Source organism: Micrococcus sp. EWR3.9.1, assembly GCF_052615555.1.
In genome coordinates this window covers 170,255-227,730 of the sequence record NZ_JBQXFD010000002.1, presented here as the reverse complement: position 1 = coordinate 227,730, position 57,476 = coordinate 170,255, and the positions used below count along the sequence as shown (strand labels likewise).

48 protein-coding genes (1 of these 48 cut by a window edge) are annotated in these 57,476 nt (G+C 74.5%); 39 read left to right on the top strand and 9 right to left on the bottom strand.

Going from position 1 to position 57,476, the window contains the following annotated elements:
- Nucleotides 1–24 precede the first annotated feature (24 nt).
- From ACUJ8O_RS02610 to ACUJ8O_RS02595, 4 genes are all read left to right on the top strand, one after another.
- Complete coding sequence (locus ACUJ8O_RS02610) at nt 25–456, top strand: preprotein translocase subunit YajC (RefSeq protein WP_036317946.1); 432 nt, start codon at nt 25–27, stop codon at nt 454–456.
- A 70-nt stretch (nt 457–526) separates the two neighbouring features.
- A complete protein-coding gene (secD, locus tag ACUJ8O_RS02605) occupies nt 527–2,353 on the top strand; it encodes a protein translocase subunit SecD (protein WP_036340294.1) in 1,827 nt (608 codons plus the stop codon).
- Complete coding sequence (gene secF, locus ACUJ8O_RS02600) at nt 2,350–3,390, top strand: protein translocase subunit SecF (protein ID WP_036317952.1); 1,041 nt, start codon at nt 2,350–2,352, stop codon at nt 3,388–3,390. The genes secD and secF overlap by 4 nt, the downstream gene beginning before the upstream one ends.
- Nucleotides 3,391–3,526: 136 nt before the next feature.
- Complete coding sequence (locus ACUJ8O_RS02595; protein ID WP_036340297.1) at nt 3,527–5,806, top strand: RelA/SpoT family protein; 2,280 nt, start codon at nt 3,527–3,529, stop codon at nt 5,804–5,806.
- A gap of 11 nt (nt 5,807–5,817) precedes the next feature.
- Here the strand turns inward: ACUJ8O_RS02595 and ACUJ8O_RS02590 are convergent, their stop codons facing one another.
- Nucleotides 5,818–6,435 carry a hypothetical protein gene (locus tag ACUJ8O_RS02590; protein ID WP_012750900.1) on the bottom strand — a complete coding sequence of 206 codons (618 nt, stop codon included), beginning with the start codon at nt 6,433–6,435 and terminating at the stop codon, nt 5,818–5,820.
- A gap of 85 nt (nt 6,436–6,520) precedes the next feature.
- Nucleotides 6,521–8,059, bottom strand: coding sequence for a DUF349 domain-containing protein (locus tag ACUJ8O_RS02585; RefSeq protein ID WP_445373118.1), 1,539 nt, complete (start codon nt 8,057–8,059; stop codon nt 6,521–6,523).
- Between the two features lie 174 nt (nt 8,060–8,233).
- On the opposite strand from ACUJ8O_RS02585, the gene hisS reads away from it, so the two are divergent.
- On the top strand, nt 8,234–9,610 hold the full coding sequence (gene hisS / locus ACUJ8O_RS02580) for a histidine--tRNA ligase (RefSeq protein WP_036313678.1): 1,377 nt from the start codon (nt 8,234–8,236) through the stop codon (nt 9,608–9,610).
- A gap of 60 nt (nt 9,611–9,670) precedes the next feature.
- Here the strand turns inward: hisS and ACUJ8O_RS02575 are convergent, their stop codons facing one another.
- A complete protein-coding gene (locus ACUJ8O_RS02575; protein ID WP_371506540.1) occupies nt 9,671–10,972 on the bottom strand; it encodes an APC family permease in 1,302 nt (433 codons plus the stop codon).
- Nucleotides 10,973–11,117: 145 nt separating this feature from the next.
- On the opposite strand from ACUJ8O_RS02575, the gene aspS reads away from it, so the two are divergent.
- Nucleotides 11,118–12,932, top strand: a complete 1,815-nt coding sequence (aspS, locus tag ACUJ8O_RS02570; RefSeq protein WP_078025478.1) for an aspartate--tRNA ligase — start codon at nt 11,118–11,120, stop codon at nt 12,930–12,932.
- A 23-nt stretch (nt 12,933–12,955) separates the two neighbouring features.
- On the opposite strand, the gene dtd is transcribed toward aspS, so the two are convergent.
- From dtd to ACUJ8O_RS02555, 3 genes are all read right to left on the bottom strand, one after another.
- The gene (gene dtd / locus ACUJ8O_RS02565) at nt 12,956–13,408 is read right to left on the bottom strand and encodes a D-aminoacyl-tRNA deacylase (RefSeq protein WP_044659818.1); all 453 of its coding nucleotides are present in this window, start codon (nt 13,406–13,408) and stop codon (nt 12,956–12,958) included.
- Between the two features lie 44 nt (nt 13,409–13,452).
- Nucleotides 13,453–15,192, bottom strand: coding sequence for a choice-of-anchor I family protein (locus ACUJ8O_RS02560; protein ID WP_044659817.1), 1,740 nt, complete (start codon nt 15,190–15,192; stop codon nt 13,453–13,455).
- Between the two features lie 139 nt (nt 15,193–15,331).
- Entirely contained in the window at nt 15,332–15,922 is a 591-nt protein-coding gene (locus ACUJ8O_RS02555) for a DUF1697 domain-containing protein (RefSeq protein WP_044659816.1), read from the bottom strand.
- A 52-nt stretch (nt 15,923–15,974) separates the two neighbouring features.
- Between ACUJ8O_RS02555 and ACUJ8O_RS02550 the strand changes: the two genes are divergently transcribed.
- The 26 genes from ACUJ8O_RS02550 to ACUJ8O_RS02425 all read left to right on the top strand — a co-directional run bounded on the left by ACUJ8O_RS02550 (nt 15,975) and on the right by ACUJ8O_RS02425 (nt 44,881).
- Entirely contained in the window at nt 15,975–17,372 is a 1,398-nt protein-coding gene (locus ACUJ8O_RS02550; RefSeq protein ID WP_044659815.1) for a replication-associated recombination protein A, read from the top strand.
- A 171-nt stretch (nt 17,373–17,543) separates the two neighbouring features.
- Nucleotides 17,544–18,107, top strand: coding sequence for a general stress protein (locus tag ACUJ8O_RS02545; protein WP_020621560.1), 564 nt, complete (start codon nt 17,544–17,546; stop codon nt 18,105–18,107).
- Nucleotides 18,108–18,391: 284 nt separating this feature from the next.
- Nucleotides 18,392–19,018 carry a 30S ribosomal protein S4 gene (gene rpsD, locus ACUJ8O_RS02540; protein WP_036313685.1) on the top strand — a complete coding sequence of 209 codons (627 nt, stop codon included), beginning with the start codon at nt 18,392–18,394 and terminating at the stop codon, nt 19,016–19,018.
- A gap of 171 nt (nt 19,019–19,189) precedes the next feature.
- Entirely contained in the window at nt 19,190–19,579 is a 390-nt protein-coding gene (locus tag ACUJ8O_RS02535) for a hypothetical protein (RefSeq protein WP_020621562.1), read from the top strand.
- Nucleotides 19,576–22,287 carry an alanine--tRNA ligase gene (gene alaS / locus ACUJ8O_RS02530; RefSeq protein WP_445373117.1) on the top strand — a complete coding sequence of 904 codons (2,712 nt, stop codon included), beginning with the start codon at nt 19,576–19,578 and terminating at the stop codon, nt 22,285–22,287. Before ACUJ8O_RS02535 ends, alaS begins: the two co-directional genes overlap by 4 nt.
- Nucleotides 22,247–22,816 (top strand): Holliday junction resolvase RuvX, encoded by a 570-nt coding sequence (gene ruvX / locus ACUJ8O_RS02525; protein WP_041103686.1) that lies wholly within the window; start codon nt 22,247–22,249, stop codon nt 22,814–22,816. The genes alaS and ruvX overlap by 41 nt, the downstream gene beginning before the upstream one ends.
- Nucleotides 22,813–24,081, top strand: coding sequence for an endolytic transglycosylase MltG (mltG, locus tag ACUJ8O_RS02520; RefSeq protein WP_063188937.1), 1,269 nt, complete (start codon nt 22,813–22,815; stop codon nt 24,079–24,081). Before ruvX ends, mltG begins: the two co-directional genes overlap by 4 nt.
- Nucleotides 24,081–25,004: a shikimate dehydrogenase family protein gene (locus ACUJ8O_RS02515; RefSeq protein ID WP_063188948.1), complete on the top strand. Its 924-nt coding sequence runs from the start codon at nt 24,081–24,083 to the stop codon at nt 25,002–25,004. The genes mltG and ACUJ8O_RS02515 overlap by 1 nt, the downstream gene beginning before the upstream one ends.
- A gap of 79 nt (nt 25,005–25,083) precedes the next feature.
- Complete coding sequence (gene aroC / locus ACUJ8O_RS02510; protein ID WP_445373120.1) at nt 25,084–26,319, top strand: chorismate synthase; 1,236 nt, start codon at nt 25,084–25,086, stop codon at nt 26,317–26,319.
- An 89-nt stretch (nt 26,320–26,408) separates the two neighbouring features.
- Nucleotides 26,409–27,020, top strand: a complete 612-nt coding sequence (locus ACUJ8O_RS02505) for a shikimate kinase (protein ID WP_240967061.1) — start codon at nt 26,409–26,411, stop codon at nt 27,018–27,020.
- Nucleotides 27,017–28,186 carry a 3-dehydroquinate synthase gene (gene aroB, locus ACUJ8O_RS02500; protein WP_445373116.1) on the top strand — a complete coding sequence of 390 codons (1,170 nt, stop codon included), beginning with the start codon at nt 27,017–27,019 and terminating at the stop codon, nt 28,184–28,186. The genes ACUJ8O_RS02505 and aroB overlap by 4 nt, the downstream gene beginning before the upstream one ends.
- Nucleotides 28,187–28,304: 118 nt before the next feature.
- Nucleotides 28,305–28,868, top strand: coding sequence for an elongation factor P (gene efp, locus ACUJ8O_RS02495; protein ID WP_002857030.1), 564 nt, complete (start codon nt 28,305–28,307; stop codon nt 28,866–28,868).
- Nucleotides 28,861–29,313: a transcription antitermination factor NusB gene (gene nusB / locus ACUJ8O_RS02490; protein WP_095353350.1), complete on the top strand. Its 453-nt coding sequence runs from the start codon at nt 28,861–28,863 to the stop codon at nt 29,311–29,313. The genes efp and nusB overlap by 8 nt, the downstream gene beginning before the upstream one ends.
- Before the next feature lie 169 nt (nt 29,314–29,482).
- A complete protein-coding gene (gene pyrR, locus ACUJ8O_RS02485) occupies nt 29,483–30,091 on the top strand; it encodes a bifunctional pyr operon transcriptional regulator/uracil phosphoribosyltransferase PyrR (RefSeq protein WP_036313707.1) in 609 nt (202 codons plus the stop codon).
- Between the two features lie 3 nt (nt 30,092–30,094).
- A complete protein-coding gene (locus ACUJ8O_RS02480; RefSeq protein WP_036313715.1) occupies nt 30,095–31,078 on the top strand; it encodes an aspartate carbamoyltransferase catalytic subunit in 984 nt (327 codons plus the stop codon).
- A complete protein-coding gene (locus ACUJ8O_RS02475) occupies nt 31,075–32,454 on the top strand; it encodes a dihydroorotase (protein ID WP_036313718.1) in 1,380 nt (459 codons plus the stop codon). The genes ACUJ8O_RS02480 and ACUJ8O_RS02475 overlap by 4 nt, the downstream gene beginning before the upstream one ends.
- On the top strand, nt 32,451–33,077 hold the full coding sequence (locus ACUJ8O_RS02470; RefSeq protein WP_145950604.1) for a PH-like domain-containing protein: 627 nt from the start codon (nt 32,451–32,453) through the stop codon (nt 33,075–33,077). Before ACUJ8O_RS02475 ends, ACUJ8O_RS02470 begins: the two co-directional genes overlap by 4 nt.
- Nucleotides 33,074–34,258: a glutamine-hydrolyzing carbamoyl-phosphate synthase small subunit gene (gene carA / locus ACUJ8O_RS02465; protein ID WP_230282611.1), complete on the top strand. Its 1,185-nt coding sequence runs from the start codon at nt 33,074–33,076 to the stop codon at nt 34,256–34,258. The genes ACUJ8O_RS02470 and carA overlap by 4 nt, the downstream gene beginning before the upstream one ends.
- A gap of 3 nt (nt 34,259–34,261) precedes the next feature.
- A complete protein-coding gene (carB, locus tag ACUJ8O_RS02460) occupies nt 34,262–37,567 on the top strand; it encodes a carbamoyl-phosphate synthase large subunit (protein WP_445373115.1) in 3,306 nt (1,101 codons plus the stop codon).
- Nucleotides 37,564–38,451 (top strand): orotidine-5'-phosphate decarboxylase, encoded by an 888-nt coding sequence (gene pyrF / locus ACUJ8O_RS02455; protein WP_166437563.1) that lies wholly within the window; start codon nt 37,564–37,566, stop codon nt 38,449–38,451. The genes carB and pyrF overlap by 4 nt, the downstream gene beginning before the upstream one ends.
- A 138-nt stretch (nt 38,452–38,589) precedes the next feature.
- The gene (gene mihF, locus ACUJ8O_RS02450) at nt 38,590–38,904 is read left to right on the top strand and encodes an integration host factor, actinobacterial type (protein WP_166437564.1); all 315 of its coding nucleotides are present in this window, start codon (nt 38,590–38,592) and stop codon (nt 38,902–38,904) included.
- Between the two features lie 71 nt (nt 38,905–38,975).
- A complete protein-coding gene (gene gmk, locus ACUJ8O_RS02445; protein WP_010078602.1) occupies nt 38,976–39,626 on the top strand; it encodes a guanylate kinase in 651 nt (216 codons plus the stop codon).
- 66 nt (nt 39,627–39,692) lie between these two features.
- A complete protein-coding gene (gene rpoZ / locus ACUJ8O_RS02440; protein ID WP_010078603.1) occupies nt 39,693–40,133 on the top strand; it encodes a DNA-directed RNA polymerase subunit omega in 441 nt (146 codons plus the stop codon).
- Nucleotides 40,134–40,140: 7 nt separating this feature from the next.
- A complete protein-coding gene (gene coaBC / locus ACUJ8O_RS02435; RefSeq protein WP_445373114.1) occupies nt 40,141–41,427 on the top strand; it encodes a bifunctional phosphopantothenoylcysteine decarboxylase/phosphopantothenate--cysteine ligase CoaBC in 1,287 nt (428 codons plus the stop codon).
- Nucleotides 41,428–41,442: 15 nt separating this feature from the next.
- On the top strand, nt 41,443–42,705 hold the full coding sequence (gene metK, locus ACUJ8O_RS02430) for a methionine adenosyltransferase (protein ID WP_036313737.1): 1,263 nt from the start codon (nt 41,443–41,445) through the stop codon (nt 42,703–42,705).
- 13 nt (nt 42,706–42,718) lie between these two features.
- Entirely contained in the window at nt 42,719–44,881 is a 2,163-nt protein-coding gene (locus tag ACUJ8O_RS02425; protein ID WP_309225964.1) for a primosomal protein N' family DNA-binding protein, read from the top strand.
- An 8-nt stretch (nt 44,882–44,889) separates the two neighbouring features.
- On the opposite strand, the gene ACUJ8O_RS02420 is transcribed toward ACUJ8O_RS02425, so the two are convergent.
- Nucleotides 44,890–45,945, bottom strand: coding sequence for an alpha/beta fold hydrolase (locus ACUJ8O_RS02420; RefSeq protein WP_445373113.1), 1,056 nt, complete (start codon nt 45,943–45,945; stop codon nt 44,890–44,892).
- A 272-nt stretch (nt 45,946–46,217) separates the two neighbouring features.
- On the opposite strand from ACUJ8O_RS02420, the gene ACUJ8O_RS02415 reads away from it, so the two are divergent.
- The 6 genes from ACUJ8O_RS02415 (at nt 46,218) to holA (ending at nt 55,837) form a co-directional block, all read left to right on the top strand.
- Nucleotides 46,218–47,543 (top strand): YkvI family membrane protein, encoded by a 1,326-nt coding sequence (locus ACUJ8O_RS02415; RefSeq protein WP_036336588.1) that lies wholly within the window; start codon nt 46,218–46,220, stop codon nt 47,541–47,543.
- Nucleotides 47,544–47,700: 157 nt separating this feature from the next.
- The gene (gene leuS / locus ACUJ8O_RS02410) at nt 47,701–50,208 is read left to right on the top strand and encodes a leucine--tRNA ligase (RefSeq protein WP_036336586.1); all 2,508 of its coding nucleotides are present in this window, start codon (nt 47,701–47,703) and stop codon (nt 50,206–50,208) included.
- 46 nt (nt 50,209–50,254) lie between these two features.
- Nucleotides 50,255–51,229 carry a DegV family protein gene (locus tag ACUJ8O_RS02405; protein WP_036336584.1) on the top strand — a complete coding sequence of 325 codons (975 nt, stop codon included), beginning with the start codon at nt 50,255–50,257 and terminating at the stop codon, nt 51,227–51,229.
- Between the two features lie 129 nt (nt 51,230–51,358).
- Nucleotides 51,359–52,210 carry a ComEA family DNA-binding protein gene (locus ACUJ8O_RS02400; protein WP_036336582.1) on the top strand — a complete coding sequence of 284 codons (852 nt, stop codon included), beginning with the start codon at nt 51,359–51,361 and terminating at the stop codon, nt 52,208–52,210.
- A gap of 29 nt (nt 52,211–52,239) precedes the next feature.
- On the top strand, nt 52,240–54,807 hold the full coding sequence (locus tag ACUJ8O_RS02395) for a ComEC/Rec2 family competence protein (RefSeq protein ID WP_036336627.1): 2,568 nt from the start codon (nt 52,240–52,242) through the stop codon (nt 54,805–54,807).
- Between the two features lie 10 nt (nt 54,808–54,817).
- On the top strand, nt 54,818–55,837 hold the full coding sequence (gene holA, locus ACUJ8O_RS02390) for a DNA polymerase III subunit delta (RefSeq protein ID WP_036336580.1): 1,020 nt from the start codon (nt 54,818–54,820) through the stop codon (nt 55,835–55,837).
- A 102-nt stretch (nt 55,838–55,939) separates the two neighbouring features.
- Here holA and rpsT read toward each other — a convergent pair whose 3' ends face one another.
- Entirely contained in the window at nt 55,940–56,206 is a 267-nt protein-coding gene (gene rpsT / locus ACUJ8O_RS02385) for a 30S ribosomal protein S20 (RefSeq protein WP_036336578.1), read from the bottom strand.
- A gap of 195 nt (nt 56,207–56,401) precedes the next feature.
- On the bottom strand, nt 56,402–56,803 hold the full coding sequence (locus ACUJ8O_RS02380; RefSeq protein ID WP_435891104.1) for a type II toxin-antitoxin system PemK/MazF family toxin: 402 nt from the start codon (nt 56,801–56,803) through the stop codon (nt 56,402–56,404).
- Nucleotides 56,804–57,175: 372 nt separating this feature from the next.
- Between ACUJ8O_RS02380 and lepA the strand changes: the two genes are divergently transcribed.
- Nucleotides 57,176–57,476, top strand: partial view of a translation elongation factor 4 gene (gene lepA, locus ACUJ8O_RS02375; RefSeq protein WP_036317188.1) — the 5' end (the start) only. The gene runs 1,559 nt beyond the window's last position; the window shows 301 of its 1,860 coding nt (coding positions 1–301); its start codon is at nt 57,176–57,178; the stop codon falls past the right edge of the window.

Here is a 57,476-nt window from a genome sequence, read left to right as displayed (position 1 = left end):
CACCCCGAGCATCAGGAGTCCCCCATGCCCGTCGCCACCGCCGCGACCCTGCCCGTGATCGCCCAGCAGGCCCAGGGGGGTGGCGGCAGCCTGCTCATGCTCATCGCCTTCGCCCTGCTCGCGGTGATGCTCTTCCTCTCCTTCCGCAAGGGCAAGAAGATGCAGCAGCAGCAGGCGCAGATGCGCAGCACCCTCGCCCCAGGCGTCGAGGTCATGACGGGCGCCGGCATCTTCGGCACCGTCGTGGCCGTGGACACCGAGGGCCAGCGGGTGACGCTGGAGACCGCCCCGGGCACCCGCATGGACGTGCACCTGCAGGGCGTCACCACCGTCGTGGAGCCGGAGACGGCCGCCGCGCCCACCACGGACCCGTCGCGTCTGGATGACGCCCCCGGCACCGAGTACCGCGCCGACGACGCCGACGACCCGCGTCCGCGCCGCGACGACCTGGCCTGAGGCCCACCCACCCCTGCACACGCGGCCCCGCCTGGCGGGGCCGCTCGAATGTGACGGAAGCACCTGAGCAATGGCGAAGAGAACACCCACCGGCTCCGCCGGGCGCACCCTGGCCTGGCTGGCCGCCCTCCTCGTGGTCCTGGCCGCGATCCTCGGCGGGGGCGTGGCCTCCGGCGCGGCCTCCTGGGCTCCCAAGCTCGCCCTCGACCTCGAGGGCGGCACGCAGATGGTGCTGGCCCCCCAGACCTCGACGGGCGAGTCCGTCACCCCCGAGCAGCTGGACCAGGCCGTGGAGATCATCCGCCAGCGTGTGGACGGCTCCGGCGTGGCCGAGGCGGAGGTCGCCACGCAGGGCTCCCAGAACGTGGTCGTCTCCCTGCCCGGGGTCCCGGACGAGGAGACCCGCCGCCTGATCCAGGCGTCCGCGGACATGCAGTTCCGCCCCGTGCTGCAGTCCGGCCCGGGGGAGGCCACCCCCGAGGACCAGCGCCTGCCAGAAGACCAGCTGCCGAAGCCCGACGGGGAGCCGGCGGACGCCTACGACCCGAACTGGGTCACCCCGGCCCTGCTGGCCGAGTTCCAGGCCACGGACTGCACCGCCCCGCGGGACCCGGCCGCGCCCCCGCCGCCGTCCGACCGGGCGATCGTCGCCTGCCAGCCCTCCGAGGAGCTCGCCGACGGCGCCGTCACGCCGGCCCAGAAGTACATCCTGGGCCCCGTGGTCATCCCGGGCACCCAGATCAAGGGCGCGTCCAACGGCATGGCCCAGGCCCAGGGCGGCGTCTCCACCAACCAGTGGGTCGTCAACATCGAGTTCGACGAGGAGGGCACCAAGGCCTTCACGGAGGTCACCCAGAAGCTCACCCCGTACCCCGAGGGCGACCCGCGCAAGCAGTTCGCGATCCTGCTGGACGGGGACGTGATCTCCGCGCCGCAGTCCAACGTGGTCATCACCAACGGCAGCGCGCAGATCAGCGGCCCCACCCTGAACGAGCAGACGACGGCGCAGTTGGCCGAGCAGCTCAACTACGGCTCCCTGCCGATCTCCTTCTCGATCGAGTCCGAGCAGCAGATCTCCGCCACGCTCGGCCGGGACCAGCTCTTCTGGGGCCTGATCGCCGGCCTGATCGGCCTCGGCCTCGTGGCCGTGTACCAGTTCTTCCAGTATCGGGCCCTGGGCCTGCTGACCTTCGCCTCGATCATCGTGGCGGGCGTGCTGACGTGGCTGACCATCGCGATCCTGGGCTGGACGGACAACTACCGCCTGTCCCTCGCGGGCATCGCCGGGCTCATCGTGGCGATCGGTCTGACGGCGGACTCGTTCATCGTCTACTTCGAACGCATCAAGGACGAGCTGCGCGCGGGCCACACCGTGCCCGTCGCCGTGCACGAGGGCTGGAAGCGCGCCCGGCGGACGATCACCGCGTCCAAGGCCGTGAACCTGCTGGCCGCCGTCGTGCTGTACTTCGTGGCCGTCGGCAACGTGCGCGGCTTCGCGTTCACCCTCGGCCTCACCGCGATCGCCGACCTGATCGTGGTGTTCATGTTCACCCACCCGCTCATGGTGCTGTTGGCCCAGACCCGCTTCGTGGGCGAGGGACACCCGATGTCCGGACTGGACCCGTCGCTGTTGGGCGGGCCGTCCCTGTACCAGGGCGCCGGGCGCTTCCGCGAGCCCGCCCACGCCCCCCGCACCGGGCTCCCGGCGGAGGCCTCCGACGAGCCGGCCGACGCCGACGACGCGGCGGCCGCCGACGCCCCGCGCCCGCTCGCCGCGACGGGCGCCCCCCGCGCGGGCTCGTCCGCCCGGGGCGGCCGCCGCTCGCGCACCGCGCCGCCCATGACGATCGCCGAGCGACGCCGCGCCGAGCGACGCCGCCAGGAGGAGGACCAGTGAACCGCTTCGCCGACTGGGGCAACGCCCTCTACTCGGGCCGCATCTCCTACCCGTTCATCCAGCGCTGGCGGCGGTGGTTCGCCCTCGCCGCCCTGCTGCTCGTCCTCGCCGGCGGCCTGACCGCCCTCCGCGGTGGCTTCAACCTCGGCATCGAGTTCCGGGGCGGCTCCGAATTCACCGTCTCGCAGACGGCCTCCACCGACGTGGCCGCGGGCGAGCGCGCCGTGACCGACGTGCTGGCCGACGGCCACGCCACCGTCACGAACGTCGCCCCGGGCACCGTGCGCGTCCAGACCGAGCAGCTCGACGACGCCCAGACCCGAGCCGTGGCCGCGAACCTGCAGGAGGCCTACGGCGTCGGCCAGGACCAGGTGACCTCGACCTTCGTGGGGCCGACCTGGGGCGCCGCGGTGTCGCAGCAGGCCCTGATCGGCCTGGTGATCTTCGTGGTGCTCGTGACCCTGTTCATGGCCGTGTACTTCCGCACCTGGAAGATGTCCCTGGCCGCCGTGCTCGGCATGCTCTACGTGGTCGCGCTGACCGCCGGCATCTACGGCGCCACCGGCTTCGAGATCACGCCGTCGGCCATCATCGGCTTCCTCACGATCCTGTCGTACGCGCTCTACGACACCGTGGTGGTCTTCGACAAGATCCGCGAGAACACGATCGGGGCCGAGGAGGACCCGGAGCGCTCCTTCGTCGAGAACGTGAACCTCGCGGTGAACCAGACGCTCGTCCGGTCCATCACGACCTCCGTCGTCGGCATCCTGCCGGTCGGCTCGATCCTGTTCATCGGCGCGGGGCTGCTCGGTGCCGGCACGCTGCGGGACATCGCGCTCGCGCTGTTCGTGGGCATCATCGTGGGCACCCTGTCCACCCTGTTCCTCCAGGCGCCGCTGTACGCCCTGCTGCGCCGCAACGACCCGGACGTGCGCGACCACGACGCCCGGGCCGCGGCCCGCGCCGCCCGGGAGCGTGCCTCAGAGGCGGTCACCGATCCCGACGTCGCCCCCTGGGACGACGGCGCGCGACTCTGACGGAGCCGCTGCGGCTCCGGTGCACCTGCCACCGGGCCCGGCGGTCTTTCTGGGGCGGGGCGGGACGGGCGCGGGTAGACTCGCCGATCATCCCGGCCGGAGCGGTCGGGGCCGCACGAGTCAGGAGGCGTGGCCCATGAGCGAGCAGGACCCCACTCCCGTCCCGGTCCGGCCCCGCGGCCGGATCGCACGCCTGACCGGCCGGCACGCCACCGAGTACTCGCCCCTGCTCGAGCCGCTGATGCGCACGGTGCGGCAGCGAGCCACCAAGACCGAGCTGGCCGACATCGTCCGCGCCTTCGAGGTCGCCCGCGCGGCACACGAGGGGCAGATGCGGCGCTCCGGGGACCCGTACATCACCCACCCCGTCGCGGTCGCCACGATCCTCGCCGAGATCGGCGTGACCGGCCCGACCCTCCTGGCGGCCCTGCTGCACGACACCGTCGAGGACACGGACTACTCCCTGGAGCGCCTGCGCGCCGACTTCGGCTCCGACGTCGCCCTCCTCGTGGACGGCGTGACCAAGCTGGACAAGGTGACCTACGGCGCCGCGGCGCAGGCCGAGACCGTGCGCAAGATGGTCATCGCGATGGCCCAGGACGTGAACGTCCTGCTCATCAAGCTCGCCGACCGGCTGCACAACGCGCGGACGTGGCGGTACGTCTCCCCGGAGTCCAGCGCGCGCAAGGCCCAGGAGACCCTGGACATCTACGCCCCGCTGGCCCACCGGCTCGGCATGAACACCGTCAAGTGGGAGCTCGAGGACCTCTCCTTCGCCGCCCTCAAGCCCAAGATGTACGCGGAGATCGTGCGCCTCGTGGGGGAGCGGAACCCGGAGCGGGAGAAGCACATCGCGGCGCTGCGCACCGTGATCGAGGATCATCTGCGCGAGCACCGGATCCGGGCGACCGTCACCGGACGGCCGAAGCACTACTACTCGATCTACCAGAAGATGGTGACGCGCGGGAAGGACTTCGACGACATCCACGACCTGACGGGCATCCGGGTGCTCGTGGACTCCGTGCGTGACTGCTACGCCGTGCTCGGCGCGATCCACGCCCGCTGGAACCCGGTCCCGGGTCGGTTCAAGGACTACATCGCGGTCCCGAAGCTGAACATGTACCGCTCCCTGCACACCACGGTGATGGTGCCGGGCGGCAAGCCGGTGGAGATCCAGATCCGCACGCAGGAGATGCACCGCCAGGCCGAGTACGGCGTCGCCGCGCACTGGCGGTACAAGGCCCAGGCCGCCGGCCAGGCGCCGGTGCAGGCCACGCCGGCCTGGCTGCGCTCGGTGATGGACTGGCAGGCGGACACCCGGGACCCGGACGAGTTCCTCGCCTCGCTGCGCACCCAGATCGGGGCGGACGAGGTGTACGTCTTCACGCCGAAGGGGGAGATCCGCACCCTGCCCGCCGGCTCCACGCCCGTGGACTTCGCCTACGCCATCCACACCGACGTCGGCCACCGCACCATCGGTGCCCGGGTCAACGGCAAGCTCGTCCCGCTGTCCACGCCGCTGAGCCACGGCGACACCGTGGAGGTCTTCACCTCGCGCGCCGAGGACGCGGGCCCGAGCCGGGACTGGCTGGGCTTCGTGGTCTCGCCACGGGCCCGGTCCAAGATCCGTCACCACTTCGCCACGCAGCGCCGCGGCGAGCAGGCCGACCGGGGACGCGAGTCGCTGACCCGTCAGCTGCGCAAGGCCGGCATGACCGTGCAGCACGTGCTCGGCGGCGAGGAGCTGGTGCAGCTGGCCACGGATCTCGGCTACGCGGACCTCGACGGGCTGTTCGTGGCCCTCGGCGACGGTCACGTGTCCGCGCAGTCCGTGCAGGAACGCGTCGCGGAGCGCCTCGCTCCGCCGACGCCGACGCAGGCCGAGCCGGAGGGCGAACTGACCGTCGGCGAGGTGGACCTGCAGGAGCTGGTCCCGGCTCAGGCGCGGCGCGCCCCCGCGCGGGCCACCAACGACGCCGGCGTGCTCGTGGACGGCGACGGCGGTGTCATGGCCAAGCTGGCCCGGTGCTGCAACCCGGTGCCGCCGGATGCCATCGACGGGTTCGTCACCCGCGGCTCCGGGGTCTCCGTGCACCGGGTCGACTGTCCGAACCTGGCGACCCTGCTCGCGCAGGAGCCGGAGCGCCACACCCCGGTCAGCTGGGCGCCGTCGAGGGACACCGTCTACCTGGTCGAGATCCAGATCGAGGCGCTGGACCGCAAGTCGCTGCTCTCCGACGTCACACGGGTCCTCTCCGAGAACCACGTGAACATCCTCTCGGCCTCCGTGAACACCACCCGCGACCGCGTGGCGATGAGCCGGTTCGTCTTCGAGATGGGCGACCCCCGGTTCCTCGGCCACGTGATCGACGCGGTGCGCCGCATCGACGGCGTGTTCGACGTGCACCGCACCTGAGCCTCCCGGCCTCAGTCGGGGACGTCCAGCGCCGTCAGCAGCGCGCCCAGCCGGCGCCGGGCCGCCACGACGCCGGCGCGGCGGGTCCGGCGGGCCAGCCGCTCCCGCAGCCCGGCGGCGCCGTGGGCGCCGATCACGGCAGCCGCGCGCCGCGCCGCATCCGGGTCGGCGCTGAGCAGCAGGTCTTCGACCGTCCGGGCGGGCGTGGTGACCCGCACGGGGCCGAAGCGGAGCACGTCCTGTTCGGCGGGGGCGACGCCCGTGGCATCGGCTGCGACGTCCGACTGCGTGAGCGTCCAGGGCAGCTGGCCCCCGCCGGCGGGGCGCCGGTGGAAGTGCGGCACGGCCGCGTGCAGCCGCCCGGGCGCCGCGCCGCCGGCCAGGATCCAGGCCGCCGACGGGCCGATCGCGGTCCAGCCGGCGGCCAGGAGCGGGCCGCCGAGGGTCCACAGGGCAGCGGCCCGGACCGCGGGATCGTCCGCCGCGTCCGGCCGCGCCCACACTCCGGGCAGCAGCGGTCGCACGGCGCCCCGCGCGCCGAGCGCCTGCAGCTCCGGCTCCGTGAAGGGGTCGCCCGCCAGCATGAGCGCCCCGGCCGGGGCGGTCTCCTCGATCGTCACGGTCGTCATGCCCGGAGCCTGCCAGAGACAAGGACGCCCCCGCGGCCGCCTGTGGACAGACGGGCCGCGGGGGCGTGCTCGAGACGGGTGGGGCTCAGCGGAGCTCGGAGGCCGAGGCCTCGAGGGCCTGCTTCCACTTCAGGCGCGCGTCGAGCGCCTCCTGAGCCTTCTTGACGGCGCGCTGGTCGCCCTGGGCCTGGGCCCGGGCGAGATCCGCCTCGAGCCCGGCGATGGTCTCCTCGAGCTGCGTGAGGGCGGAGTTCGTGCGGGCCTTGGTCTCCGGATCGGTGCGGCGCCAGTGCTCGTTCTCCGCCTGCTTGAGGGCGTCCTCGAGCCTGCGGAAGCCCTCCTCCATGCGACGGACGTCCCCGCGGGGCACGCGGCCGGCATCCTCCCACCGCCCGCGCAGCTCGTTGAGCGCGCGCCGCCCGGCCTTGACGTCCGTGAAGGGGAGCAGCTTCTGGCCGTCGGCGAGGATCTGCTCCTTCACCTTCAGGTTGGCCCCGTACTCGCGGTCGATCTCCTGGTTCGCGGCCTTGCGGGCGGCGAAGAAGACGTCCTGGGCGGCGCGGAAGCGGGCCCAGAGGGCGTCGTCCTCCTTGCGGGAGGCCCGGGGGGCGCGCTTCCACTCGTCCATCAGGTCGCGGTACTTGCCGGCGGTCACGCCCCAGTCGGTGGACGTGGACAGCTCCTCGGCGCGGGCGATGAGGCGCTCCTTGACCTGCTTGGCCTCGGCCGAGGCGGCGTCCAGCCGGGAGAAGTGGGCGCGGCGGGTCTTGTCGAACGTGGTGCGGGCGCCGCGGAAGCGCTTCCACAGGTCGTCCTCGACCGACTTGGCCAGACGCGGACCGGCCTTCTGGGCGGCCTTCCACTGCTCGAACAGCTCCGTCATGCGCTTGGACGCGGTCTTCCAGGGCATCCGCTCGGCCGGGGTCTGGGCGAAGGTCTCGGCCTCGGCGACGATGGCCTCGCGGGTGGCCAGCTGCTCGGCCTGGGCGGCCTGCCGGGCCTCCTGTTCCGCGGCGCGGTAGTCGCCCAGGAGGGTCTCCAGGGCCGCCAGGCGGGTGCGGAGGGCGTCCATGTCGCCGACCATGTGGCGCTCGTTCACCGCGGTCGTCATCTGACCCAGCGCGCGGCCCAGCTCACCCGAGGGGGCGCCGGCGGCGATGCGCTGCTCGAACAGGGCCATCTGGGCGCGCACGTCGTCGTACTTGCGCACGAAGTACGCCAGCGCGTCCTCGGTGCTCGCGTCCGGCACCTGGCCGACCGCGTGCTCCTCCTGCCCGTCCAGCAGCGTGACGTGGCCGTCCTCGCTCACCCGGGCGAACCTGGCGGCCTCCTCCACCGGGGTGGGCGGCACGGTCGGGGCCACGACGGGGGCCGGGGCGACGGACGCGGCGGCGGGCGTCGCGGGGCGCACGGCGGCCGGGCTGGCCTTCTTCATCGCGGCCGGGGAGGGCACGGCGGGCGTCTCGGCGGGCTGGGAGGAATCACCGTGCGCCGGGGCGTCGGGGACGATCTCGGGGACGGGCCGGGCCTCGGCGGGCACGGTCGTATCGGCGGCCTCGGCCGACGCGGGGGTGGACTCGGTGGCGGGGGACTGCTGGTCGTCGGGCTGCATGTGATTGGTCACCGCTGGAACTCTCCCTGACTGCGCCGGCACGCAGTCGTCGAGGGATGCGGCCGGTCGGGATGGACACGAACAGGGCCAGCGTACCGGGCCGGACAGCGCCCGCGCCTAGAATGGGCCGGTGCGCCGGCGGGGGACCGTCGCGCGTCCCCGCCGTCGTCGTCTCGAAGGATCGCCATGTCCCGCAAGGCCTCCCTGTCCGGTTTCCACGAGTGGCTGCCCGCCGAGCGGCTCGTGGAGCAGCACGTGCTCGACACGCTGCGGCGGACCTTCGAGCTGCACGGGTTCGCCGGCATCGAGACCCGTGCCGTGGAGACCCTGGGCCAGCTGCTGCGCAAGGGCGAGGTGGACAAGGAGGTCTACGCGGTCTCGCGCCTGGCCGAGGACGAGGAGGTCGCCGCGGGCCTGCGCGATCCCAAGGACCCGGCCGACCCCAAGCGCCTGGCCCTGCACTTCGACCTCACCGTGCCGTTCGCCCGCTACGTCGTGGAGAACGCCGGCCACCTCGCCTTCCCCTTCCGTCGCTACCAGATGCAGAAGGTCTGGCGCGGGGAACGCCCTCAGGAGGGCCGCGCCCGCGAGTTCACCCAGGCGGACATCGACGTCGTCGGCGACGGCGCCCTCTCGCCCCGGTACGACGCCGACGTCGCACTGGTGATGGCCGAGGCGCTCGGCGCCCTGCCGATCGGCGACTTCCTCATCCGCGTGAACAACCGCAAGCTCGCCGAGGGCTTCTACCGGGGCATCGGCCTGGAGGACACCGCCGGCGTGCTGCGCAGCATCGACAAGCTGGAGAAGGTCGGCCCGGAGGAGGTCGCGCGGCTGCTCCAGGAGGAGGTCGGCGCGAGCCCCGAGCAGGCTGCGCAGGCGCTGGCCCTGGCGGACATCCGCACGTCGGACACCTCGTTCGTCGAGCGGGTCCGCGCCCTGGGGGTGACCCACGAGCTGCTCGAGGAGGGGCTGACCGAGCTGGCCGACGTCGTCGCCACCCTGCACCGCCGCGCCCCCGGGCGCGCCGTGGCGGACCTGTCCATCGCGCGCGGCCTGGACTACTACACGGGCACCGTCTACGAGACCGTCCTGGTGGGCCACGAGCAGCTCGGCTCGATCTGCTCGGGCGGCCGCTACGACGCGCTCGCGTCCAAGGGGAACCGCGTGTTCCCCGGTGTCGGACTGTCCATCGGCGTGACGCGGCTGGTGATGCGCATGCTGTCCCAGCAGATGGCCGTGGCCTCCCGCTCCGTGCCGACCGCGGTGTACGTGGCGCTGACGGCGGACGAGGACTGGTCCGAGGCCCAGGACGTCGCGGCCCTGCTGCGGGAGCGCGGCATCCCCGCGGAGGTCGCGGTGTCCGCGGAGAAGTTCGGCAAGCAGATCAAGTATGCGGACCGCCGCGGCATCCCGTTCGTCTGGTTCATGGGTCGGGACGACGCCGGCGCGCGGGTCCACGAGGTGAAGGACATCCGCTCCGGCGAGCAGCACGCCGCGGACCCGGCCGACTGGACCCCGCCGGCCGAGGACCTGCTGCCGCAGGTCGCCCGCGCGCAGGACTGAGCGGACGCGGCCGCTATGCCGGCCCCGGTGTGCGGCGGCGGTGGGTGTCTGCGCGTCGGGTCACCGGCCCCGGCGCCCGGCCCGCACGAACGCGCGCCCGCCCACCCCGATCAGGAACACGCCCGCCATCGCGGCCACGGACATCGGCGGCAGGCTGAGGGCGAGCAGCAGGCACAGGGCCAGGCCCAGGACGTTGACGGCGCGGGGCACGCGCAGCGGGCGCAGCGGGCGCGGCCGGGCCGGGCGGCGGCCGTCGTCGTCCCCGCGCAGGGTCAGGGCGGACAGGTTCGCCACCGCGTAGTAGACGAGCACGCCGAACGAGCTGAAGCCCACCACGGTGAGGATGTCCGTGGTGAGCAGGAGCAGGATCACGGCCGCGGCCAACGTCAGCTGAGCCGTCCACGGCGTGCCGGTCCCCGCATGGACCCGTGCCAGGGGGCGGGGCAGGTCGGACTCGCGGGCCATGGCCAGGGCGGTGCGGGAGATGCCCGTCAGCAGGTTGAGCATGGCCCCGGCCGCGGCGAGGGCGGCGCCGGCCACCGCCACCCAGCCCCAGCCGGAGCCCAGGGCGGTCTCGAGCAGGTCGCGCACGGGCGCCGGGGACCGGGCCAGCCCGGAGGTCCCGAGGCCCGAGATCAGCGCCGTGGCGAGCAGCAAGTACAGCGCCACGGTCACGGCGAGGGCGATCAGGATGGCGCGCGGGATCGTGCGTGCGGGGTCGATGACCTCCTCACCCATGGTGGCCACGCGCGCGTAGCCGGCGAACGCGAAGAACAGGACGCCCGCGCCCATGAGCACGCCCTGCACGGGGGAGTCGACGCCGAGCGCCGCGGCCGAGCCCCCGGGGGCCTCGCGCGCCAGGCCTGCGCCGATGGCCAACACGAGCACGGCGAGCACGGGCACGAGGATCGCCAACGTCGCCTGCGCGGTCCGCGTCACGCCCGCCATCGCCACCCCGGTGAGCACGACGACGGCGGCCACGCCCGTCCACCGGGCCGCGGCGGCGTCGTCGGGGAAGAGGTACAGGCCGAGGGTGGCCGCCATCGCGGCCACCGACGCGGTCTTGCCCGTGACGAAGCCCCAGCCGGCGACGAAGCCGGCCCACGGGTGCAGCTGCCGCCGGCCGTAGACGTAGGCGCCGCCGGACTCGGGGTGGACGGTGGCCAGCTGCGCCGTGGACAGGGCGTTGCACAGGGCCGCGACGGCCGCGACCGCCAGGGCCCCGTACAGCAGGCCGGGGTGGCCGCCGGTGAGCGCGGCCGCCAGGCCGATCGCGGTGAACACGCCCGCGCCGATCATCGAGCCGAGGCCGATCGCGACGGCGTGGAGCAGGGTCAGGCGGCGCTGCAGGGCGGTGGTCATGACGGGGTCCTCCTGGGCTGGGGCAACGCGGACGGGGCACTAGACTGACGGGAACGGCGCGCGCCCGCCCCGCAGGCGTATCACACGGCGTCGACCATCACATGAACCCCGCACATCGTCCGGCGACCGGACGGAGAGGACCCTCGTGCTGCGCACCCACTCCCTCGGCGAGCTCAACGCCTCGCTCATCGGCCAGACCGTCACCGTCACCGGCTGGGTGGCGCGGCGGCGCGACCACGGCGGCGTGGCCTTCGTGGACCTGCGCGACGCCTCGGGCTTCGCCCAGGTCGTGGTGCGGGACGAGGCGGACTTCGACCCGCTGCGCAACGAGTGGGTCCTGCAGGTCACCGGCACGGTCGAGCGCCGCCCCGAGGGCAATGAGAACCCGAACCTGCCCTCCGGTGAGATCGAGCTGATCGCGGAGACCGTGACGGTGCTCAACACCGCCGCCGCGCTGCCGTTCCAGGTGGACGAGCACGTGGAGGTCGGCGAGGAGGCCCGGCTGCGCCACCGCTACCTCGACCTGCGCCGCCCGCAGCCCTCGCGCATCATGCGCCTGCGCTCCGAGGTCAACCGCACGGCACGCGAGCTGCTGCACGGCGAGGGCTTCGTGGAGGTCGAGACCCCGACACTCACGCGCTCGACGCCGGAGGGCGCCCGCGACTTCCTCGTCCCGGCCCGCCTGGCTCCCGGCTCCTGGTACGCCCTGCCGCAGTCGCCGCAGCTGTTCAAGCAGCTACTGCAGGTGGGCGGGATCGAGAAGTACTACCAGATCGCCCGCTGCTACCGCGACGAGGACTTCCGCGCCGACCGTCAGCCCGAGTTCACCCAGCTGGACATCGAGGCCTCCTTCGTGGAGCAGGACGACGTGATCGCCCTCGGCGAGAAGATCGTCAAGGCCCTGTGGGCCCTCGTGGGCGTGGACGTGCCGACGCCGATCCGCCGCATGACCTACGCCGAGGCGATGGAGAAGTACGGCTCGGACAAGCCGGACCTGCGCTTCGGCCTCGAGCTGACGGACCTGACCGAGTACTTCAAGGACACCCCGTTCCGCGTGTTCCAGAACGAGTACGTGGGCGCCGTCGTGATGCCGGGCGGCGCCTCCCAGGCCCGCCGCACCCTCGACGCGTGGCAGGAGTGGGCCAAGCAGCGCGGCGCCAAGGGCCTGGCCTACGTGCTCATCCAGGAGGACGGCGAACTGACCGGCCCGGTGTCCAAGAACATCTCCGAGGAGGAGAAGGCCGGGCTGGCCGCCGCCGTGGGCGCGAACCCGGGCGACTGCGTGTTCTTCGCCGCCGGCAAGCCGAAGGAGTCCCGCGCGCTGCTGGGTGCGGCCCGCGTGGAGATCGGCCGTCGCTGCGGGCTGTTCACCGACGCCGGTGACGGCGTGGCCGCGAAGGACGCCGACTGGGCGTTCGTGTGGGTCGTGGACGCGCCGATGTTCGAGCCGGCGGCCGACGCCGTGGCCTCGGGCGACGTCGCCGTGGGTGCGGGCGCCTGGACCGCCGTGCACCACGCGTTCACCTCGCCCAAGCCGGAGTTCGCGGACACCTTCGACACCGACCCGGGCGCGGCCCTGGCGTATGCGTACGACATCGTGTGCAACGGCAACGAGATCGGCGGCGGTTCCATCCGCATCCACCGTCAGGACGTGCAGGAGCGCGTGTTCGAGGTCATGGGCTTGTCCCCGGAGGAGGCGAACGAGAAGTTCGGCTTCCTGCTCGAGGGCTTCAAGTACGGCGCCCCGCCGCACGGCGGCATCGCGTTCGGCTGGGACCGCGTGGTCGCCCTGCTGGCCGGCACCGACTCGATCCGCGAGGTCATCGCGTTCCCGAAGACCGGCGGCGGCTTCGACCCGCTGACGGCCGCACCGGCGCCCATCACCGCCCAGCAGCGCAAGGAGGCCGGCGTCGACGCGCAGCCGGAGCCGAAGCAGGCCGAGGCCGAGCCGGAGGCCTGATCCGGGTCCGCGGCGGGCCCGCCTCAGCCGCGCCGCGGACCGGCCAGCTCGTCCGAGTCCACGATCAGCGTGAACGGCCCGGAGTTGGTGAGGGAGACGTCCATCTTCGCGCCGAACACCCCGCGCTCCACGCGCACGCCGGCGGCCTCGAGCTCGGCCGTGAACCGCTCGTAGAGCGGCTCGGCCTGGTTGCCCTTCGCCGCGCGCGTCCAGGACGGCCGCCGGCCCTTCCGCACGTCGCCGTACAGCGTGAACTGGCTGACGACGAGCGCCGGGGCACCGGCGTCGGTGAGGGACCGCTCGCCGTCGAGCATGCGGAGCCCGGCCACCTTGCGGGCCACCTGGACGGCCTCGGCCTCGGTGTCGTCGACGGTCACGCCGAGCAGGATCACCAGCCCCTCGCCCTCGAAGGAGCCGACGACTTTGCCGTCGACGGTCACGGACGCGGAACGGGCGCGTTGCAGAACGGCTCTCATGCAGCCATTCTGCAACGCGCCCGGAACCGGTCCGCGTCAGCGGATCACTGACGACGGGTCGGATTCACCTCGTACACGGTGGTCGAGCCGGAGACCTCGTTGGCGACGATCAGCAGGGCGGTGCCGGAGGGGGACTCGTCGGCCGGCACGAAGGTCAGGCCCTCGGCGCCCATGTCACCCAGGCCGGCCGTGGCGTCGTCGCCCGCGGCATCCCAGTCACGGTCGTTGACGTAGTCCACGTAGGTGGCGTTCCGCGGGTCGGTGATGTCGAAGACCACCACGCCGCCGATGCGCTCGAGGCCCACGAACGCGTAGGTGCGGCCCTGGATCGTGCCCACCACCACGGACTCGGGCTCGGGGCCCTTGTCATCCGAACGGGAGTCCCCGGACGGGGTCTCGTCGTTGTTCGCGTTGAACGCGTGCTCCGGCAGCTCGCCGGCGGCCACGAGCCGGGCGATCTGCTCCTCGATCATGCCGGCGGAGTCGAACAGGCGGGTGCCGTCCGCGGTGTAGATGGAGAAGGACCGGCCGCCCAGTGTGGTCAGGGAGGAGTGGCACTCGCGCTCAGAGTCGTAGCCGAGGTCGGTGAGCACCTTCAGGCGGCCCAGGGCATCCTTCTTCTGCAGGGCCTTGGCCCCCGGGAACTCGGCGGCGCACAGGTCCAGGTCGCTGACGCGCTCGGAGTCGTTGAAGTCGCCCCACTCCCGCCCGTCACCCTCGTTGGCGGTGACGACCAGGTTCTGACCGCGCCAGCGGTACGTGTCGATGCCGTCGGGCATGGGCAGGCCGTCGACCGGCCAGTGGCCCAGCTCGATGCCGCCGTCCTTGTCCGAGGCGTCCAGCACGCCCTCGGTGGACCAATCGGTGGGCGTCAGCGCCCAGAGGTCCTCCAGCGTGGCGGACTTCAGGTCCACGACGGCGACGGCGTTGGCCTCCTGCACGGACACGTAGGCGGTGCGTCCGGTCGGGTCGACGGTGACGTACTCCGGCTCGAGGTTGCGAGCCACCCGACCGGCGGGCTCGTGACCGGCGGGCACCGCCATATCGGGGCCGGAGACGCGCACGCCGGCGGGCAGGGCGGTGCCGGCGTCGTAGGCGCGGAAGTCCACGGTGCGCACCGCGTCCTGGGTCAGGCGGGAGAACTGCCGGGCGTTCTTCGGTACGGAGACCACGGAGATCGTGCCCTCCGGGTCGACGGAGAAGTCGTCGGCCGGTTCGCCCTCGTTGGCGACCACCACGTACGCCCCGTTCGGGGAGAAGGCCAGCGAGTCCGGCAGGGCACCCACCCGCACGCCGCCGAGGTAGCGCAGGGTGGTGGTGTCGAAGAACACGACCCAGCCGTGGTCGGTCTTCTCGGCGGCCTCCACGGCGACGGCCATCACGCCGCCGGAGACGGCCACGGAGTTCACCGTGGCGCCCTTGTCCGTGACGGAGCCGTCCGCGGTGCGCAGGCCCTCGGCGGAGAGGGTCCGCTCGGCCACGGGGGCGGCGTCGGCGCCCAGGCGCATGACGTCGACGGCGCCGCGCTGCGCATTCACCACGAACAGGCGGCCGGAGACCGCGTCGAAGGCCGGGATCTCGGCGGCGGACTCGCCGAACACGCCGGTCTCGTGGGTGCCGGCGCGGGTGAGCTCGATGCTCTTGCCGGACGGGTTGGCGGCGATGGCGGCGCGCTGGGCCGTGGCCGAGTGCGGGGCGGGCGCGCTGAGGGAGGCCGGGGCGAGGAAGGCCGTGGACAGGGTCGCGGCGGTGACGGCCGTGGCGAGGCGTGCGAGGCGAGGCATGGATGCTCCAGTCAGGGCAGGGAGGCGGAGGACGGGGTCACCCCATCGCACGGATGTGAACGGTCCGTGACGTCCCGGCCAGCGCGCGGTGTCCCGCGGGTGTCGACGCCCCGGACGCCCCGCGTGCCGTCCGCCGAGGTCAGTCCTCGCTCGGCAGCCCCGCGAGCACCCGCACCGTCGTGAGGTTCCGGGCCGTGCCGCGCACCCCGAGCGCCCGGTCGAGGCGGGCCGGAGTGAGCGGGGAGTCGGCGACCCCCGCGGCGCAGCGCATCCACAGCAGCCGTCCCTCCAGGGCCGTGCGATCCGGCCCCGCGGGTCGGTCGTCCCCGTGGTCGAGCGCGGCCAGGGCGGCGGCCGCCTCGGGTGCGGGGTCGTCCTCGAGCACGGTGAGCTGCGTGCGTTTCGGCTCGCCGCCGGCCCAGGGGAGCGCGTCGTGCAGCTCCAGGGCGCGCCGGAGCGTGCCCACGTCCACGAGGACCACGGGGACGTCGAGGCCGCCCTCCTCACGCGCCCGTCGCGCGAACCCCTGCCGCACGCCCTCCGCGGCTGCGTCGGAGGACGCCCGGAACAGGACGTTGCCGCTGGCCAGGTGGGTGGTGACCGCCTCCCCGCCGGCGGCCTGGGCCCAGCGGATCAGCGTGTCCTTGCCGACACGGTTGCTCCGCCCCACGTTGATCCCGCGCAGCAGCAGGACGTGGGTGTGGTCGGTGCGCGGGGCGGCGGGGCTCATGCGGCCATGATGCCACCCACGCCCCCGCGGGCCGAGGACTACCCTGGACCCGATGGACGACCTCTTCAGCGCCGCCCACAACGGGGCCGACGACGACGGCCCGGCCGGCACCGTGGCCGCCCCGCACCCCGGCGCACCGCTGGCCGTGCGCATGCGCCCGCGCACGCTGGATGACGTGCTGGGCCAGCGGCACCTCATGCGGCCGGGCTCCCCGCTGCGCAAGCTCGCCGAGCCCGATCCGGACTCCGCCGCGGGACCGAGCTCGGTCATCCTCTACGGGCCTCCGGGCATCGGCAAGACGACGCTGGCCCACGTGATCGCCCGCGCCCCCGGGCGCACGTTCACGGAGCTGTCCGCGATCACGGCCGGTGTGAAGGACGTGCGGCAGGTGATGGAGCAGGCCCAGCGCGAACGGGACCTCTACGGGCGCACCACCGTCCTGTTCCTCGATGAGATCCACCGCTTCTCCAAGGCGCAGCAGGACGCGCTGCTGCCGGGCGTCGAGAACCGCTGGGTCGTGCTGGTGGCCGCGACCACGGAGAACCCGTCCTTCTCCGTGATCGCACCCCTGCTCTCCCGGTCGCTGCTGCTCACGCTGCGTCCCCTCACGGACGACGACATCGTCGGGCTGCTGGACCGTGCCGTGACCCAGGAGCGCGGGCTCAACGGCGCCGTGGTGCTCCAGGACGACGCGCGGGACTACCTGGTGCGGATGGCCGGCGGCGACGCGAGGCGGGCGCTCACGGTGCTGGAGGCCGCGGCCGGCGTCGCCCTGGACAAGGCGCGCGAGGCCGGCCGGGCGGGGGAGGGCGCCGTCGCGGTCACGGACGAGGACGCCGCGCAGGCGATGGACCACCACGTCCAGCGCTACGACAAGGACGGCGACCAGCACTACGACGTGATCAGTGCCTTCATCAAGTCCATCCGCGGCTCGGACGTGGACGCGTCGATGCACTACCTCGCCCGGATGCTGGAGGCGGGGGAGGACCCCCGGTTCATCGCCCGGCGGCTGATCATCTCCGCGTCCGAGGACGTGGGCATGGCCGACCCGACCGCGCTGCAGACCGCCGTGGCCGCCGCCCAGGCCGTGCAGCTGATCGGCATGCCGGAGGGACGCATCATCCTGGCGCAGGCCGTGACGCATCTGGCCACCGCGCCGAAGTCCAACGCGAGCTACACCGCCGTGAACGAGGCGATCGCGGACGTGCGGGCCGGCCACACGGGCGCGGTGCCGGCGCACCTGCGGGACGCGCACTACCCCGGCGCGGCGGCCCTCGGCCACGGCCAGGGCTACGTCTACAGCCACGACGAGCCGCACGCCGTCGCCCGTCAGCAGTACGCGCCGGACCCCCTGGTCGGGAGGGACTATTACCGGCCCAAGCCCATCGGACACGAGAAGCGGCTCACCGAGCAGGTGGCCGCGCTGCGCCGGATCATCCGCGGCGACTGAGCGCGCGCCGGGCCCGAGGGCGGACGCCTCGGGCGGCCGCGCGGAATAAAGACCCCGGATCACCGGTTGTCCAGGGATGAGCGGGGCGGTCGACGTCGGCCCGCCGACTCCTCGCCCGCTCGCGCCCCCATGCACCACCGACGCACAGAAGGAACAGAAGGAGCCGCCCCCATGACCCAGTCCACTCCGCAGCAGTCCACCCCCCAGCACACCGCCGCGCAGCAGCCGGCCCCGTACGGCCGCCCCGGCGCCGGCGGCCCCGCCCTCCCGCAGGCCGACTACCGCATCCTGCGCTCCGTCCCGGCCTACGCCGAGGCCCAGGCCCTCGTGGACCAGCTCTCCGACGCCGGGTTCCCCGTGGAGCGCGTGCGCATCGTGGGCACCGGGCTGCGCTCCGTGGAGCAGGTCCTGGGCCGGATGACCACCGGCAAGGCCGCCGTCCGCGGCGGGCTGCAGGGCCTGTGGTTCGGCCTCCTGCTCGGCCTGCTCTTCTCGATCTTCGCCCCCGGCTTCGGGTTCCTCTGGATCCTGCTGATCTCCCTGGGCCTGGGCGCCCTGTGGGGGGCGGTCTTCGGGGCGATCGGCCACGCGGCCACCGGCGGCAGGCGCGACTTCACGTCCCTGCAGACCATGGAGGCCGAGTCGTACGACGTGCTGGTCGAGGCCTCCCACCTGGACCAGGCCGGTCAGCTCCTCGGCGCGGACCCCGGCACCGCGGCCACGCCGCGCGCCTGAGCCCCGGCCCGCCCCGTCGTCGTCGCTCTGGTAAGGTGGACCGGTCTGGCAGGCGCTGCGCCCCGGACGCATCCCCCTCGCTCGGATCCCCGCGGACGCCCGCGTGCCCGGGCGAGGGACGCGCAGCGCATCAGTGGATGACGGGCGGCGGCACGCCCCTCAGCTCTCCTCAGGATCGCGGGGAGGCCAGGTTCGAGGCCCCTTGACCCGTGCGCCCCGGCGCCCGGACGAGACCTCGAGACAAACCCGAACCGTGCCGCACGTCAAGGAAAGGCAGGTCCACCATGAGTGGCAACCTTCGCACCCGCCGCACCGTGCGGCACTCCCGCGCCCTGGGCATCGCGCTGACTCCCAAGGCCGAGAAGTACATGGAGCGTCGTCCGTACGGCCCCGGCCAGCACGGCCGTGCCCGCCGCAAGCAGGACTCGGACTACGCGGTGCGCCTCAAGGAGAAGCAGCGTCTGCGCGCCCAGTACAACATCCGCGAGGCCCAGATGCGCCGCTACTTCGAGGAGGCCAAGCGCACCGCCGGCCTGACCGGTGAGAACCTGGTCGAGCTCCTCGAGCAGCGCCTCGACGCCCTCGTGCTGCGTGCCGGCTTCGCCCGCACCATCCAGCAGGCCCGTCAGCTCGTCGTGCACCGCCACATCATGGTGGACGGCAAGCGCGTGGACGTCCCCTCGTTCCGCGTGAAGGAGGGCCAGATGATCCACGTGCACGAGCGCTCGGAGAAGATGGTCCCCTTCCAGCTGGCCGCCGCCGGCGCCCACCAGCAGGTCCTGCCCGCCACCCCGGGCTACCTGACCGTGGAGATCGACAAGCTGCGCGCCACCCTCACCCGTCGCCCGAAGCGCTCCGAGGTCCCCGTGACCTGCGAGGAGCAGCTCGTGGTCGAGTACTACGCGCGCTGATCCGCCGCGGCCGGGTCCGTCCCGGACGACGGCGCCCCGCGCGTCCCGCAGGCCCGGTCACCTCTCGGAGGTGACCGGGCCTGCGGCGTCCCCCGGGCCCGCCGCCGGGGATCGGCGCCGCGCCCGGTAAGGTGGGGCCGGAATCCCTGCCGTCCGAAGGAGGCCCCCGCCATGCTCCGCTCGCTGCTGCTCGTCGGCGCCGGCGCCGCATCCGGCTGGTTCGCACACCGCGCCCTCGGCGACCGTGCCCACCCGGCCACCGACGCGACCGACGCGCCGACGTCTGACCCTGGCTCCGCGGGGGGGCGCGCGGGGTTCTCCGCCCGCCTGGACCCGGAGCGTCTGGCCCGCCAGGCCGGTGAGGCCGCCGCCGACGCCGCGGCGGCCGCCCTGCAGGACGGTGCCCGGCGCCTGGCCGAGCGCGTCCGCGCCGAGGCCCCCTGGGCCGCGCCCTACCTGCCCCACACGGGGCCGATCATCTCCGGGGAGACCGTGGAGCCGCCGTCGCACGGCGCCGCCCGCCCCCAGACCACCACCACGCAGAAGGACACCCCCGCATGAAGTCCCAGGAGATCGCCCGCCGCTGGACCGCCTTCTTCGAGTCCAGGGGGCACCGCGTGGTGCCGTCGGCGTCGCTCGTCTCGCCGGATCCGTCGCTGCTGTTCACGGTGGCCGGCATGGTCCCGTTCATCCCGTACTTCCTGGGGGAGCAGACCCCGCCGAGCCCGCGCGTCGTCTCGGTGCAGAAGTGCATCCGCACCGCGGACATCGAGGAGGTCGGCAAGACCGTCCGCCACGGCACCTTCTTCCAGATGTGCGGCAACTTCTCCTTCGGCGACTACTTCAAGGAGACGGCCATCCCGATGGCCTGGGAGCTGCTGACGTCCTCGGTCGAGGACGGCGGCTTCGGCCTGGACCCCGAGCGCCTCTGGGTCACCGTGTACCGCGAGGACGACGAGGCCGAGCGCATCTGGCGCGAGGACGTGGGCGTCCGTCCAGAGCGCATCCAGCGCATGGGCAAGGAGGACAACTACTGGCACACCGGCCAGCCCGGCCCGGGCGGCCCCTGCTCGGAGATCTTCTACGACCGCGGCCCCGCGTACGGCGTCGACGGCGGCCCGGCCGCGGACGACACCCGCTACATCGAGATCTGGAACCTCGTGTTCATGCAGTACCGCCTCTCCGCGGTGCGCTCGAAGGACGACTTCGACGTCGCCGGCGAGCTCGAGCACAAGAACATCGACACCGGTCTCGGCCTCGAGCGGCTCGCCATGATCCTCCAGGGTGTGGAGAACATGTACGAGACGGACCAGGTCCGCCCCGTGCTCGACCGCGCCGCGCAGCTGGCCGGTCGCTCCTACACCTCCACCGAGGACCCGGCCGACCCGCACTACGACGACGACGTCCGCCTGCGCATGGTGGCCGACCACGTGCGCTCGGCCCTGATGCTGATCAGCGACGGCGTGCGTCCCGGCAACGAGGGCCGCGGCTACGTGCTGCGCCGCCTCATCCGCCGCGTCGTCCGCGCCCTGCGCCTGATGGGCGTCACCGAGCCCGTGTTCCCCGAGCTGCTGCCGGTCTCCCGGGACGCGATGAAGGGCACCTACCCGGTCGTCGCGGACGAGTTCGAGCGCATCGCCCGGATCGCCTACGCCGAGGAGAAGGCGTTCCTGCGGACCATCGCCGCGGGCACGGCCCGCCTCGACGCCGCGGTGGGCCAGGCCCGCTCGGCGGGCGGCGGCATCGCCGGCCCGGACGCGTTCGAGCTGCACGACACCTACGGCTTCCCGATCGAGCTGACGCTGGAGATCGCGGAGGAGGCCGGCGTCGCCGTGGACGAGGCCGGGTTCCGCGCCCTCATGGCCGAGCAGCGCGACCGCGCCCGCGCGGACGCCAAGGCCAAGAAGGCCGGCCACACGGACACGGCCGTGTACCAGCGCCTGCGCGCCGAAGGCCAGACCCACTTCACCGGCTACACCGAGCACACCACCGAGTCGGTGGTGCGCGGCCTGCTGCAGAACGGCGAGGAGGTCCCGTCCGCGGGCGCCGGCACGGAGCTCGAGCTCGTCCTAGACGCCACGCCGTTCTACGCGGAGTCCGGCGGCCAGGCCGCGGACACCGGCCTGATCACCGGCGACGGCTTCCGCCTCGAGGTGCTCGACGTGCAGGCCCCCGTGAAGGGGCTGTCCGTGCACAGGGTCAAGGTCCTCGACGGCGAGGTCGCCGCCGGCGCGCAGGCCCTCGGCGCGATCGACCTGCAGCGCCGCCTTGACGGCGAGAAGGCCCACTCCGGCACCCACCTGGTGCACGCCGCGCTGCACCAGATCCTCGGCCCCGAGGCCACCCAGTCCGGCTCCTTCAACAAGGAGGGCTACCTGCGCTTCGACTTCCGCTGGGCCGAGTCGCTCTCGGCCGGGGCCCGCTCCGAGGTCGAGGACGTGGTGAACATCGCCATCCGCGACGACCACACCGTGCTCACCCAGGAGATGAGCCTCGAGGAGGCGCGCGCACTCGGCGCGATGAGCCTGTTCGGCGAGAAGTACGGCGACCGGGTGCGCGTCGTGGAGATCGACGGCGCCTGGTCCCGCGAGCTGTGCGGCGGCACCCACGTGGGCCGCACCGCGCAGATCGGCTCGCTGACCCTGCTCGGCGAGCAGTCCGTGGGCTCGGGCAACCGCCGCGTCGAGGCCCTCGTCGGCCTGGACTCGTTCCGCCACCTCGCCGCGGAGCGCACCCTCGTCTCCGAGCTCTCGGAGATGTTCAAGGCCCCGGCCGAGGAGCTCAAGGACCGCATCGGCGCCACCCTGGACCGGCTCAAGGCGGCCGAGAAGCAGGTCGCGGAGCTGCGGGCCCAGGCGCTGCAGGCCCAGGCCGGACAGCTCGCCGCGCAGGCCCGGGACGTCACGACGTCCGGTGGGACGTCGGTGCGGGTGCTGGCCCACCACGCCGGCGACGTGGCCGGGGACCAGCTGCGTTCCCTCGCGCTGGACCTGCGCGCCCGGATCGAGTCGGCCGGCGGCAACGCGGCGGGCACGCCCGTGTTCGTGGCCCTCACGGCCGAGGCCAAGGGCCGGCCCCTCGTGGTCGTGGCGACCAACGAGGCCGCCCGCGCGGCCGGCCTCAAGGCGGGCGCCATGGTCAAGACCGCCACCGGCGTGCTCGGCGGCGGGGGCGGAGGCAAGGACGACGTCGCCCAGGGCGGCGGCCAGGACGTCACGCGCGTCGGGGATGCGCTCGACGCCGTCGTCGCCGCGGTGCGCGCGGCCTGAGGCGGACGTGAGCGCAGGTCAGGACGGGGCCAACGCGGCAACCGACGCCGTGCGCCGGGGGCGCACCCTCGGCGTCGACGTCGGCCGTGCCCGCGTGGGCGTCGCGTCGGCCGACCCCGACGGCCTGATCGCCACCCCCGTGGCCACCCTGCGGCGGGATGCGCGTCGACGTCGTGACGTGGACGAGCTCGTCGCCCACGCACGCGAGCTCGACGTCGTCGCCGTGTACGTCGGCCTGCCGGTGAATCTACGGGGCGAGCACACGCCGTCCACGCAGGACGCCCTCGACTACGCGGACGCCGTCGCCGCCGCCCTGGCCGAGGCGGGCCACCCTGTGCCGGTCCGGCTCGTCGACGAGCGGCTCAGCACGGTCTCCGCGCAGGCCGGACTGCGGGCCGCGGGCCGGTCCGTCAAGGACAGCCGCGGCGTGATCGACCAGGCGGCCGCCGTCGCGATCCTGCAGGCCGCCGTGGACGAGCAGCGCCGCACCGGGCGCTGGGCCGGCCAGGACCGGGAGCCGATCCGGTGACCGGCGACCACCAGCACGCTCGGCGTGAGGACCACTGGGACGATCTGCTCGACGACGAGGCCGACGTCCACGACGACCTCGACGTGTTCGGCTTCGCCCACGAGGAGGCGGACGAGGCCGACGTCGGCGCCCCGTCCCAGCCGGTCGGCGCGGCCGGCCCACGCCGGCCCCGCACGTTCCTGCGCCGCCGGGGCACCGGGTCCCACCCGGCCTCGCGGGTCGACCGCGGCGCCGGCCGGCGGCGGACCGCGCTGGTGCTGGGCACGGTGCTGGTGGCGTTCGCCGTCGTGGTCGGGCTGATCGTGCGCGGCTTCCTGAGCGGCCCCGACCACACGGCCGTCGAGGGCGACGAGGTGACGTTCTCGGTGGAGCCGGGCGAGGACCTGGGCTCCGTGGCGGCCCGCCTGGACCGGGCCGGCATCGTGGGCTCAGCCCGTGCTTTCGAGCGCGCCGCCAGGGACACGGGCAGCGGTCTCGTCCGTTCGGGGGACTTCGTGCTGCGCGAGCGGATGCCCGCGGCCGAGGCCCTCGCGGTGCTCCAGGGTGCCACGGACGGGGCCGTGCACTACGTGCTCGTGGAGCGCGGGCGGCGACTCACCGAGGTGCTGGACGCCGTCGCCGAGGCCACGGGGCTGCCCCGCGAGGAGCTCGAGGCCGCCGCCCAGGACCCGACCCGCTACGGCGTCCCCGGGGAGGCGGGCACGCTCGAGGGCTGGCTCGACGCCGGGGAGTACCGCCTCCCCGTCGACGCCACCGCCGGGCAGGTGCTCGACGCCCTGGTCCGGCCCACCCTCGCCGAGCTCGAGGCCCTCGACGTCCGCGACCCGGCCGAGCAGCAGCGCGTGCTCACGATCGCCTCCATCCTCGAGGCGGAGGCCCTGCCCCAGGACTACCAGCAGGTCGCCGGCGCCATCGAGAACCGCCTCGCCCCGGACAACACCGAGACGCACGGGCTCCTGCAGATCGACGCCACCGTCACGTACGGCCTCGGAGTGCGCAGCCTCAGCTTCACCTCGGGCCAGCGGCAGGACGCCTCGAACCCCTACAACACGTACGTGCACCCGGGCCTGCCGCCGGGTCCGATCGGCATGCCCTCCGACGCGGCCGTCGAGGCCGCCCTCGACCCGGCCGAGACGGACGCCTACTACTGGGTGACCACGGACATCGGCACCGGCCACACCGAGTTCTCCCGCACCTATGAGGAGCACCAGCAGCACGTGCGCACCCTGCAGCGCTACTGCGCGTCCAATCCGGGGGTGTGCTGATGCGCCCCGTGCTGCGCGCGGCGGTCCTGGGCCGGCCGATCGCCCACTCGCTCTCCCCGGTGCTGCACGCGGCCGCCTACCGGGTCCTCGGCCTCGACGTCGACTACGGCCGCCGTGACCTGGGCGAGGACGAGGTGCTGGCCTTCGCGGCCGAGCACCTCGGCGCCCCGGGCGCGGCCGACGGCGGCGCGGCCGCGGCCCGCGGGCAGGACTGGCTCGGCTGCTCCGTCACCATGCCGCTGAAGCGGGCGGTCGTCGCCGCCGCCGGGCACGTCAGCGACCGCGTCCGGCTCCTGGGCACCGCGAACACCCTCGTGCGCGACCATCCCGCCGCCCCCGGGGTCGTCCACGCCGAGAACACGGACGTGGACGGCATCCTCGGCGCCCTCGCCGCGGCCGGCCTCGACCGTGCCGCCCGGGGCGGGACCGTCGGCGTCCTCGGGAACGGGGGGACCGCGACGGCGGCCGTCCTCGCCGCCGCCACGCTCGGCGCGAACGCGGTGCTCTTCGGCGTCCGCGACGCCGCCCGCGCCGCCGAGGTGACGGCCCTGGCCGACGCGCTGGGGCTGCGCTGGGCGACCCTGACCCAGGCGGATCTGCTCCGGCGGGCGCCGGGGCTGCGTGCCGTCGTCGCCACCCTGCCGCCGCGCGCCGCGGACGCCCTGGCCGCGCACGTGCCGGCCGACGCCGCCCTGCCGCCCCTGCTGGACGCGGCCTACGACCCGTGGCCCTCCGTGCTGGCGGCCGCCTGGTCCCGGGAGGGCGGTCCGGTGGCGTCCGGGCTGTCCATGCTGCTGCACCAGGGCGTCGAGCAGGTGCGGCTGTTCACGGCCCGGCCCCGCGCCGCGGCCGGGATGCCCGAGCCGGACTGGGCGGCGGTGACGCGCGCCGCGGCGGACGCCCTGGGGCCGGCCGCCGGCTGAGCGCCGGACGCCGCATCCGGCGCGTCCCGTCCGGTCACACGCGGCGGCGCGGTGCCCCGTGCGTGAGAGACTGCACGCCATGGTGCGCTGGTTGACAGCGGGGGAGTCTCACGGCCCCGCGCTCACAGGAATCGTTGAGGGACTGCCGGCCGGGATCCCGGTCACGACGCAGGACGTGCAGGACGCGCTCGCGCGCCGCCGCCTGGGGTACGGGCGCGGCGCGCGCATGAAGTTCGAGCAGGACGCGGTGACGATCCTCGGCGGCGTCCGCCACGGCCGCACCCTCGGCTCGCCCGTGGCGATCCAGGTGGGCAACACGGAATGGCCCAAGTGGGAGAAGGTGATGGCCGCCGATCCCGTCCCCGCGGAGGAGCTCGACGGTCTGGCCCGCAACGCGGCGCTCACCCGCCCGCGGCCCGGCCACGCCGACCTGACCGGCATGCAGAAGTACGGCTTCGACGAGGCCCGTCCCCTCCTCGAGCGCGCCTCCGCCCGTGAGACCGCCGCCCGTGTGGCCCTGGGCACCGTCGCCCGCGCCTTCCTCGGCGAGCTCGGCGTGCGGATCGTCTCCCACACCGTGGCCTTCGGGGAGGCCGCCCTGCCGGAGGGCCACCCGTTCCCCGTCCCCGAGGACGAGGCCCGCCTCGACGCCGACCCGGTCCGCTGCCTCGACCCGCAGACCTCGGCGGCGATGGTCGCCGAGGTCGACGACGCCCACCGCGCCGGGGAGACCCTCGGCGGCGTCGTGGAGGTGCTGGCGTACGGCGTGCCGATCGGCCTGGGCTCCCACGTGCACTGGGACCGCCGCCTCGATGCGCGGCTGGCCGGGGCACTGATGGGCATCCAGGCGATCAAGGGCGTGCAGGTCGGCGACGGGTTCGCCATGGCCGCCCGACGCGGCTCCGCCGCCCACGACGGGATCGCCCGCGGCGCGGACGGTCGCCCCCGGCGCACGAGCGACCGGGCCGGCGGCATCGAGGCCGGCATGTCGACGGGCGAGCTGCTGCGCGTGAGTGCCGCGATGAAGCCGATCGCCACGGTGCCGCGCGCGCTGCCCACGGTCGACGTCGCCACGGGCGCGGAGACCACGGCCCACCATCAGCGCTCCGACGTGGCGGCCGTGCCCGCCGCGGGCATCGTCGCCGAGGCCATGGTCGCCCTCGTCCTGGCTGACGCGATGCTCGAGAAGTTCGGCGGTGACTCCGTGGCCGAGACGCGCCGCAACCTCGGGGCGTTCCAGGCCGCGGTCCCCGCCCTGCCGGAGCCGGGCGCCGACGCCGTGGCGGACGGCCCGATGGGCGACCCCCTGCCGTGACCGACACCCCCGGGACCGCGCCGGCCCCGGGACCGGACCCGAGCACGCGTCCCGTCCCCGGGCCCGTCACCGTGTGCCCGTGGGAGGGCATGACCGGCGCCCTCGAGGCGCGCCTGACGGCCGCGGCCACGGTGGCCGCCGCGGCCGACGAGGACCCGGACGCGCGCCCGGCCCGCCGGGTCGTCCTCGTCGGCCCGATGGGGGCCGGCAAGACGACGGTCGGCCGGGCCCTGGCCGCCCTGACCGGGCTGCCCTTCGTGGACTCCGACGAGCTGTTCGCCCAGGTCCACGGCCCGATCCCGGAGTTCTTCGCCGAGCACGGCGAGGCCGCGTTCCGGGCGGAGGAGGCCCGCGTCATCGGCCATGTGCTCGGCCGACCCGCCCCATGCGTCCTCTCGTGCGGCGGCGGCGCCGTCCTGCATCCGGGCACCCGCCGCGCGCTGGCCGGGCCGGACTCCGACGTCGTCTACCTCGCGGTCGGAGAGGCCGAGGCGCTGCGCCGCGTGGGCGGCGGCGCGGGCCGCCCCGTCCTGGCCGGAGACCCCGCCGGGACCTGGCGGCGTATCCTCGCCGAACGCGAGGGGCTGTACCGCCAGGTCGCCGACCTCGTGCTCGACACCACAGGCCTGACGGCCGCCGAGGCGGCCTGGCGTATCGTGGGGGACGCCCACCGCCCCCGAAGGAGTGAGTCACACCCATGACGGACCGTCAGCCGGACAGCACCGAGCAGGAGACCCCGGGGGCAGCGCCCGTGGCCGCTCCGGCGGCACCCGAGGACGTGACGGTCATCCCCGTGGCCGGTGGCCACGAGGCGGCCGTGCACGGCGGTTACGACGTGGTGGTGGGCCGGGGCCTGCTCGCGCGCCTGCCGGACATGCTCGGCCCGACCGTCCGACGCGTGCTGGTCATCCATCCGCGCGCCCTCCGGGCCACCGGCGACGTCGTCAAGAACGACCTCGAGGCCGTGGGCCTGACCGCACTGACCGCCGAGACCCCGGACGCCGAGGAGGGCAAGCACCTGCAGGTGGCCGGGTTCTGCTGGCAGGTGCTCGGCCAGAACGACTTCACCCGGTCGGACGCGATCGTCTCCGTGGGCGGCGGCGCCGTGTCCGACCTGGCCGGCTTCGTGGCGGCCACGTGGCTGCGCGGCATCCGCGTCGTGCACATGCCCACCACCCTGCTGGGCATGGTGGACGCGGCGGTGGGCGGCAAGACCGGCATCAACACCGCCGAGGGCAAGAACCTGGTGGGGGCGTTCCACAATCCAGCCGGCGTGCTGGCCGACCTGGACACGCTGCTCACCCTGCCGGCCAACGAGCTGATCTCCGGCCTGGCCGAGGTCGTGAAGTGCGGCTTCATCGCCGACCCCGCGATCCTCGACCTGATCGAGGAGGACCCGGCCCAGGCCCAGAACCCGCACTCCGCGCGGCTGCGCGAGCTGATCGAGCGCTCGATCCGGGTCAAGGCGGACATCGTCTCCCGCGACCCCCGCGAGTCGGGCGCCCGCGAGGCCCTGAACTACGGCCACACGATGGCGCACGCGATCGAGCTCGCCGAGCGCTACCAGTGGCGCCACGGCGCCGCGGTGTCCGTGGGCCTGGTCTTCGCGGCCGAGCTGGCCCGATCCCTCGGCCGGCTCGACGACGCCACCGCGGACCGGCACTGGTCGGTGCTGACAGCCCTGGGCCTGCCCGTCTCCTACCGCGGGGACCGGTGGCAGACCCTGCTCGAGGGCATCCGCCGGGACAAGAAGAACCGCGGCGACCAGCTGCGCTTCGTCCTGCTGGACGGGCTCGCGCAGCCCACCACCGTGGACATCCCGGACGCGTCCCTGCTCTTCGCGGCGTACCAGGAGATCGCGGAGTGAGCCGCCGCTGACCCCGGCCCCGCGCGGGGCCTCCCGTAGACTGGCCCGCGCACATCCAAGACCCCACCCACTGCAGGCGGACCCGTGACGGTCCGCGAGACCGATCGGGAGCACACACGTGGCAACGAGCAACGACATCAAGAACGGCGCCGTCCTGAAGCTGGAGGGCCAGCTCTGGAACGTCACCGAGTTCCAGCACGTCAAGCCGGGCAAGGGCGGCGCGTTCGTCCGCACCAAGATGAAGAACATCACCACGGGCAAGGTCGTGGACAAGACCTTCAACGCCGGCGCCAAGGTCGAGTTCGCCACCGTCGACCGCTCCGACTACCAGTACCTCTACCAGGACGGCGCGGACTACGTGTTCATGGACGTCAAGGACTACGACCAGATCACCGTGCCCGGGGCCGTGGTCGGCGACGCCGCGAAGTACATGCTCGAGAACACCCAGGTGGTCATCGCCCTGCACGAGGGCACGCCGCTGTACCTGGAGATGCCGGCGTCCGTCGTCCTGGAGATCACTTACACCGAGCCGGGCCTGCAGGGGGACCGCTCCTCCGCCGGCACCAAGCCCGCCACCGTGGAGACCGGCGCCGAGATCCAGGTGCCGCTCTTCGTGGAGCAGGGCACCCGCGTCAAGGTCGACACCCGCACCGGCGACTACCTCGGCCGCGTCAATGACTGAGCGGGCCTCCGCCGGCTCCGGTGCCAAGCGGGGAACCACGGCGCGCAGCCGCTCCCGGCAGCGTGCGGTGGAGATCCTGTTCGAGGCCGAGCAGCGCGGCTCCACCGTGCTGGAGGGCATCCGCACCCGCCGCGAGAGCACCGACCTGCAAGTGAACGACTACACCCAGCGGCTCGTGGAGGGCGTCATCGCGGACCAGGAGCGGATCGACGAGGCCCTGAGCTCCTACTCCCGCGGCTGGTCCCTGGACCGCATGCCCGCCGTCGACCGGGCGATCCTGCGCGTGGGGGCCTGGGAGCTGCTCTTCCAGGACGATGTGCCGGACGCTGTCGCCATCTCGGAGGCCGTCGCCCTGGCCGCCCAGCTGTCCACGGACGAATCGCCCGAGTTCGTCAACGGTCTGCTCGGCCGCCTGCAGCAGGTCAAGCCGACGCTGCTCGCCTGAGCCGCCGAGAGCTCCGTCACGAGGCCCGTCCCGCACCGCGTCATCCGCGCCGTGGGGCGGGCCTCGCTGGTAGAGTCGGCGACGTCCCGCGCGGGGGCCCACCGGCGCCCCGGGACGAACCACGCATCCTTTAAGAGCCGTCCTGTGAGGCGGGGAAGGAGGCGCCGGCATGGGAACTGACCCCGCCGCACCTCGTGCTGCCCGGACCGTGCTGTCCACGTCCGAGATCGACCGGGCGCTGACCCGGATCGCCCACGAGATCCTCGAGTCCAACAAGGGCGCCGAGGGTCTCGTCCTGATGGGGATCCCGCGCCGCGGGGCCCCCCTGGCCCGGCGGCTCGGCGCCCTGCTGGCCCGCATCGAGCCGGCCTTCGACCCCACCGCCGCCGTCGGTGAGGTGGACGTGACGCTCTACCGGGACGACCTCCGCCGCGGCACGGCCCGCACCCCGATGCCCACCCGCCTGCCCGAGGTCCCCCTCGACGGCGCCGTCGTCGTGCTCGTGGACGACGTCCTCTTCTCCGGCCGCACCGTCCGGGCCGCCCTCGACGCGATCGCCGACCTGGGCCGCCCCGCCGCCGTGCGCCTGGCCGTCCTCGTGGACCGCGGGCACCGCGAGCTGCCCGTCCGGGCCGACTTCGTGGGCAAGAACCTGCCGACCTCCACCGCCGAGCGCGTCCAGGTCCGGCTCATGGAGGTCGACGGCCCCGAGGGCACCGGCGAGGTCACTGAGGACGCCGTGAGCATCGTCGACCGTGTCGCGACCCGGGAGGGTTGAGCCGTGCGCCACCTGCTGTCCACCGCCGACCTCTCCCGCGCCGACGCCCTCGCCGTCCTCGACACCGCCGAGGAGATGGCCGCCGTCAACCAGCGCGAGGTCAAGAAGCTGCCCGCCCTGCGCGGCCGCACCGTGGTGAACCTCTTCCTCGAGGACTCCACCCGCACCCGCATCTCCTTCGAGGCCGCCGCCAAGCGGCTCTCCGCGGACGTGATCAACTTCTCCGCGAAGGGGTCGTCCGTCTCCAAGGGGGAGTCGCTCAAGGACACCGTCCAGACGCTCGAGGCCATCGGCGCGGACGCCATCGTGATGCGCCACTGGTCCTCGGGCGCGGCCCGCCAGCTGGCCGACTCCGGCTGGGTGCGCTCCGCCGTCGTGAACGCCGGCGACGGCACCCACGAGCACCCCACCCAGGCCCTCCTGGACGCCTTCACCCTGCGCCGGCGCCTCGCCGCGGCGACGGGAGAGGACCTGGTCGGCCGGGACCTGACCGGCATGCGCGTGGTGATCGTGGGGGACATCCTGCACTCGCGCGTGGCCCGGTCCAACGTGTGGCTGCTCAGCACGCTGGGCGCACAGGTCACCCTGGCCGCCCCGCCCACCCTGCTGCCCGTGGGCGTGGCCGCGTGGCCGTGCCAGGTCACCTACTCGCTGGACGAGGCCCTCGACGCCGGCCCCGACGCCGTCATGATGCTCCGCGTCCAGGCCGAGCGAATGGGCGGCGCCTTCTTCCCGTCCGCAGGGGAGTACACCCGGACCTGGGGGCTGACCGATGACCGCTTCGCCCGCCTCACCGCCGGCCGGGGCGCCCTGCTCGACGAGCCCGTGGTCATGCACCCCGGCCCGATGAACCGCGGCCTGGAGATCAGCCCGGCGGCGGCGGACTCGCCCCGCAACACCGCCCTCGAGCAGGTCGCCAACGGCGTGTCCGTCCGCATGGCGGTCCTGCACCTCGTCCTCAACCACGACCAGGAGGTCCGCCCGTGAGCGCCCCCAGCCCCGCCCCCCTGCTGCTGCGCAGCGCGCGCCTGACCACGGGCGAGACCGCCGACGTGCTCGTCGCCGAGGGCCGGATCGCCGCCCTCGGCCCGGACGCCGCGACCCACGCCGCCGGCCTCGACCCGGCCCCCGAGGAGGTCGACTGCGCCGGCCTGGTGCTGCTGCCCGGGCTCGTCGACCTGCACACCCATCTGCGCCAGCCCGGCAAGGAGGACGCGGAGACGGTCGAGACCGGCACCCGCGCCGCCGCGATGGGCGGCTTCACCTCGGTCCACGCGATGGCCAACTCGACGCCGACGGCCGACACCGCCGGCGTGGTGGAGCAGGTGTGGCGGCTGGGCCGGGACGCGGGCTGGTGCGATGTGCACCCCGTGGGCGCGGTGACCGTGGGCCTGGCCGGCGAGGCCCTGGCCGACCTCGGCGCGATGGCCGACTCGCAGGCCCGCGTGCGGATGTTCTCCGACGACGGCATGTGCGTCCACGACGCCGTGCTGATGCGCCGTGCGCTCGAGTACGTGAAGTCCTTCGGCGGCTTCGTGGCCCAGCACGCGCAGGAGCCGAACCTCACCGCCGGCGCCCAGATGAACGAGTCCGAGCTCTCCGGCGTCCTCGGCCTGGCCGGCTGGCCCGCCGTGGCGGAGGAGGCCATCATCGCCCGTGACGTGCTGCTGGCCCAGCACGTGGACTCCCGCCTGCACGTGTGCCACGTCTCCACGGCCGGCTCCGTCGAGCTGATCCGCTGGGCCAAGGCCCAGGGCGTGGCCGTGACCGCCGAGGTCACCCCGCACCACCTGCTGCTCACCGAGGAGCTCGTCCGCTCCTACGACCCCGTGTTCAAGGTCAACCCGCCGCTGCGCCGCGAGTCCGACGTGATGGCCCTGCGCGCCGGGCTGGCCGACGGCACCATCGACACCGTGGGCACCGACCACGCCCCACACACCGCCGAGACCAAGCAGTGCGAGTGGACGGTCGCGGCGATGGGCATGACGGGCCTCGAGACCGCCCTGTCCGTGGTGCAGCAGGCGATGGTGGACACCGGCCTGATGGACTGGGCCGGCGTCGCCCGCGTGATGTCCACGGCGCCGGCCCGGATCGCCGGCCTGACCGACCAGGGCCAGGCCGACGAGCGCGGCGTCCCGCGCGTCGGCGCCGTGGCCAACCTCGTGCTCGTGGACCCGCAGGCCCGCCGCACCGTGGACCCCGAGCAGCACCTGACCAAGTCCCGCAACAGCCCGTACCGGGGCATGGAGCTGCCGGGCGCGGTACGCCACACGGTCTACCGCGGCGCCCGCGTCGTCGCCGACGGCGCCCCCGCCCGGCCGTACCGCCACCCGGCCCTGACGGAGACGGGGGAGCGCGCGTGAGCATCACCTCCCTGGCCGCCGCCCTGGCGGCCCGTCCCGTCCCGCCGCGGACCCCGACGAAGGACTACGCGGACGTGTGGCTGCCGGTGACCCTGGGCACCCTGGCCGTCGTCCTCGTGCTGCTCGGCCTGCTGGCCCTCGGGTGGCGGGCCCGCCGCCGGGCGCAGGCCGGGATCCCGGCCCCGGCCCCCGTGCCGACGGCCCTCTACGACGCCGAGCCGACGCTGTCCTCGGAGGGCATGCACGTGGGCACGGTGCGCGGCGAGGACCGACTGGACCGCGTGGCGGTGCACGGCCTGGGCCTGCGCTCGCGCGCCGTCCTCGAGGTCCACGACGCCGGCACCCACCGCGGCCTGCTCGTGCTCCGCCCCGGGGCCGCCAACCTGTTCATCCCCGCGGACGACCTCGTCGAGGCCGGCCTGTCCGGCGGGATCGCCGGCAAGTTCGTCGAGCCGGGCGGGCTCGTCGCCTGGGGCTGGCGCCTCGGCGACGTCGAACTCACCTCCGCCTTCCGCCCCGACCGCCCCGAGGACCGCGACCGGCTCCTCGCCGCCCTGCAGACCATCATCGACCCCGCCCCGGCCGACCCGGCCGGCCGCGCAGGAGAAGGAGACCCCCGATGAGCACCCCCACCGACGACCTGGCCCTGCTCGTCCTCGAGGACGGCACCGTCCACCGCGGCCGGGCCTACGGCGCCCGCGGCCGCACCCTGGGCGAGGCCGTGTTCACCACGGGCATGACCGGCTACCAGGAGACCCTCACCGACCCGTCCTACGCGGGGCAGATCATCGTGCAGACCTCCCCGCACATCGGCAACACCGGGGTCAACGACGCCGACCGCGAGTCGCGGGCGATCTTCGCCGCCGGCTACGTGGTCCGCGACGCGGCCCGGCGTCCGTCCAACTGGCGCGCCGAGCGCACCCTCGACGAGGAGCTCGAGGCGTTCGGCGTCGTCGGGATCCGCGAGGTCGACACCCGGGCCATCACCCGCCGCCTGCGCACCGAGGGCTCGATGCGCGCCGGCGTGTTCTCCGGCGAGCACGCCGCCCGCCCGGAGGCCGAGCTGCTGGCGGAGGTGCGCGCCCAGCCGTCGATGGCCGGCGCCCGCCTCGCGGAGTCCGTCACCACGGAGCAGCCGTACGTCATCGAGCCGGCCGAGCACGGCTGGGAGGGCGAGCCGATCGCCGAGATCGCCGCCCTCGACCTCGGCATCAAGGCCGCCACGCCGCGGCACCTGGCCTCCCGCGGCATCCGCGTGCACGTGCTGCCCGCGGCCACGGACCTGGCCGGCATCCGCGCCGTGGACCCGGACGGCGTCTTCCTGTCCAACGGCCCCGGCGACCCGGCCACGGCAGACGCCCAGGTGGAGCTGCTGCGCGAGGTCCTCGACGCCGGCCTGCCGTTCTTCGGCATCTGCTTCGGCAACCAGATCTTCGGCCGCGCGCTCGGCTTCGACACCTACAAGCTGAAGTTCGGCCACCGCGGCCCGAACCAGCCGGTGCTGGACAAGGCCACGGGCCGCGTGGCCATCACCTCCCAGAACCACGGCTTCGCCGTGGACGCCCCCCTCGGCGAGCCGATCGAGGCGCCGGAGTCGCGCTTCGGCCGCGTCGAGGTCTCCCACTGGTCCCTGAACGACCAGGTCGTCGAGGGCCTGCGCCTGCTCGACCGGCCCGCCTTCTCCGTGCAGTTCCACCCGGAGTCCGCGGCCGGCCCCAACGACACCCTCGACCTGTTCGACCGCTTCGTGCAGCTGCTCACCGAGCACCGCGCCGCCACCACCCCCGCCACCGAAGGAGCCTGATCCATGCCCAAGCGCACCGACCTGAAGTCCGTCCTGGTCATCGGCTCCGGCCCCATCGTGATCGGCCAGGCCGCCGAGTTCGACTACTCCGGCACCCAGGCCATCCGCGTCCTCAAGGAGGAGGGCGTCCGCGTCGTCCTCGTCAACTCCAACCCGGCCACGATCATGACCGACCCGGAGCTGGCCGACGCCACCTACGTCGAGCCCATCACCCCGGCCGTGGTCGCCAAGATCATCGAGAAGGAGCGCCCGGACGCCCTGCTGCCCACCCTGGGCGGCCAGACGGCGCTGAACACCGCCATCGCCCTCGACAAGGACGGGGTGCTCGAGCGCTTCGGCGTCGAGCTGATCGGCGCGAACATCGAGGCCATCGAGCTCGGCGAGAACCGCGAGCTGTTCAAGGGCGTCGTGGAGCGTGCCGGCGGCGAGTCCGCCCGGTCCCACATCGTGCACACGATGGAGGAGGCCCTGGCCGCCGTCGAGGACCTGAAGTACCCCGTGGTGGTGCGCCCCTCGTTCACGATGGGCGGCCTCGGCTCCGGCATGGCCTACGACGAGGCCGACCTGTACCGCATCTGCGGCGCCGGCCTGCAGTACAGCCCGACCTCCGAGGTCCTGCTCGAGGAGTCCATCCTCGGCTGGAAGGAGTACGAGCTGGAGATGATGCGGGACAAGAACGACAACGTCGTCGTCGTCTGCTCCATCGAGAACGTGGACCCCGTGGGCGTGCACACCGGCGACTCCATCACCGTGGCCCCGGCCATGACGCTGACGGACCGCGAGTACCAGAAGCTGCGGGACATCTCGATCAACGTCATCCGCGAGGTCGGCGTGGACACCGGCGGCTGCAACATCCAGTTCGCGGTGAACCCCGTGGACGGGCGCGTCGTCGTCATCGAGATGAACCCGCGCGTCTCCCGCTCCTCGGCGCTGGCCTCGAAGGCCACCGGCTTCGCGATCGCCAAGATCGCCACCAAGCTGGCCCTGGGCTACACGATGGACGAGATCCCCAACGACATCACCCAGAAGACCCCGGCGTCCTTCGAGCCGGTCCTGGACTACGTGGTCGTGAAGGTCCCGCGCTTCGCGTTCGAGAAGTTCCCGGCGGCGGACCCCACGCTGACCACCACCATGAAGTCGGTCGGCGAGGCCATGGCCATCGGCCGCAACTTCACGGAGGCCCTGCAGAAGGCGCTGCGCTCGCTCGAGCAGAAGGGCTCGGAGCTCGCGTTCCCGCAGGACGCCGACCCGCAGGCCCTGCTCGCGGCGGCGCGCACGGCCACCACGGACCGGCTCTCCCAGACCCAGCAGGCGCTCTACGCCGGCGCCACGATCGAGGAGGCCTTCGAGGCCACCGCGATCGACCCGTGGTTCCTGGACCAGTTCGTGCTCATCAACGAGGTCGCGGACGAGATCCGCGACGCCGAGGTCCTCGACGAGGCCCTGCTGCGCCGCGCCAAGCGGCATGGGTTCTCCGACGCCCAGATCGGCTCGCTGCGGCACATGGACGCGGCGGTGGTGCGCGGCGTGCGTCACGCCCTGGGCGTGCGCCCCGTCTACAAGACCGTGGACACCTGCGCCGCCGAGTTCGAGGCCTTCACCCCGTACCGGTACTCCAGCTACGACCTCGAGACCGAGGTCGCCCCGCACGAGGGCGAGTCGGTGATCATCCTCGGCTCGGGCCCGAACCGGATCGGCCAGGGCATCGAGTTCGACTACTCGTGCGTGCACGCCACCATGGCGCTGCGCGAGGCCGGCTATGAGACCGTGATGGTCAACTGCAACCCCGAGACCGTGTCCACGGACTACGACATCTCCGACCGCCTCTACTTCGAGCCGCTCACCCTCGAGGACGTCCTGGAGGTCATCGCGGCCGAGGAGGCCTCCGGCGGCGTGCGCGGCGTCTTCGTGCAGCTCGGCGGCCAGACCCCGCTCAAGCTGGCCCAGCAGCTCGCCGACGCCGGCGTGCCGATCCTGGGCACCTCGCCCGCGGCCATCGACCTGGCCGAGCACCGCGGCGAGTTCGCGCGCGTACTCGAGCGCGCGGGCCTGGTGGCGCCGAAGAACGGCACGGCGGTCTCCTTCGACGACGCCAAGCGCGTGGCGGACGAGATCGGCTACCCCGTGCTCGTGCGCCCCTCCTACGTGCTCGGCGGACGCGGCATGGAGATCGTGTACTCCGAGGAGGCGCTGGCCCACTACGTGGAGCACGCCACGGAGATCACCCCCGACCAGCCGATGCTCGTGGACCGCTTCCTCGAGGACGCGATCGAGATCGACGTCGACGCCCTCTACGACGGCACCGAGCTGTACCTCGGCGGTGTCATGGAGCACATCGAGGAGGCGGGCATCCACTCGGGTGACTCCGCGTGCGTGCTGCCCCCCGTCACCCTGGGCCCGGACGTGCTCGAGCGCGTGCACCGCGCCACCGAGCGCATCGCGGCCGGCGTCGGGGTGCGCGGCCTGATCAACATCCAGTTCGCGCTCGCCTCGGACGTGCTGTACGTGATCGAGGCGAACCCGCGCGCCTCGCGGACCGTGCCGTTCGTCTCGAAGGCCACGGGCGTCCAGCTGGCCAAGGCGGCCGCGCGGATCGGCGTCGGCGAGAGCATCGCCGACCTGCGCGCGGCGGGCGTGCTGCCCACGGCGTACGACGGCGGCACCCTGCCGATCGGCGCGCCCGTGGCGGTCAAGGAGGCGGTGCTGCCGTTCACCCGCTTCCGCACCGCGGAGGGCCGCGTCGTGGACTCGCTGCTGGGCCCGGAGATGCGCTCGACGGGCGAGGTCATGGGCATCGACAAGCACTTCGACACCGCGTTCGCCAAGTCCCAGTCCGCCGCCGGCGGCCCGCTGCCCACCTCAGGGCGCGTGTTCGTGTCGGTCGCGAACCGGGACAAGCGCACCCTCGTGGGCCAGGCCAAGCGCCTCGTCGACCTCGGCTTCCAGGTGGTCTCCACCGGCGGCACCGCCGAGGTGCTGCGGCGCAACGGCATCCCCGCGGAGGTCGTGGCGAAGATCGCCGACGCCGGGCACGAGGACGGCGCGGGCACCGTGCTGGAGCAGCTGCACGCCGGCACCGTCGATCTCGTGCTGAACACGCCCTCCGGCGGCGACGCGCGCACGGACGGCTACGAGATCCGCGCGGCCGCGACCTCGCTCGGCGTGCCGGTGATCACGACCACGGCCGAGTTCGGGGCGTGCCTGCAGGCCATCGAGGCCATGCGGTCCTACGAATGGTCCGTCACCTCACTGCAGGAGCACGACGCGCGCCTGCAGCAGGCCGTCGCCGGGCCGGAGGCCGCGGCGTGACCACGACGGCGACGGGCGGCGCGGGGCCCCGCGCCCCCTTCGGGCGGCGGCTGGCCCACGCCATGGAGACGGCCGGTCCGCTGTGCCTCGGCGTGGACCCCCATCCGGCCCTGCTGCGGCAGTGGGGCCTGAGCGACACCCCGGCGGGCCTCGAGGCGTTCTCCCTGACCGCCCTCGAGGCGGCGGTGGGTCCCCAGGGGCCCCGCGTGGCGGCGATCAAGCCCCAGGTGGCGCTGTACGAGCGCCACGGATCGGCCGGCCTGGCGGCCCTGGAGCGGCTGCTCGCGGCCGCCCGGGACGCCGGGGTGCTCACGGTCGCGGACGCCAAGCGCGGTGACATCGGCTCCACCATGGACGGCTACGCCGCCGCGTGGACCTCCGACGCCTCGCCCCTGGCCGCGGACGCGGTGACGCTCAGCCCGTACCTGGGTTTCGGCACCCTCGTGCCCACCATCCGCGCGGCCCACGAGGCCGGCCGCGGCGTGTTCGTCCTCGCACTGACCTCGAACCCGGAGGGGCGCGAGGTCCAGCACGTGGGCGAGGGGTCGGCCGAGGGGTCGGTCGCCCGGCGCATCGCCGCGGCCGCGGGCGTCGAGAACGCTGCCCTGCGCGGCGACGACGCGTGGGGGCCGGTGGGACTCGTCCTGGGCGCCACGGTGGCCGCCGAGGCGGACCGGCTCGGCCTGGACCTGCCGTCCCTCGGTGGGCCCCTGCTGGCCCCCGGGTTCGGTGCCCAGGGCGCCACGGCCCCGGGCATGCGGGCCGACTTCGGCACGGCCTGGCCGCAGGTCTTGGCGACCTCGTCCCGCGGCATCCTGAGCGCGGGTCCGTCGGTGGCCTCGCTGGTGGACACGATCGAGGAGAATCGCGCCGCCCTGCGGTGACGCCCGCGTCCTCCCGGCGCGCTGCGTGCCTTCTGCACGGGATGGTATCTTCCCTTTCGATCGGCTGTGCTCGTCGTCCTTGACCGTGGACGGGTCTCGACGGGGCCGGTGAGGAACAAGAGGCATCGAGGTCAGACCATGGCGTTGCGGCAGCTCAGTGAGCGGGAGCGGGCGGAGGCCCGGAGGAAGGCCCTCCAGGGCCGCCAGGCGCGGGCGGAGCTCAAGGCGGTCTTCGCCGCCGGTGAGGTCGGCCTGGCCGACGTGTTCGCGCGCGCGGACGCCGAGGACGCCGTCGCCCGCCTGCGGACCATGGACCTGCTGCTGGCCCTGCCGGGCGTGGGCGAGGTCCGGGCCCGGGAGGCGATGGCGGGGTGCGGCATCTCGCCGCGGCGTCGGCTGGGCGGCCTGGGGCGTCGTCAGCGCGAGGCGCTGATCGCCTATATTGGCCGGTGACCCCCACACCCCGGCGGGTCGGCGCCGGCCCGGGTGAAGGGCCGGCGAGGCCCGTCCCACCAGGAGGATGCGTGACCGACACGTTCGACCCCGGACCCGCCCCCGCCGTCCCGGTGGCCCGCACCGCCGTCCAGGAACGCCCCCCGGGCCCGGGCGTCACCGTCCTGGCCGGCCCCACCGCCGTCGGCAAGGGCACCGTCTCGGCCTATGTCCGCGAGCACTACCCCGAGGCCTGGCTGTCCGTCTCCGCCACCACCCGCCCGGCGCGCCCGGGCGAGGAGGACGGGGTGCACTACTACTTCACGACGCCGGAGGAGTTCGACTCCCTCGTCGAGGCGGACGAGATGCTGGAATGGGCCGTCGTGCACGGCGTCCACCGCTACGGCACGCGGCGCGACCGCGTGATGGAGGCCGTGGCGCAGGGCCGCCACGTCCTGCTGGAGATCGACCTGCAGGGAGCGCGCCAGGTCCGCCGTGCGCTGCCGGAGGCCACCTTCGTGTTCCTGGCGCCGCCGAGCTGGGAGGAACTCGTGTCCCGGCTGCTCGGCCGCGGCACCGAGAGCCCGGAGGAACAGCGCCGCCGGCTCGAAACGGCTAGACTGGAACTCGCCGCGGAACCCGAGTTCGACGCCGTCGTCGTGAACGACCGCGTGGAGCGGGCCGCCGAGGAACTGGTGAGACTCATGGGGCTGGACCCCGAGCGCCGTCCGACCGAGGCCTGAGGACCGGCCGCACCGACGCCGCACCCGGCGCCGACGTGACAGTGAGATGAAGACTTTGGAGACCCCGTGACCGAACAGTACGAAGGCATCGTCAACCCGCCCATCGACTCCCTGCTGGAGCGGGTCGACTCGAAGTACGCCCTGGTGCTCTTCGCCGCCAAGCGGGCCCGGCAGATCAACGCCTACTACTCGCAGCTGCACGAGGGGCTGTTCGAGTACGTCGGCCCGCTCGTGGACACCCAGCTGAACGAGAAGCCGCTGTCCATCGCCCTGCGCGAGATCGAGGCCGACCTGCTCGTGTCCCGCGAGGCCGTCGAGGCCACCCCGGAGGCCGACCTGGCCGCCGAGGACTTCGGCGACTTCTCCCTGCCGGGCGAGGACGACCCGTTCGCCACCCTCGAGTCGGCCGACGCCCACCAGCCGATGGGCGATCCCGCCGCCATCGAGGAGGCCGCCGAGACGGTGCGCGCCGAGGAGGGCACCTCCGAGGACGCCCCGGAGGCCTGAGCCCGTCATGGAGATCGTCCTCGGGGTCGGCGGCGGCATCGCGGCCTACAAGGCGGCGCTGCTGCTGCGCCTGATGACCGAGGCCGGCCACGGCGTGACCGTGGTGCCCACCGCCAACGCCCTCGAGTTCGTGGGCGCGGCGACGTGGGAGGCCCTCTCCGGTCGCCCGGTCCGCACGGACACGTTCGAGGCGGTCGACGAGGTGAACCACGTCCGGCTCGGCCGGCGTGCGGACCTCGTGGTGGTCGCGCCGGCCACCGCCGATCTGCTCGCGCGCACCGCCGCGGGGATGGCGCCCGACCTGCTGGGCAACGTGCTGCTCACCGCCACGTGCCCCGTCGTCCTGGCCCCCGCCATGCACACCGAGATGTGGCACCACCCCGCCACGGTCGCCAACGTCGCCCTCCTGCGCGAGCGCGGCGTCACGGTCGTGGACCCCGCCGTGGGCCGGCTCACCGGGGCCGACTCCGGCGCCGGGCGGCTGCCCGAGCCCGCCGAGATCTGGGAGCGTGTGCAGGCCGCCGCGGCCGCGGGCGCCCCGCGCCGTCCCCGGGCCTCCGGGTCCGACGCCGAGCCGACACCCGGCCCGCTGGCCGGTCGCACCGTGGTGATCACGGCCGGGGGCACCCGCGAGGCGCTGGACCCGGTCCGCTACCTGGGGAACCGCTCCTCCGGCAAGCAGGGGGCCGCCCTGGCGCGCGCCGCCCTCGAGGCCGGCGCCACCGTGCGGTTCGTCGCCGGGTCCATGTCCGTCCCGACGCCCGAGGGCGTCGAGCGCGTCGTGCCCGTGGAGTCCACGCAGGACCTGCTCGAGGCCGTGCTGGCGGAGGCCGCCGACGCCGACGTCCTCGTGATGGCGGCGGCCGTTGCGGACTTCCGACCGGCCGAGGTCTCCGACGCCAAGATGAAGAAGGGCGACGACGGCGGCGCGCCCGTCATCGTGCTCGAGCGCACCCCGGACGTGCTCGCCACGGCCGTGCGGACCCGCTCCGAGGGCGGGCCCATGGCCCCGCTCATCGTCGGCTTCGCCGCGGAGACCGGCGACGCGACGTCCTCCGTGCTCGAGTACGGCCGGGCCAAACTGGCGCGCAAGGGCTGCGAGATGCTCGTGGTCAACGAGGTCGGCACGGACAAGGTGTTCGGCCGGGACGAGACCGCCGTGACCATCCTGTTCGCCGACGGCCGCCCCGCCGTGGAGACCGTGGGCTCCAAGGACGAGGCCGCGGCCGCCGTCGTGCAGGCGATCGTGGATGACCTCGCCGGTCGCGACCCCGTCGGCGCGTCGGGCCGCTGACCTAGACTGTGCGGCATGACCGATGCCGCCTCGCTGAGCCCCGCCCGCCACGCCGACCCGTATTCGGGGGTGGGCGGCGGAGAGCTCCGCCTCTTCACCTCCGAGTCCGTCACGGCGGGCCACCCCGACAAGATCTGCGACCAGATCTCCGACGCCATCCTGGACGCGATCCTCGCCGCCGACCCGTCGGCGAAGGTGGCCGTGGAGACCCTGACCACCACCGGCCTGGTGCAGGTGGCCGGCGAGGTGAACACCTCAGCGTACGTGGAGATCCCCAGGATCGTGCGCGAGACCATCCTGGACATCGGCTACGACTCCTCGGCCAACGGCTTCGACGGCGCCCAGTGCGGCGTGAACATCTCCATCGGCCAGCAGTCCTCGGACATCTTCGCCGGCGTCTCCCGGTCCCTCGAGGCCCGCGAGTACGGCTCGGCGGACGAGGTGGACGAGCAGGGCGCGGGGGACCAGGGCATCATGTTCGGCTACGCCACGGACGAGACCCCGGCGTACATGCCCATGCCCATCTACCTCGCGCACCGGCTCTCCGAGCGGCTCACCGCGGTGCGCCGGGCGGAGAACACGCCCATGCCGTACCTGCTGCCGGACGGCAAGACGCAGGTCACCATCGGCTACGCGCCCGGCCACGTGCCCACCACGGTCGAGGCCGTGGTGGTCTCCACGCAGCACCACGAGTGGGTCACGCAGGAGCAGCTGCGGGCGGACGTGGAGGAGCACGTGATCCGGCCCGTCATCGAGCGCTCCGGCCTCGACACCTCCGGCATGCGGATCATCATCAACCCGGGCGGCAAGTTCGTCATCGGCGGCCCCGTGGGCGACGCCGGCCTCACCGGTCGCAAGATCATCGTGGACACCTACGGCGGCATGGCCCGGCACGGCGGCGGCGCCTTCTCCGGCAAGGACCCGTCCAAGGTGGACCGCTCCGCCGCCTACATGCTCCGCTGGGTCGCGAAGAACGTGGTGGCCGCCGGCCTCGCCTCGCGCGCCGAGTTCCAGGTGGCCTACGCGATCGGCTCGGCCCGGCCCGTGGGCCTGTACGTGGACACCTTCGGGACGGCCACGGTGCCGGAGGAGAAGATCATCGAGGCCGTGAACGCGGTGTTCGACCTGCGTCCGGCCGCCATCGTGAAGGAGCTGAACCTCCTGCGGCCCATCTACCGACGGACCGCCGCGAACGGCCACTTCGGCCGGGACGACGCCGACTTCACGTGGGAGCGCACGGACCGCGTCGAGCAGCTGCGCGCTGCCGCCGGCCTCTGATCCGGAGGCGGGCATCACGGACACGCTGTTCGCCCTCCCGGAGCCGGAGGACGCGCCCCGACTGCCGGAGCGGGCCGAGGGGTGGCCGGAGCGGCCGATCGCCCGCGTCCTGCTGGACTCGCCCGTGCCGCACCTGGACCGCGAGTTCGACTATCTCGTGCCCGTGGCCCTGGACGACCGGGCGGTCCCCGGCTCCCGCGTGTCCGTCCGCTTCGGCGGACGGGCCATGACGGGCTGGCTCGTCTCGCGGGAGCAGGAGCCGGCCACCGGCGCCCAGCTCACCGAGCTCACCGGCGTGCTCACCGCCATCCCGCCGCTGACGGAGGAGGTCCTGGCGACGGCTCGCGCGGTGGCCCGCCGCCAGGCCGGCGTCGTCACGGACGTGCTGCGGGCCGCGGTGCCCCCGCGCGTTGCGCAGGTCGAGAAGGCCGCCCTGGCGGAGGACGCGGAAACCGCCGCGGACCACCCTGTGACGCTGACCGGCACGGACGCCGAGCGCCCGGAGCCTCCCGCGGCGGAGGAGGGCCTCGTGCCCACGGTGTGGGAGTCCCTCGAGGGGGGCACCGCGTTCGTGTCCGCCGTGCTGGCCGGGGACGCCGCGCGGGCGGCCGCCGTCGTGCCCTCGCGCCTGTTCGAATGGGACGAGGCGGGCGCGCTGGCCGCTCTGGCGCGCACGGTGGCCGCCTCGGACGGCGGCGTCCTGCTGCTGGTGCCCGACCACCGCGACCTCGACCGGCTCTGCGCCGCCCTCGACGAGCACGTGGGGGAGGACGCCTACGCGCGGATCGGCTCCGAGGACGGCAACACGCCCCGGTACCGCGCCCACCTGGCCGCGCTGCGCGGCACCCGGCGCATCGTGGCCGGCACCCGGGCCGCCGTGTGGTCGCCCGTGCGCGACCTGAGGCTGGTGGTGCTCTGGGACGACGGCGACGACGCGTGGGCAGAACCCCGCGCGCCCTACTTCCACGCCCGAGAGGTCGTGTTGGAGCGGGCCCGCGCGACCGGCGCGGCGCTGCTCTTCGCCGGGCCCTCCCGGTCCGTCCCGGTGCAACGGCTCGTCGAGTCGGGCTGGCTGCTGCACCTGGGCCCCTCCCGCGCGACCCAGCGCGAGCTCGGGCCACGGGTCGTCTCCACCGCCGACGCCTGGGAGACGGCGCGCGACCCGTTCGCGCAGCGGGCGCGGCTGCCGCAGGCCGCCTGGGCCGCCGCCCGCGCCGCGCTGCTCGGGCCACGGCCGGGCCCGGTGCTCGTGCAGGTGGCCCGGGCCGGCTTCATCCCAGCCCTCGTGTGCGAACGGTGCCGCACGCCCGCCCGCTGCCGCGTCTGCGCGGGGCCGCTGGGCTTCCGCGACGCGCGGGCCGCCCGGCACGGGGAGGTGGCCTGCCGGTGGTGCGGCACCCGGGAGCGCGGCTTCCGGTGCACCGAGTGCGGCGGCACGACGCTGCGGGCCGGCGCCCGCGGCGTGGACCGCACGGCCGAGGAGCTGGGCCGGGCGTTCCCGCGCGTGCCCGTGCACGCCTCCTCGGCGCAGCACATGCTCGGCTCGGTGCCGCCCGGGCCCTCCCTGGTGGTGGCGACCGTGGGGGCCGAGCCGGCGACGCCCGACGGCTACGCGGCCGCCCTGCTGCTCGACGGGGACAGCCAGCTCCAGCGCGAGGGCCTCGACGTGCCGGGCCGCGTGCTCGCCCGCTGGCTCGCGGCCGCCTGCCTGGTCCGCCCCGCCTCCGACGGGGGCGTCGTGGTGGTCACCGCGGACGCGGGGGAGGCGGTGAACGCGCTCGTCCGACGGGACCCCGACGGCTTCGCCGCGCGCCAGGTCGCCGAGCGGCGCGAGCTGCACCTGCCTCCCGCCGGCCGCCTCGCAGAGGTCACGGGGGAGGCCGCCGCCGTCGCGGAGTACCTCGAGCTCGTGGAGGCCGCCCGCCGGGAACGGCCGGACGAGGACGTCCACGAGGATCCGCACTCGGCCCCGCTCGACGGCGGCCCGGCGCGGCTGCCCTGGATCGGGCCGGTGCCGGACCCCGCCGACGAGACCCGCTCCCGCGCCCTGCTGATCTTCCCCTACGCGGCGGCCGAAGCCACCGTCGGCGCCCTGCGCGCCGCCCGGTCCGCAGCGAGCGCTCGGCGGGAGACCGCCCCGGTGCGGGTGCGGCTCGACCCGGCCGGGGTGCTCTGAGGGGCCCGTCAGCGGCCGGCGCGGCGGAGCCAGTCGCGGATCAACGCCGCACAGGCGGCCGGCCGCTCGTAGTGCAGCAGATGCCCGACGCCGTCGAGGACGTGCAGCTCCGCCGTGCCGCCCGCGTCGTCGATCGCCGCGGCGAGCGCCTCCTGTGCCGGCACCGAGCCCAGCGGATCCTCCCGCCCCGCGACCAGCAGCACCGGCAGGCTGAGGCGGGCGGCGACGTCGGCCACGGAGCCCGTGCTCGAGGCGCGGTACGCCTCGGAGAGCATGCGTGCGGAGGCGAAGTCCGAGAAGTGGCGCCGGTGCTGGTCATGGGTGTACGCGAGGACATCCCTGTCCCTGGTGCGGGTCATGGCGAGCGTGGTCACCCACACGACCGGCGGCGCGCCCAGCAGCAGCCGCGCCGGGCGCTCGGGCAGGCGGGCGGCGACCTCGTAGTACCCCTCGGCGACGGCCGCCAGCACCCGACTCGACACGGACGCCGACGCCTCCAGCGCGGGTTCGGCGATGGGGTTGAGCAGGACCAGCCGTGCCCACCGGGACGGGTCCCGGGCGGCCAGCTCGGCCGCCACCGTCGTCCCGTAGGAGTGTGCGACCAGCACGGGGGCGGCTGGCAGACCCAGGGCGGCGACGCCGGCGGCCACCGCGTCCGCGTGATGGGCCACGGTGTGCTCGGCGTGAGGGAAGGGCTCCGAGTCCCCGAAGCCGGGCAGCTCGATCGAGTGGATCGGATGCTCCGGGAGCGCGTCGGCCAGCAGGGCGAGGCCGTGGTGATCCCCGCGGAAGCCGTGCACGAACACCAGCGGGGCAGCGGCCGGGTCTCCCTCGGGTGCGCCTCGCGATCCCGGCGCGGCCTCCGGAACGGGGGCGTACTCCCACACGGCCACGGACGACGGGGTCCTGCGGACGGGGTCCGGGACCGCCAGGGTGCGCCGGCGGGGCGTCCGGGCCACGTGGCCCGTCAGCACGCGGGGATCGGCGGGCGCCGCGGGCGGGCGCAGCAGATCGCGCAGGCGGACGGGCGGGCCCGGGGCGGCGGACGGCGTCGGGACAGGCACGTCCCCACCCTAGCCAGGCCTTCGACCGCCGACGCCGTGGCGCCTCGTCTCCGCTGGACGCGGGGACGGGGTCCGCCGAGATGCTCGGCCTGATCGCGACCGCGGCGTGCCAGCGGGAGGGCGGCCTTGGGGTGGGCCTGAGGCCACGCTGCCCGGAACCCGGCGACGCCTGGTCCTGGCCACGATGGCGCGCGCGTGCCTACCGTACTCCGGCCCGTCCTCGGTCCCGGGGCCCGCACGGGCGCACCCCGTCCCCCACGAAAGGCCCATGCGTGCAGCACCCCGTCGCGCTCAGATCCCTGAAGATCGCCCTCGCCTTCGTCGGCCTGCTCGTCGGCGCCGGCTTCGCCACCGGCGCCGAAGTCATCCAGTACTTCGTGGGCTTCGGCTGGATCGGCGTCGTGGGCGCGGGACTGGCCGGCCTGCTCGTCACCGCCGGCGGCGCCGTCATCCTCCAGCTGGGCAGCGTGTTCCTCGCGGCCGACCACAAGGTCGTCTTCCGCAGCGTCTCGCACCCCGTGATGGCCCGGATCCTGGACGTCGTGGTGACGGTGACGCTCTTCGCGATCGGCGTCGTCATGCTCGCCGGGGCGGGCTCGACGCTCGCCCAGCAGTTCGGCTGGCCGACGTGGGCGGGCTCCACCCTGATGACCCTGCTCGTGCTCGTGACGGGCATGCTGGACGTGGAGAAGGTCTCCGCGATCATCTCCCTGATCACGCCCCTGGTGGTCGTCGCGGTCGTGGCCGGGTTCGTCCACGTCCTGGTCACCCGCGACGGCGGCTTCACCGCCCACGAGTCCCTCGCCGTCCAGGCCACCACGCCGGTGGACCCGTGGTGGCTGTCCTCGGTCAACTACTTCGGCCTCGTCGTCGTGATGGCCGTGTCCATGTGCCTCGTGATCGGCGGGTCCATCACCCACCCCCGGGAGGCGTTCCTCGGCGGCCTCACCGGTGGCCTGATGTACACCGCCCTGCTCCTGATGGCCTCCACGCTGCTCTACCTCGGCTACGCCGAGATCGGCCGCGCCGACGTCCCCATGCTGCGGCTGTTCGCCTCGATCGCGCCCTGGCTGGGCTGGGCGATGGTCGTGGTGATCTACCTGATGATCTTCAACACCGCGATCGGCATGTTCTACGCGCTGGGACGCCGCCTCACGGCCGACCGCCCGGGCCGCTACCGGCCCGTGTTCGCCGGCGTCACGCTGCTGGCCTTCGCGGTGAGCTTCGTCGGCTTCGGCGACCTGATGAACGTCGTCTACCCGGCGCTGGGCCACCTGGGGATCGTGCTCGCGCTCGTGCTCCTCGTCTGGTGGCTCACCCACCGCCGGCAGATCTCCGCCGAGTCGGGGCTGCGTCTGCGCCTGCTCGCGCTGCTCCGCCTGCGTGAGCATCCGGAGAAGACCTTCACGGCCCAGCACGCAGTGCAGCTGCAGGAGGCGGTCGGGGACTCCGTGGCGGCCCCGGACGCGGTGACGGAGGCCCTCGAGGACGAGGTCGCCCAGGTGCTCGAGGAGGACGACGCGCTCACCTCCGGAGGGGCGCGCCCCGGTCCCGACGCCGGGCCCGAGCGTCCGGCAGGCGGCAGCCACTCCGCCTGAAACCGCGTGCCCGGCCGGGCACGGCGTCTCGGAGCGGCCCTGCGGCCGGGCCGGGGCGCCGTCGCCGTAGGATGGGGTGGCCGGCCGTGCCGCCGGCCCCGTCCGCGCCGCCCGAGGGCCGGCGCCCCATCCCGACTGCGTGAGGACTCGAACCGCCGTGAGCCAGACCCCCGACAGCGCCGTGCCGGCCACCCCCAGCATCCCCGCCGACGCGGAGTACTCGTTCCGTGACGTGGAGGCCCGCTGGGCCGGGTACTGGGAGCAGGCCGGGACGTTCGCCCCGCGCGAGGACGGCTCCGAGACCCGCACCGTGGTCGACATGTTCCCGTACCCGTCGGGCGACCTGCACATGGGGCACGCCGAGGCGTTCGCGATGGGCGACGTCGTCGCGCGCCACTGGATGCAGCGCGGCTTCGACGTGCTGCACCCCATCGGCTGGGACTCCTTCGGCCTGCCGGCCGAGAACGCCGCCATCAAGCGCGACGCCCACCCGGCCGAGTGGACCTACGCGAACATCGAGACGCAGAAGCGCTCCTTCCAGCGGTACGGCATCGCCGTGGACTGGTCCCGTGAGCTGCACACCTCGGACCCCGAGTACTACCGGTGGACCCAGTGGCTGTTCCAGCAGCTGTACCGCAAGGGCCTGGCGTACCGGAAGGACTCCCCGGTCAACTGGTGCCCCCAGGACCAGACGGTGCTCGCCAACGAGCAGGTCGTGGACGGCCGCTGCGAGCGCTGCGGAACCGAGGTCACCAAGCGGACCCTGAACCAGTGGTACTTCCGCATCACCGAGTACGCGGACGCGCTGCTGGACGACATGGACCAGCTCACCGGCCACTGGCCCGAGCGCGTGCTCGCCATGCAGCGCAACTGGATCGGCCGCTCCGAGGGCGCCCACGTCGACTTCCAGGTCGAGGACGGCCCCGTCGTCACGGTCTTCACCACCCGGCCGGACACGCTGCACGGCGCGACCTTCATGGTGGTCGCCGCCGACGCGCCGCTGGCCGCCGAGCTCGCCGGCGACGACGTGCGGGCCGAACTCGAGGCGTACCGGGAGGACCTGAAGAAGGTCTCGGACATCGACCGCCAGGCCACGGACCGCCCGAAGAGCGGCGTGTTCCTGGGCCGCCACGCCGTGAACCCGCTGACCGGTGAGCGCCTGCCGATCTGGGCCTCGGACTACGTGCTGGCCGACTACGGCACGGGCGCCATCATGGCCGTGCCGGCCCACGACCAGCGCGACCTCGACTTCGCCCGCGCCATGGGGCTGCCCGTGCGCGCCGTGCTGGACACCGGCGAGGAGGACCCGGCCGTCTCCGGCGTCGCGACGACCGGCGAGGGCATCCTGGTGAACTCCGGGGAGCTCGACGGCCTGGACAAGACCGCGGCCATCGCGCGGGCCATCGAGATCGTGCAGGAGCGCGGCACCGGCCGGGGCACCACCACGTACCGGCTGCGCGACTGGCTGCTCTCCCGTCAGCGCTTCTGGGGCACCCCGATCCCCGTGGTCCACTGCCCGGACTGCGGCGAGGTGCTCGTGCCGGAGGACCAGCTGCCGGTCACCCTGCCGACCGACCTCAAGGGCGAGCAGCTCGCCCCCAAGGGCCAGTCGCCCCTGGCCGCGGCGACGTCGTGGGTCGAGGTGGACTGCCCGCAGTGCGGCGGCCCCGCGCGACGGGACACCGACACCATGGACACGTTCGTGGACTCGTCCTGGTACATGCTCCGCTACGCGTCCCCGAACGACGACGCCCGCGTCTTCGACCCCGAGGCCCTGCGCCGCTGGCTGCCCGTGGACCAGTACGTGGGCGGCGTGGAGCACGCGATCCTGCACCTGCTGTACGCCCGCTTCTTCACCAAGGCCCTGCACGACCTCGGCCTGGTGCCCTTCACCGAGCCGTTCCGCGCCCTGCTCAACCAGGGCCAGGTGCTCAACGACGGCAAGGCCATGTCCAAGTCGCTGGGCAACGGCGTGGACCTGGGCGACCAGCTGGACCAGTTCGGCGTCGACGCCGTGCGCCTGACCATGGTGTTCGCCTCGCCGCCCGAGGACGACGTGGACTGGGCCGACGTCGCCCCGGGGGCCGCCGGCAAGTTCCTGGCCCGCGCGTGGCGCCTGGCCCGCGACGTCCGCGCGACGGGCACCCCGGCCGGCACGGACCCGGCGGACGGGGCCGTGGCCCTGCGCCGGGTGACCCACCGGACCGTGCACGAGGCCCAGCAGCTGCTGGACGACGGCAAGTTCAACGTGGTCGTCGCCAAGACGATGGAGCTGGTCAACGCGGCCCGCAAGGAGATCGACGCGGGTGCCGGCGCGGCCGACCCAGCCGTCCGCGAGGCCGCCGAGGCCGTGGCCGTGCTGCTCTCCCTCGTGGCGCCGTACACGGCCGAGGACATGTGGGTGCTGCTCGGCCACGAGCCCTCCGTGGTCCGCGCCGGCTGGCCCGCGGTGGACGAGGCGCTGCTGGTCGAGGACACCGTCACGGCCGTCGTCCAGGTCAAGGGCAAGGTCCGCGACACCCTCGAGGTGCCCGCGGACATCACCGCCGAGGACCTCGAGGCGCGCGCCCGCGCGTCGCAGAAGGTGCGGAACTTCATCGGGGACGCCGAGATCGTCAAGGTGATCGTGCGGGAGCCCAAGCTCGTGAACCTGGTGATCCGCTGACCGCGTGAGACCGGCCCCGACCGAGCCGGGGGAGAGGAGGCAGGCCGTGGCGAGCATCGAGCAGTGGCGCGACGACGCGCTCGTCCGCCTGCGCTCCCGCCGCTCCCAGCTGGCCGGGCGGGCACGCTACGGGCTGCGCCCGCCCCGCCGGGACCGCACGGCCGTCGTCACGGACTCGGCCGCGGCCCTGCCCGGCGCCGTCCTCGGACACGGTCTGGCCGCGGGGATCCGCCAGGTGGCGCTGCCCGTCATGGTGGGCGAGCAGATCCACACGGAGGGCACGGACGAGCTCGCGCTGGAGCTGCCGCTGGCCCTGGCCGCCGGCACTCCGGTCCGCACCTCGCGGCCCTCGCCGGGCGCGTTCCGGACGGCCTACGCCGAGCTGGCCCGCGCCGGCTACGCACGCATCCTCTCCGTCCACCTGTCCGGCGAGCTCTCCGGCACCGTGGAGGCCGCGCGCCTGGCCGCCGCGGACGCCGAGCGCCCGGTGACCGTGGTGGACTCGCGCACCGTGGGCTTCGCTCTGGGCACGGCCGTGGTGGACGCCGCCGTGGACGCGGGGGTGGGAATGCCCGTGGCCCGCATCCGCGAGCGGCTCGAGGCCACCGTGGACTCCAGCCACGTGCTGTTCACGGTGCCCAGCCTCGAGCAGCTGCGCCGGGGCGGGCGGATCAGCGGGCTCGCCTCGCTGCTGGGCACCCTGCTGCAGGTGCGCCCCGTCATGGCCGTCGACGACGGCGCGATCGGCCTGGTCGACCGCCCGCGGTCCGCGGCCCGCGCCGTCGACCGGCTCGTGGAGCTCGCGGTCGAGAGGGCCGGAGAGGACCCGGTGCGGATCGCCGTCCACGAGTACGGCGACCCCGAGACGGCCATGCAGCTCGCGGAGCGTCTGCAGCCGATCTCCACCACACCCGTGCCCGTCGTCGAGCTGCCCGCCGTGCTCGCCGCGCACCTGGGCCTGGGTGCGCTGGGCGTGGTGATCTGCCCACTGGAATCGCCCACGGGGGGCTCGGGGGACTGAGGCCGCCCGTGCAGGAGCGCAGCGGAGACGGGCGCGTCCGTTCCTGCACACCGCCCCGGACCGCGGTGGTCATCCCCAGGCCGGGTACGGGACGCGCCCGGCTCAGACGCGGGGACGCAGACTGCCCGCATGAGCCCCAGCCACCGCCTCTGCGACGATCCGCCCGCCTTCGCCCCGGACCCCGCGGCCGTCCCCGACGTCGACACGGCCGGCCCGCACGCCGCGTCCCGGTGGGAGCGCACCCCGCCCCGGGGCCCAGTGCTGCGGTGGCGGCCGGCCCTGCTGGCCGTCACCGTGCTGCTCGTCGCCGCCGCGGCCTGGTGGGCGGTGGCCTGGCTGACCACCCCGGCGCCGCCCGCGGCGGTCCCGGCGGCCGCGGCCGGTGCAGGCATCCCGCAGACCGGCGCGCCCTCCGCCGCCTCGACGGCGGCCGGCACCGACGCGCGGACGCCCGAGGCGGGGCCGTCGGGGGAGGCGTCCGGGTCCGCCGGGTCCACCCCGCTGCGGGTGCACGTGGTGGGCGAGGTCGCCCGGCCGGGTGTGGTCAGCCTCGCGCCGGGCTCCCGGGTGGCCGACGCCGTGCGCGCGGCCGGGGGCCCGACCCGGCACGCCCGGGCGGAGCGCATCAACCTCGCGGCCCCGCTGGACGACGGCCAACAGGTCCTCGTCCCCTCCGCCCACACGCCGCAGGACGCCCTGGACCGGGTGGCCGGGGCCGCGCAGGCTCAGCCCACGCCGACCACGGGCGGGGCCGGTGCCACTGGCGAGCCTGGCGGTGCCGAGCCCCGCGGCACCGTGGACCTGAACACCGCCGACGCCGCAGGCCTGCAGACCCTGCCCGGCGTCGGCCCCGCCACGGCGGAGAAGATCATCGCCCACCGCGAGACGGTCGGCCCGTTCACCGGCCTGCAGGACCTGGACGCGGTGCCCGGCATCGGCCCGGCCACGCTTGACCGGCTCCGCGACCTCGTCTCGTGGTGAACCCGGCCCCGGGCCCGCCCAACGATCCCGTGGACCGCCGCGCCCGGCACCGCGAGGTGCCCGGCCCGCTCGAGGCCCGGTGGGTGCCCGCCCTGCTCGGGTGCCTCACCCTGGGGATCCTCGGCGTCGGCTGGGACGCCCCGGCCCGGTCGGCGGCGGCCCTCACGGGGCTGGCCGTCGCCGCGGCCGCCATCCTGGGCGCCGCCCGCTCGACCGGTCGGATACGGGGCGTGGCCACCGCGACGGCGCTGGCCGGCGTGGCCGCGGCCCTGATGCTGCAGCACTCGGCCGGGCCCGCCGCCGCGGCCAGCGGCAGCGGCTGGACCGGCGCGGTGCACGCGGGCTCACCGCTGCGGCTCGAGCTGACCCTGGACGGGCCCGCCACCCGGAGCGAGGCGACCTTCGGCCCACGCTGGAGCGTGCCCGTGCGGGTCGAGACGTTCGGTCATCCGCCGCGGGCCCCCGAGGCGGCCGTGACGGCCCGACTCACGGGCGGGGGCGCACCGCCCGCGACGATCGTCGCGCCGGAGGGCGGGACGTGGGCCCCCGACGGCGGGCCGGGATCGCGGGTGTGCGTCGTGGCCCGGCCGTCGAGGTCCGGTTCCACCGTGTTCCTGGCCGCCGCGTCCGCCCCGCAGCCGGGACCCTGCCCCGGCGGGACGCAGACGGCAGGCGGGGCCACCGGCGGTGACCCGGGCCCCCCGCGGCGGGAGGCGCTGCGCGCCGCGTTCCGTCAGTCTGCGGAGGGCACGGTCGGCGCTGCGCCGGAACTCATCCCGGGGCTGGTGCTGGGCGACCGCTCCGCCCAGGGGGCCGCCCTCGACGACGCCATGAAGGCCTCGGGCCTGTCGCACCTGTCTGCCGTGTCCGGGGCCAACGTGGCCATGATCCTCGGCGCGGTCGCGATCACCCTGCGCAGCGCGCGGGTGCACCGGGCGGTGGTCCTCAGCGCCGGGCTGGCGGTCCTCGGGGTGTTCGTGGTCGTCGTGGGGCCGGAGCCGTCCGTGCTCCGGGCGGCCGTGATGGGCGCCCTCGGAGCGCTCGCGGTGTTCTTCGGCCGCGCGCGGCAGGCGTTCGGACTCCTGACGGTGGGCGGCACGGCCCTGCTCGTCGCGGTGCCGGCCCTCGCCGTGGAACCGGCCTTCCACCTCTCCCTGGCCGCGACCGCGGGCATCGTCCTGGCCGGCGCGCCCCTCGACCGTGCGCTGCACGCCGGGCTCGGCCGGATGCTGCCCGACGTCGTAGCGCGGTGGCTCTCGGCGTCGCTCGCGGTGACCGTGGCCGCCCACCTGGCCTGCCAGCCGATCATCCTGGCCATGACCGGTGAGGTGTCGGCCTACGCGGTGCCGGCCAATCTGCTGGCCGCCCCGGCCGTGCCGCCCGTGACCGTCCTGGGCACCCTCGCCGCGGCCCTCGCCCTGCCCGCGCCGGGGATCGCGGCCGCCCTCGTGGCCGTGATCCAGTGGCCCGCGGCCTGGATCGGGTGGGTCGCCCACACCAGCGCCTCCCTGCCCGGGGCGCTGCGTCCGTGGCCGGCCGGAGCCCTCGGCGCCGGGCTGGGCGTCCTGCTGGTGGCCGCGACGCTCCTCGGGTTCGCCGCCGTGCTCCTGCTCGAACGACGCCGGACCGCCCCTGTCCGGCGTGTCGGCCGCAGCGCGCCGCGGACCCGCGAGCGCCTCCCCGCCCTGGTCGTGCTCGCCGCCGCCCTGGCCGCGGCCACCACGGGGGCGGTCGGGGCGGTCCTCGTGCCGCGGTCCTCGGGCTCGGCCCCGCCGGACTGGGCGGTGGCGTTCTGCGACGTCGGCCAGGGGGACATGGCCGTGTTCCGGTCCGGCCCGCGCGCGGGGGTCGTCGTCGACGTCGGGCCCGAGCCGGGGCTCGCACGTCGCTGCCTCGACGACCTCGACGTAGACCGGGTGGACGCCGTGCTGCTCACCCACCTGCACGCCGACCACGCCGGGGGACTGGCCGGCGTGGTCGACCGCGCCTCCCGCGGGGCGGTGCACTACGCGACCCGGGACGCACCGGCGCAGGGCCGGGAAGGGCGCGGAGGCGAGGCGGACGGCGTCGACCCGCTCGCCGACGCGGCACGGCTCCGCACCGGCGCGACGGGCACGGCCGGGCCGGTGCGGTGGCACGTGCTGCTCGCCGACGCGCGGGCCCCCGAGGAGAACGACGCCTCCGCCCAGGTGCTGGTCACCGTCGAGAGCGGGGCCGGTCCGGTCACGACGCTGGTCACCGGCGACATGGAGGAGGACGCCTCCGCGGCGTGGGTCGCGGGGCGCCGGTCCGATGCCGCCGCACCGCCGCGCGTGGACGTGCTCAAGGTCGCCCACCACGGGGCCCGCAACGGTGGGACGGCCGTGCCGCGCGCGGCCGGCGCCCGCCTGCACGTGGTCTCCGTGGGCGCCGACAACCCGTACGGCCACCCCCACCGGGCCACGGTGGACGCGCTCGGCCGCCTCGGGCCGGTGGCCCGCACGGACCTGCACGGCACGCTGGCCCTCACGGCCGCGGACGGCCCCGACCCCGACGGCGCGCCCGAGATCGCGGTCCACACCGTCCGCCCGCCCTCGAGCGTCCGCACCGGACCTTAGGATGGGACGCATGTCCGCCGCCCGCAGCCCCCGTTCCGGCCGAGCCGGCCGCACCGACCCGCTGGCCTGGCGGAGGGCCGAGCCCGCCCCGCTCATGCTCCTCAAGGGGCCCGAGGACCATGCCGCCCGCTGGGTGACGGACCGCGTGACCCAGGCTCTGCGCGAGCGTCACGGTCAGCTGGAGATCCACCGGCTCCGCGCGGGGGAGTACCAGCCCGGCCAGCTGGCCACCGCGGCCAGCCCGTCCCTCTTCGCCGAGCCCACCCTCATCACGGTCGAGGGCCTCGAGGCCATGAACGATGCGTTCCTCGAGGACGCCCTGCGCCTCGTCCAGCAGGGCCCCGGCGCGGACGACGTCACGCTCGTGCTGCGTCACACCGGCGGCACCCGCGGCAAGAGGCTGCTGGATGCCGTCGCGAAGGCCGGCACGGTGGTCGAATGCGTGCCGCTGAAGAAGGACGAGGAGCGGCTGGCCTTCGTGCAGGCCGAGTTCCGCGACCGGCGTCGGCGCATCGACGAGGAGGCGGCCCGCGCGCTCATCCGCGCCACCGGCGCCTCGCTCACGGAGCTCGCGGCCGCGTGCGCCCAGCTCGTCGACGACACCGAGGGCGTCGTCAGCGTCGAGACCGTGGACACGTACTACAGCGGCCGCGTGGAGGCCACGAGCTTCGCGGTGGCCGACGCGGCGCTCGAGGGGCAGGCGGCGAGGGCCGTCTCCCTCGTGCGGCACGCGATGGCCACCGGCGTCCACCCGGTGATGATCACCGCGGCACTCGCGCTCAAGGCGCGGCAGGTGGCGCGGATGATCGACGCCCGCCGGCCCGCCGCCGAGCTGCCGTCCCTGCTCGGGGTGGCCCCGTTCCAGGTGCGCTACATCCAGCAGGCGGCGCGGCACTGGACGGCGGCCGGCATCGCGCAGGCCGTGGAGTGGATCGCCCAGGCCGATGCCGAGGCCAAGGGCGCCTCCCGCAACCCGGAGTTCGCCGTCGAGCGCGCGGTCATCCGCGTGGCCACCGCCGTCAGCCGCTGACGGCGCCGCCGGACGGCATCCCTCGGGGGCAGCCCGGACACGACGCGGCCCCCGCACCGATCGCTCGGGGCGGGGGCCGCGGTCACAGCCGGGGGGCGTGGATCAGCCGAGGAGGGCCTTCACGCGGGCGGCGATGCCGGACTTGCGGTTCGCGGCCTGGTTCTTGTGGATGACGCCCTTCGAGGCGGCCTTGTCCAGCTTGCGGGAGGCGGTGCGCAGCGCGGCGGCGGCGGCCTCGGGCTCGCCGGCGGCGACGGCCTTGTCCACGGCGCGGATGGCGGTCTTCAGCTCGGACTTCACCGCGACGTTGCGCTGGCGCGCCTTCTCGTTGGTGAGGATGCGCTTCTTCTGGGACTTGATGTTAGCCAAATCGGGTCCTTCGTCGTCGGCGGCGCGGACGAGGGTCCGGGCGCCGCATGAACAGGGGGTCGTGGAGGGTGCCCGGATCCGTGGACTGAGCGGCGTGGGGAACACCGATGATGACCCGTTCCGGGGGTGCCCGTCGACCGGCGGACACAATGCGGACGATCCTACCACCCAGACCCTGCGATCCGCGCGGCCGACTCAGCGCCCCCGCCGCCGGGCGCGGGCCAGCGCGGCCGTGACCCGGTCGAAGGCCGCCCGGTCCAGGACGCCGCCCTCCCGGCGCACCGCGGCCGGATCCACGCGGACCACCCGGTCCAGCTTCACCTCCGAGGCGCGGCCGGACCGGTCCCAGGCGCCCGCGCCCACGTCCACGTAGTCCTCGTCGCGGGCCAGGGCGTTGTTCCGGTCCCGGCTGGTCAGCATGAGCCCGAGCAGGTGCGCCCCGTCCCGGCCGATCAGGAGCACGGGGCGGTCCTTGCCCCGGCCGTCCATCTCCTCGTACGGCACCCAGGTCCACACGACCTCGCCCGGCCCGGCCGTCGGCCCGGGCACGGGCGCGTACTCGACGCGGACGGTGCCGGTGAAGTCCGGCAGGGACACGTGGCGGCCGGCGTCCTGTCGCCGGGGCCGGCGCTCCTGCCCGGGCCCGGGCATCGGCCACGAGTCGGTGGGCTCCGTGGGGTCCCACGCGGGCCCGGGAGGCCCGGGCGGGCCCGGGAAGGGCGACGGGCCGCTCCGGTCGCCGGCCCGTCGACCGGCCTCGGAGGCGGCCCGGCGCGGCCGGGCGTCGTCGCGGAGGGCGCCGATCAGGCGTGCCGTCCGGCGGCCGAGGGACAGGGCGCGATGCAGGTCGAAGGCGATGGGCGTGAATCTAGTGGACGCGCGGGCCCGGCGTCCGGGTCGGGTCGGCGGCGGGACATGAGAGACTAGGCGGTCAGAGTCCCGTCCCCGTCACCCGTAGAGGAAGTGCCCGTGTCGCCCCTGGCGTCGAACCCCCCGGTGCCCGCTGCCACCGACCCCTCGGTGATCCGCAACTTCTGCATCATCGCCCACATCGACCACGGCAAGTCCACGCTGGCGGACCGCATGCTGCAGGCCACCGGCGTCGTGCAGCCTCGCGACATGAAGGCCCAGTACCTGGACCGCATGGACATCGAGCGTGAGCGCGGCATCACCATCAAGTCCCAGGCCGTGCGCATGCCCTGGTCCGTGGACGGGGTGGACTACGCCCTGAACATGATCGACACCCCCGGGCACGTGGACTTCACCTATG

What these genes read in the sequence shown, in the direction of transcription:
- ACUJ8O_RS02610 (WP_036317946.1), top strand. Translation starts at nt 25, where the DNA reads ATGCCCGTCGCCACCGCCGCGACCCTGCCCGTGATCGCCCAGCAGGCC.
- secD (WP_036340294.1), top strand. Translation starts at nt 527, where the DNA reads ATGGCGAAGAGAACACCCACCGGCTCCGCCGGGCGCACCCTGGCCTGG.
- ACUJ8O_RS02595 (WP_036340297.1), top strand. Translation starts at nt 3,527, where the DNA reads ATGAGCGAGCAGGACCCCACTCCCGTCCCGGTCCGGCCCCGCGGCCGG.
- ACUJ8O_RS02590 (WP_012750900.1), bottom strand. Translation starts at nt 6,435, where the DNA reads ATGACGACCGTGACGATCGAGGAGACCGCCCCGGCCGGGGCGCTCATG.
- hisS (WP_036313678.1), top strand. Translation starts at nt 8,234, where the DNA reads ATGTCCCGCAAGGCCTCCCTGTCCGGTTTCCACGAGTGGCTGCCCGCC.
- ACUJ8O_RS02575 (WP_371506540.1), bottom strand. Translation starts at nt 10,972, where the DNA reads ATGACCACCGCCCTGCAGCGCCGCCTGACCCTGCTCCACGCCGTCGCG.
- dtd (WP_044659818.1), bottom strand. Translation starts at nt 13,408, where the DNA reads ATGAGAGCCGTTCTGCAACGCGCCCGTTCCGCGTCCGTGACCGTCGAC.
- ACUJ8O_RS02560 (WP_044659817.1), bottom strand. Translation starts at nt 15,192, where the DNA reads ATGCCTCGCCTCGCACGCCTCGCCACGGCCGTCACCGCCGCGACCCTG.
- ACUJ8O_RS02555 (WP_044659816.1), bottom strand. Translation starts at nt 15,922, where the DNA reads ATGAGCCCCGCCGCCCCGCGCACCGACCACACCCACGTCCTGCTGCTG.
- ACUJ8O_RS02550 (WP_044659815.1), top strand. Translation starts at nt 15,975, where the DNA reads ATGGACGACCTCTTCAGCGCCGCCCACAACGGGGCCGACGACGACGGC.
- ACUJ8O_RS02545 (WP_020621560.1), top strand. Translation starts at nt 17,544, where the DNA reads ATGACCCAGTCCACTCCGCAGCAGTCCACCCCCCAGCACACCGCCGCG.
- rpsD (WP_036313685.1), top strand. Translation starts at nt 18,392, where the DNA reads ATGAGTGGCAACCTTCGCACCCGCCGCACCGTGCGGCACTCCCGCGCC.
- ACUJ8O_RS02535 (WP_020621562.1), top strand. Translation starts at nt 19,190, where the DNA reads ATGCTCCGCTCGCTGCTGCTCGTCGGCGCCGGCGCCGCATCCGGCTGG.
- alaS (WP_445373117.1), top strand. Translation starts at nt 19,576, where the DNA reads ATGAAGTCCCAGGAGATCGCCCGCCGCTGGACCGCCTTCTTCGAGTCC.
- ruvX (WP_041103686.1), top strand. Translation starts at nt 22,247, where the DNA reads ATGCGCTCGACGCCGTCGTCGCCGCGGTGCGCGCGGCCTGAGGCGGAC.
- ACUJ8O_RS02515 (WP_063188948.1), top strand. Translation starts at nt 24,081, where the DNA reads ATGCGCCCCGTGCTGCGCGCGGCGGTCCTGGGCCGGCCGATCGCCCAC.
- aroC (WP_445373120.1), top strand. Translation starts at nt 25,084, where the DNA reads ATGGTGCGCTGGTTGACAGCGGGGGAGTCTCACGGCCCCGCGCTCACA.
- ACUJ8O_RS02505 (WP_240967061.1), top strand. Translation starts at nt 26,409, where the DNA reads ATGACCGGCGCCCTCGAGGCGCGCCTGACGGCCGCGGCCACGGTGGCC.
- aroB (WP_445373116.1), top strand. Translation starts at nt 27,017, where the DNA reads ATGACGGACCGTCAGCCGGACAGCACCGAGCAGGAGACCCCGGGGGCA.
- nusB (WP_095353350.1), top strand. Translation starts at nt 28,861, where the DNA reads ATGACTGAGCGGGCCTCCGCCGGCTCCGGTGCCAAGCGGGGAACCACG.
- pyrR (WP_036313707.1), top strand. Translation starts at nt 29,483, where the DNA reads ATGGGAACTGACCCCGCCGCACCTCGTGCTGCCCGGACCGTGCTGTCC.
- carA (WP_230282611.1), top strand. Translation starts at nt 33,074, where the DNA reads ATGAGCACCCCCACCGACGACCTGGCCCTGCTCGTCCTCGAGGACGGC.
- carB (WP_445373115.1), top strand. Translation starts at nt 34,262, where the DNA reads ATGCCCAAGCGCACCGACCTGAAGTCCGTCCTGGTCATCGGCTCCGGC.
- mihF (WP_166437564.1), top strand. Translation starts at nt 38,590, where the DNA reads ATGGCGTTGCGGCAGCTCAGTGAGCGGGAGCGGGCGGAGGCCCGGAGG.
- coaBC (WP_445373114.1), top strand. Translation starts at nt 40,141, where the DNA reads ATGGAGATCGTCCTCGGGGTCGGCGGCGGCATCGCGGCCTACAAGGCG.
- metK (WP_036313737.1), top strand. Translation starts at nt 41,443, where the DNA reads ATGACCGATGCCGCCTCGCTGAGCCCCGCCCGCCACGCCGACCCGTAT.
- ACUJ8O_RS02400 (WP_036336582.1), top strand. Translation starts at nt 51,359, where the DNA reads ATGAGCCCCAGCCACCGCCTCTGCGACGATCCGCCCGCCTTCGCCCCG.
- holA (WP_036336580.1), top strand. Translation starts at nt 54,818, where the DNA reads ATGTCCGCCGCCCGCAGCCCCCGTTCCGGCCGAGCCGGCCGCACCGAC.